Source organism: Shewanella metallivivens (assembly GCF_028750675.1).
GTDB lineage: Bacteria > Pseudomonadota > Gammaproteobacteria > Enterobacterales > Shewanellaceae > Shewanella > Shewanella metallivivens.
Map to the genome: position 1 here is coordinate 576,716 of NZ_JAQQPZ010000001.1, position 57,671 is coordinate 634,386.

Annotated in this window: 45 protein-coding genes, 7 tRNA genes and 1 riboswitch (2 of these 53 running past the window's edge); of the genes, 24 read left to right on the forward strand and 28 right to left on the reverse strand. The window is 42.2% G+C overall.

Translation table 11 applies throughout. The features are described 5' to 3' along the window. Together PQR79_RS02460 and gloB are read right to left on the reverse strand one after the other, a co-directional pair. Window positions 1–1,009: the 5' portion of a lytic transglycosylase gene (locus PQR79_RS02460; RefSeq protein WP_238104173.1), read on the reverse strand. It extends 545 nt beyond the left edge of the window; the window shows 1,009 of its 1,554 coding nt (coding positions 1–1,009); its start codon is at window positions 1,007–1,009; its stop codon lies beyond the left edge, outside the window. 149 nt (window positions 1,010–1,158) lie between these two features. Continuing rightward, on the reverse strand, window positions 1,159–1,938 hold the full coding sequence (gloB, locus tag PQR79_RS02465; RefSeq protein WP_238103577.1) for a hydroxyacylglutathione hydrolase: 780 nt from the start codon (window positions 1,936–1,938) through the stop codon (window positions 1,159–1,161). A 99-nt stretch (window positions 1,939–2,037) separates the two neighbouring features. On the opposite strand from gloB, the gene PQR79_RS02470 reads away from it, so the two are divergent. Further along, window positions 2,038–2,769: a methyltransferase domain-containing protein gene (locus PQR79_RS02470; protein WP_238103579.1), complete on the forward strand. Its 732-nt coding sequence runs from the start codon at window positions 2,038–2,040 to the stop codon at window positions 2,767–2,769. A gap of 55 nt (window positions 2,770–2,824) precedes the next feature. On the opposite strand, the gene rnhA is transcribed toward PQR79_RS02470, so the two are convergent. Next, entirely contained in the window at window positions 2,825–3,298 is a 474-nt protein-coding gene (gene rnhA / locus PQR79_RS02475) for a ribonuclease HI (RefSeq protein WP_238103581.1), read from the reverse strand. Between the two features lie 76 nt (window positions 3,299–3,374). Between rnhA and dnaQ the strand changes: the two genes are divergently transcribed. From dnaQ to PQR79_RS02495, 4 genes are all read left to right on the forward strand, one after another. Then, window positions 3,375–4,103, forward strand: a complete 729-nt coding sequence (gene dnaQ, locus PQR79_RS02480) for a DNA polymerase III subunit epsilon (protein WP_238103583.1) — start codon at window positions 3,375–3,377, stop codon at window positions 4,101–4,103. Between the two features lie 25 nt (window positions 4,104–4,128). After that, the gene (locus PQR79_RS02485) at window positions 4,129–5,445 is read left to right on the forward strand and encodes a TIGR03503 family protein (protein WP_438270803.1); all 1,317 of its coding nucleotides are present in this window, start codon (window positions 4,129–4,131) and stop codon (window positions 5,443–5,445) included. Between the two features lie 152 nt (window positions 5,446–5,597). Next, window positions 5,598–5,674: transfer RNA gene (locus PQR79_RS02490), tRNA-Asp, on the forward strand. A gap of 80 nt (window positions 5,675–5,754) precedes the next feature. Further along, a tRNA-Asp gene (locus PQR79_RS02495) sits at window positions 5,755–5,831 on the forward strand. Between the two features lie 233 nt (window positions 5,832–6,064). On the opposite strand, the gene PQR79_RS02500 is transcribed toward PQR79_RS02495, so the two are convergent. Beyond that, complete coding sequence (locus tag PQR79_RS02500) at window positions 6,065–8,206, reverse strand: TonB-dependent receptor plug domain-containing protein (protein ID WP_238103585.1); 2,142 nt, start codon at window positions 8,204–8,206, stop codon at window positions 6,065–6,067. Window positions 8,207–8,426: 220 nt separating this feature from the next. After that, window positions 8,427–8,526, forward strand: a riboswitch (TPP riboswitch). A 206-nt stretch (window positions 8,527–8,732) separates the two neighbouring features. Here PQR79_RS02500 and thiC point away from each other — a divergent pair. The 8 genes from thiC (at window position 8,733) to PQR79_RS02540 (ending at window position 17,200) form a co-directional block, all read left to right on the forward strand. Then, on the forward strand, window positions 8,733–10,697 hold the full coding sequence (gene thiC / locus PQR79_RS02505; RefSeq protein ID WP_238103586.1) for a phosphomethylpyrimidine synthase ThiC: 1,965 nt from the start codon (window positions 8,733–8,735) through the stop codon (window positions 10,695–10,697). After that, complete coding sequence (thiE, locus tag PQR79_RS02510; RefSeq protein ID WP_238103587.1) at window positions 10,694–12,355, forward strand: thiamine phosphate synthase; 1,662 nt, start codon at window positions 10,694–10,696, stop codon at window positions 12,353–12,355. Before thiC ends, thiE begins: the two co-directional genes overlap by 4 nt. Then, a complete protein-coding gene (locus PQR79_RS02515; RefSeq protein ID WP_238103588.1) occupies window positions 12,352–13,179 on the forward strand; it encodes a HesA/MoeB/ThiF family protein in 828 nt (275 codons plus the stop codon). Before thiE ends, PQR79_RS02515 begins: the two co-directional genes overlap by 4 nt. Continuing rightward, the gene (gene thiS, locus PQR79_RS02520) at window positions 13,166–13,414 is read left to right on the forward strand and encodes a sulfur carrier protein ThiS (RefSeq protein ID WP_238103589.1); all 249 of its coding nucleotides are present in this window, start codon (window positions 13,166–13,168) and stop codon (window positions 13,412–13,414) included. The genes PQR79_RS02515 and thiS overlap by 14 nt, the downstream gene beginning before the upstream one ends. 3 nt (window positions 13,415–13,417) lie before the next feature. Continuing rightward, window positions 13,418–14,188 (forward strand): thiazole synthase, encoded by a 771-nt coding sequence (locus tag PQR79_RS02525; protein WP_238103590.1) that lies wholly within the window; start codon window positions 13,418–13,420, stop codon window positions 14,186–14,188. Continuing rightward, on the forward strand, window positions 14,185–15,303 hold the full coding sequence (gene thiH, locus PQR79_RS02530) for a 2-iminoacetate synthase ThiH (RefSeq protein ID WP_238103592.1): 1,119 nt from the start codon (window positions 14,185–14,187) through the stop codon (window positions 15,301–15,303). Before PQR79_RS02525 ends, thiH begins: the two co-directional genes overlap by 4 nt. A 209-nt stretch (window positions 15,304–15,512) precedes the next feature. Next, entirely contained in the window at window positions 15,513–15,797 is a 285-nt protein-coding gene (locus tag PQR79_RS02535) for a chemotaxis protein (RefSeq protein ID WP_238103594.1), read from the forward strand. Window positions 15,798–15,799: 2 nt separating this feature from the next. Then, window positions 15,800–17,200: a putative metalloprotease CJM1_0395 family protein gene (locus tag PQR79_RS02540; protein WP_238103595.1), complete on the forward strand. Its 1,401-nt coding sequence runs from the start codon at window positions 15,800–15,802 to the stop codon at window positions 17,198–17,200. A 75-nt stretch (window positions 17,201–17,275) separates the two neighbouring features. Here PQR79_RS02540 and PQR79_RS02545 read toward each other — a convergent pair whose 3' ends face one another. The 8 genes from PQR79_RS02545 to cmoA form a co-directional block, all read right to left on the reverse strand. Next, window positions 17,276–18,166, reverse strand: coding sequence for a LysR family transcriptional regulator (locus PQR79_RS02545; RefSeq protein ID WP_238103596.1), 891 nt, complete (start codon window positions 18,164–18,166; stop codon window positions 17,276–17,278). Window positions 18,167–18,267: 101 nt separating this feature from the next. Continuing rightward, window positions 18,268–19,398, reverse strand: coding sequence for a DUF3541 domain-containing protein (locus PQR79_RS02550; protein WP_238103597.1), 1,131 nt, complete (start codon window positions 19,396–19,398; stop codon window positions 18,268–18,270). Beyond that, window positions 19,376–21,145 (reverse strand): hypothetical protein, encoded by a 1,770-nt coding sequence (locus tag PQR79_RS02555; protein WP_274408367.1) that lies wholly within the window; start codon window positions 21,143–21,145, stop codon window positions 19,376–19,378. Before PQR79_RS02555 ends, PQR79_RS02550 begins: the two co-directional genes overlap by 23 nt. Continuing rightward, window positions 21,108–22,064 carry an alpha-L-glutamate ligase-like protein gene (locus PQR79_RS02560; protein WP_238103599.1) on the reverse strand — a complete coding sequence of 319 codons (957 nt, stop codon included), beginning with the start codon at window positions 22,062–22,064 and terminating at the stop codon, window positions 21,108–21,110. The genes PQR79_RS02555 and PQR79_RS02560 overlap by 38 nt, the downstream gene beginning before the upstream one ends. After that, on the reverse strand, window positions 22,064–23,572 hold the full coding sequence (locus tag PQR79_RS02565) for a UUP1 family membrane protein (protein WP_238103600.1): 1,509 nt from the start codon (window positions 23,570–23,572) through the stop codon (window positions 22,064–22,066). Before PQR79_RS02565 ends, PQR79_RS02560 begins: the two co-directional genes overlap by 1 nt. 8 nt (window positions 23,573–23,580) lie before the next feature. After that, window positions 23,581–24,354, reverse strand: a complete 774-nt coding sequence (locus tag PQR79_RS02570) for an ATP-dependent zinc protease family protein (RefSeq protein ID WP_238103601.1) — start codon at window positions 24,352–24,354, stop codon at window positions 23,581–23,583. Window positions 24,355–24,379: 25 nt separating this feature from the next. Next, window positions 24,380–25,372 carry a tRNA 5-methoxyuridine(34)/uridine 5-oxyacetic acid(34) synthase CmoB gene (gene cmoB, locus PQR79_RS02575; RefSeq protein ID WP_238103604.1) on the reverse strand — a complete coding sequence of 331 codons (993 nt, stop codon included), beginning with the start codon at window positions 25,370–25,372 and terminating at the stop codon, window positions 24,380–24,382. Beyond that, on the reverse strand, window positions 25,369–26,100 hold the full coding sequence (gene cmoA / locus PQR79_RS02580) for a carboxy-S-adenosyl-L-methionine synthase CmoA (protein WP_238103605.1): 732 nt from the start codon (window positions 26,098–26,100) through the stop codon (window positions 25,369–25,371). The genes cmoB and cmoA overlap by 4 nt, the downstream gene beginning before the upstream one ends. Window positions 26,101–26,624: 524 nt before the next feature. Here cmoA and PQR79_RS02585 point away from each other — a divergent pair. The 6 genes from PQR79_RS02585 (at window position 26,625) to ruvB (ending at window position 34,453) form a co-directional block, all read left to right on the forward strand. Next, window positions 26,625–29,408 carry a transporter substrate-binding domain-containing protein gene (locus PQR79_RS02585; RefSeq protein ID WP_238104174.1) on the forward strand — a complete coding sequence of 928 codons (2,784 nt, stop codon included), beginning with the start codon at window positions 26,625–26,627 and terminating at the stop codon, window positions 29,406–29,408. 169 nt (window positions 29,409–29,577) lie between these two features. Beyond that, a complete protein-coding gene (aspS, locus tag PQR79_RS02590) occupies window positions 29,578–31,353 on the forward strand; it encodes an aspartate--tRNA ligase (protein ID WP_238103607.1) in 1,776 nt (591 codons plus the stop codon). A gap of 181 nt (window positions 31,354–31,534) precedes the next feature. After that, window positions 31,535–32,287, forward strand: coding sequence for a YebC/PmpR family DNA-binding transcriptional regulator (locus PQR79_RS02595; protein WP_238103608.1), 753 nt, complete (start codon window positions 31,535–31,537; stop codon window positions 32,285–32,287). Next, on the forward strand, window positions 32,284–32,802 hold the full coding sequence (ruvC, locus tag PQR79_RS02600; protein WP_238103609.1) for a crossover junction endodeoxyribonuclease RuvC: 519 nt from the start codon (window positions 32,284–32,286) through the stop codon (window positions 32,800–32,802). Before PQR79_RS02595 ends, ruvC begins: the two co-directional genes overlap by 4 nt. Continuing rightward, window positions 32,799–33,416 carry a Holliday junction branch migration protein RuvA gene (gene ruvA, locus PQR79_RS02605; protein ID WP_238103610.1) on the forward strand — a complete coding sequence of 206 codons (618 nt, stop codon included), beginning with the start codon at window positions 32,799–32,801 and terminating at the stop codon, window positions 33,414–33,416. The genes ruvC and ruvA overlap by 4 nt, the downstream gene beginning before the upstream one ends. A 32-nt stretch (window positions 33,417–33,448) precedes the next feature. Continuing rightward, entirely contained in the window at window positions 33,449–34,453 is a 1,005-nt protein-coding gene (gene ruvB, locus PQR79_RS02610) for a Holliday junction branch migration DNA helicase RuvB (protein WP_238103611.1), read from the forward strand. 78 nt (window positions 34,454–34,531) lie between these two features. Here ruvB and gloA read toward each other — a convergent pair whose 3' ends face one another. From gloA to PQR79_RS02680, 14 genes are all read right to left on the reverse strand, one after another. Beyond that, a complete protein-coding gene (gene gloA, locus PQR79_RS02615) occupies window positions 34,532–34,942 on the reverse strand; it encodes a lactoylglutathione lyase (RefSeq protein WP_238103612.1) in 411 nt (136 codons plus the stop codon). Window positions 34,943–35,399: 457 nt separating this feature from the next. Next, window positions 35,400–36,041, reverse strand: a complete 642-nt coding sequence (gene nth / locus PQR79_RS02620) for an endonuclease III (RefSeq protein ID WP_238103613.1) — start codon at window positions 36,039–36,041, stop codon at window positions 35,400–35,402. 10 nt (window positions 36,042–36,051) lie between these two features. Next, entirely contained in the window at window positions 36,052–36,747 is a 696-nt protein-coding gene (locus tag PQR79_RS02625) for an electron transport complex subunit E (protein ID WP_238103614.1), read from the reverse strand. Beyond that, entirely contained in the window at window positions 36,740–37,384 is a 645-nt protein-coding gene (gene rsxG / locus PQR79_RS02630; RefSeq protein ID WP_497007965.1) for an electron transport complex subunit RsxG, read from the reverse strand. The genes PQR79_RS02625 and rsxG overlap by 8 nt, the downstream gene beginning before the upstream one ends. Before the next feature lie 2 nt (window positions 37,385–37,386). Continuing rightward, window positions 37,387–38,439, reverse strand: a complete 1,053-nt coding sequence (rsxD, locus tag PQR79_RS02635) for an electron transport complex subunit RsxD (RefSeq protein ID WP_238103615.1) — start codon at window positions 38,437–38,439, stop codon at window positions 37,387–37,389. A 2-nt stretch (window positions 38,440–38,441) separates the two neighbouring features. Beyond that, window positions 38,442–40,802 (reverse strand): electron transport complex subunit RsxC, encoded by a 2,361-nt coding sequence (gene rsxC, locus PQR79_RS02640; RefSeq protein ID WP_274408368.1) that lies wholly within the window; start codon window positions 40,800–40,802, stop codon window positions 38,442–38,444. Beyond that, on the reverse strand, window positions 40,796–41,374 hold the full coding sequence (gene rsxB / locus PQR79_RS02645; protein ID WP_238103617.1) for an electron transport complex subunit RsxB: 579 nt from the start codon (window positions 41,372–41,374) through the stop codon (window positions 40,796–40,798). Before rsxB ends, rsxC begins: the two co-directional genes overlap by 7 nt. 1 nt (window position 41,375) lies before the next feature. After that, window positions 41,376–41,954 carry an electron transport complex subunit RsxA gene (gene rsxA / locus PQR79_RS02650; protein WP_188916400.1) on the reverse strand — a complete coding sequence of 193 codons (579 nt, stop codon included), beginning with the start codon at window positions 41,952–41,954 and terminating at the stop codon, window positions 41,376–41,378. Between the two features lie 139 nt (window positions 41,955–42,093). Continuing rightward, on the reverse strand, window positions 42,094–43,992 hold the full coding sequence (locus tag PQR79_RS02655; protein WP_238103618.1) for an EAL domain-containing protein: 1,899 nt from the start codon (window positions 43,990–43,992) through the stop codon (window positions 42,094–42,096). Window positions 43,993–44,399: 407 nt separating this feature from the next. Continuing rightward, a tRNA-Asn gene (locus tag PQR79_RS02660) sits at window positions 44,400–44,475 on the reverse strand. A gap of 28 nt (window positions 44,476–44,503) precedes the next feature. Continuing rightward, window positions 44,504–44,579 (reverse strand) — tRNA-Asn (locus PQR79_RS02665). A gap of 27 nt (window positions 44,580–44,606) precedes the next feature. Then, window positions 44,607–44,682, reverse strand: a tRNA-Asn gene (locus PQR79_RS02670). A gap of 24 nt (window positions 44,683–44,706) precedes the next feature. Further along, window positions 44,707–44,782, reverse strand: a tRNA-Asn gene (locus PQR79_RS02675). 34 nt (window positions 44,783–44,816) lie between these two features. Then, a tRNA-Asn gene (locus PQR79_RS02680) sits at window positions 44,817–44,892 on the reverse strand. Window positions 44,893–46,300: 1,408 nt separating this feature from the next. On the opposite strand from PQR79_RS02680, the gene uvrB reads away from it, so the two are divergent. Beyond that, window positions 46,301–48,322, forward strand: a complete 2,022-nt coding sequence (gene uvrB / locus PQR79_RS02685) for an excinuclease ABC subunit UvrB (protein WP_274408369.1) — start codon at window positions 46,301–46,303, stop codon at window positions 48,320–48,322. A 139-nt stretch (window positions 48,323–48,461) separates the two neighbouring features. On the opposite strand, the gene asnS is transcribed toward uvrB, so the two are convergent. Then, window positions 48,462–49,862 carry an asparagine--tRNA ligase gene (gene asnS, locus PQR79_RS02690; protein WP_238103620.1) on the reverse strand — a complete coding sequence of 467 codons (1,401 nt, stop codon included), beginning with the start codon at window positions 49,860–49,862 and terminating at the stop codon, window positions 48,462–48,464. A gap of 299 nt (window positions 49,863–50,161) precedes the next feature. On the opposite strand from asnS, the gene PQR79_RS02695 reads away from it, so the two are divergent. Next, window positions 50,162–50,497 (forward strand): hypothetical protein, encoded by a 336-nt coding sequence (locus tag PQR79_RS02695; protein WP_238103621.1) that lies wholly within the window; start codon window positions 50,162–50,164, stop codon window positions 50,495–50,497. Window positions 50,498–50,511: 14 nt separating this feature from the next. On the opposite strand, the gene PQR79_RS02700 is transcribed toward PQR79_RS02695, so the two are convergent. Continuing rightward, entirely contained in the window at window positions 50,512–51,087 is a 576-nt protein-coding gene (locus PQR79_RS02700; protein ID WP_238103622.1) for a CoA pyrophosphatase, read from the reverse strand. A gap of 421 nt (window positions 51,088–51,508) precedes the next feature. On the opposite strand from PQR79_RS02700, the gene malQ reads away from it, so the two are divergent. The 3 genes in view from malQ to glgX are tightly spaced (at most 49 nt apart) and all read left to right on the forward strand, a layout consistent with a single transcriptional unit that may run on beyond the window. Further along, window positions 51,509–53,698, forward strand: a complete 2,190-nt coding sequence (malQ, locus tag PQR79_RS02705; RefSeq protein WP_238103624.1) for a 4-alpha-glucanotransferase — start codon at window positions 51,509–51,511, stop codon at window positions 53,696–53,698. A gap of 13 nt (window positions 53,699–53,711) precedes the next feature. Beyond that, entirely contained in the window at window positions 53,712–55,937 is a 2,226-nt protein-coding gene (glgB, locus tag PQR79_RS02710) for a 1,4-alpha-glucan branching protein GlgB (RefSeq protein ID WP_238103625.1), read from the forward strand. A gap of 49 nt (window positions 55,938–55,986) precedes the next feature. Next, window positions 55,987–57,671, forward strand: the 5' portion of a protein-coding gene (gene glgX, locus PQR79_RS02715; RefSeq protein ID WP_238103626.1) for a glycogen debranching protein GlgX. It continues 415 nt past the right edge of the window; only the first 1,685 of its 2,100 coding nucleotides appear in the window; it begins with the start codon at window positions 55,987–55,989; the stop codon falls past the right edge of the window.

Below are 57,671 nucleotides of genomic sequence, written 5' to 3' on the forward strand. Positions count from 1 at the left end.
TATAGCGCACCCAGTTTATACGAGAGTTAGGTTCAATAGCGGCTAATGCACGTTTAAAACTTGCTGCTTTATCGCTAGGCACCACTAATTGATGTGGCCCTTGCGGAGCCGTTGCCCAACGTTTTAAACCTGGATTAATCGCTTTTAATTCATCAATATTAACTTGTGCTAAGTCTGCCGCCAATGTGATATCTAATTGGCTTTCAATATTCACGACTTCAATTTTTGCCGTGTTATCGATTGGCGTTAATGTAATGCCATATTGATCTGCATGTTTTATCACATCAGCTAAGGCTAGTAATTGTGGTACATAATGAGCGGTTTCTCTTGGCAATTTTAATGACCAAAAGTCAGTGGGTTTACCTTTAGCCTGGTTATTTTTAATGGCATTTAACAGGCGACCTTCACCTGAATTGTATGCAGCAATGGTATAATTCCAGTTTTGGTCCATTTTAGGGTACAAATACTCGAGTAAATCTAAGGCTGCTTTTGTTGATGAGGCAACGTCTTGACGACCATCAAACCACCAGTTGGTTTTTACTCCAAACGATAATGCTGTTGGCGGCGTTAATTGCCATAAACCGGAAGCATGGCTTCTCGAGTAAGCGAGGGGATCAAAACCACTTTCTACAATAGGTAATAATGCCAATTCTACTGGCATGTTGCGTTGCTCAAGCTGCTCAACAATATAATATAAAAATGGTGTTGCACGCTGAGCCACGATTTCTAAATGTTTTGGGTTATCAATATACCATTGACGATATTGAGCAACTAAGGCGTTGTCGGGGATAGGGAAGGACATTTTATTGCTGATCCGCAACCACAGGTTATTGATTTCAGCGACTTGTTCTTCTATTTCTTCAATGGTAACAGTGGAAGATTTTTTCGATTTAGTATTGACCGCAACAGTTTGTTGTTCGCTATCTGTTTGCGGCGCAGTGGTTTGGAGCGTTTGGCATCCCGTCACTGCCAGAATACTGCCGGCAATAATGAATAAATTTGCTTTCATTTGAAGATACACTTCCTCAAGTTCTCTAGGGCTAAAAAAGGGTCGAACATACCAAATGCCTATGAGACTCTTTTGGTCATGCTTTAGTTCAGTTTGGCATTGTAGATTAAAATTTTTAGCTTGTCTTATTAAACTGTTTTCATGTTGATTTAAAAACTGTTTTTCCATTGCCTAAGGAGTGTAAATGTCTGAATCTCATCAATATTCTCTATATTGAATTGTGTCGAAATTGCGACTTGAATCGCATTTAAATGACAACGTAAGAAAGGGTTGATGGCTTTTTCTATCGAGATTGTGCTAGGTATAGAGGGGAGTTTTTTTGTGCGTAAGCGGTCCACTTTTGCTGAATATTCAATCAATTTTGGATTGTTTGCATCTACATGTAATGCAAAGTTCAAATTGGCTCGAGTGTATTCATGTGCACAATAGACTTGGGTATTGTCAGGTAAGCGGGCTAGCATCGATAATGAGTTCAGCATCTGTTCTGGGGTACCTTCAAATAAGCGTCCACACCCTCCACTAAATAATGTGTCGCCACAAAACAATTTATTATCAATATAATAAGCAATATGGCCTAATGTATGACCGGGTACAGCCATGACTTGCACCTGGCCTAATGAGGGGATAGTCATCGTGTCTTGAGAGGAAATCGATAACGGATGTGTAATTCCGTTAATGTGTTCATTACTTGGGCCATATACCGCTAAGGTGTGATTGAAGTGCTGTTGTAATTGGTCAATGCCGCCAGTGTGATCAGAATGATGATGGGTGATCAGAATGCCGATTAAATTTACATTTGTTGTGGCCAAATAATCAATCACAGTTTGAGCACAACCAGGATCGACAATATACGCATCTTGGCTTGTTGATTGATGGACTAACCACAGATAATTATCATTAAATGCTGGAATGGTATGAACGTTAAGCATAATCTGGCTCGAGTGATGATTGATAATCTGTTAGGGTAACGATAAGACCAAATGACATCAAGCAAAGTGGTTTATTTTAAACAGGTTAAGGAGTAAAACGTGGCAAGCTCGAGGTTAACACCACAGCACTGGGATGACTTACCATTTGGTGAAGTGTTACAAGCCGAAATTGAAACCACATTAGCCCCGTGGTGGCCACGCATATTTGGTTATCACTTACTGAAAGTGGGTTGTTTAAGCAGCCAAATAAATAGCTTGCAGTGTAGTATTAATCGTCATTTTTCATTATTTGATGGCGAGGGATCTAATATACAAGCTGATCCTCATTATTTGCCTTTACAACAAAATAGTATTGATGCTGTTGTCAGTTGCTTTTTGTTAGACTTTGAACAAGATCCATACCAAATATTACGCGAATTTGACCGTGTTCTCATCAACAGCGGTTATGTCTTTATTGTCGGTTTTAATCCGATAAGTCCTGCTTTTGTGGGCAAGATTTTACCTAAATACCAAGGTAAGTTACCCTGGAGTGGCCAATTTTTTATGCCTTCTAGAGTGAAAGATTGGTTGGGTCTATTAGGCTATCAGGTGCTGGCCGATGAACGCTTAATGCATCACTCTTTGTTGGGCCCAGTTAGCCGAAACAACCAAACACCGTGGTGGCAAAAAATCTTAGCCAATTGGTTGCCAAGTACCGGCAGTGTCTATGTCATTGTGGCGCGTAAAATGACGGTCCCATTAACCCCAGTAAAAGATAAAACCAAAGTGAGCGCACCCAATTGGTCTACAGCGCCAAGCGCTGGGCGTACAGGTTTGTCAAAATCCAAATAGTGCATTTGGGCTTAAAGGCTTGTATTAATGCTCATATGTTAATAAACCGATAGGGTTATTCTGACAGATAACCCACATCAGTTTGTTTAGGTTTTGCTTCTGCAGCTTGTCTCGCTAGGGTGTCACAACGTTCGTTTTCAATGTGGCCGGCATGGCCTTTTACCCAACGCCAATCAATGTTGTGCTTTTGGCTCACAGTATCTAATCGTTTCCATAAATCGACGTTTTTAACGGGCTGCTTTGTGGTGGTTAGCCAACCTTTTTTTTTCCAGCCATGGATCCAAGACGTGATCCCTTGGCGCATGTATTGACTGTCGCTGGTCAACACAATATTACATGGTTCGTAAAGTGCTTCGAGCGCTATAATGGGAGCGAGAAGCTCCATCCGATTATTTGTTGTGAGGGCAAAGCCATCGGCCAATTCATGGACTTGATTGTTGTATTTCATTACTACACCATAGCCGCCGGGCCCAGGATTTCCTAAACAAGAACCATCAGTAAAGATATACAGCTGTTTGAGTTCGGCCATCAAGTTGTTACCATAGCAAATATTCGCGCCAGTATACTCAATTTAGGCTCAGGTGAGGGCAGAAAGAGAACATTTTATGAATATAATTTCAAATGCCAGTAGACAAGTTATTCTCGATACCGAAACCACAGGTATGAATCAAGCAGGCGGCCCAGTATTTATTGGTCACCGAATTATTGAAATTGGTTGTGTTGAGGTTATTAATCGCCGTTTGACCGGTAGAACGTACCATCAATATATCAATCCAGGTCAGGCCATTGATGAAGAGGCGATTCAAGTACATGGTATTACCAATGACAGAGTGGCGAATGAACCTCGATTTCATCAGATAGCTCAAGAGTTTATCGACTTTATCGATGGTGCTGAAATTGTGGCACATAACGCGAACTTCGACGTTAGCTTTATGGACCACGAGTTTTCAAAGCTTAATCCCATCGGCCCAAAAACCAAAGATATTTGCAGTATTTTAGACAGTTTAGATATTGCGAAACGTTTGCATCCGGGACAAAAAAATAACCTTGATGCTTTATGTAAACGCTATGGTATTGATAACAGTCGCAGAACATATCACGGCGCATTACTCGATGCCGAAATTCTTGCCGATGTCTATTTAATTATGACAGGTGGACAAATTAAATTTAATTTGTCTAATGAAAAAGCCGGTCAAGAGGCTGGTGGGATAAAAAAAATAGACACTTCAGCGTTTAATCTTAAAGTCGTGGGCGCATCGGCCGATGAAATATTACTACACGAACAACGGCTTGACTTAGTTGCCAAGTCTGGAAAATGTCTCTGGAGAGGGTAATTCTACCTGTATGACTGCTAGCCGCATGCGTCGTTTGATCATTATTTTTCTAGTATTGCTAAGCCCTGTTGGGACTTGGCAACCTCCCGTTTATGCTGAATCAGTTAAAGCATCACAGGCATCAGAACTTAAAAATCGCTTTAGAATTGATCATATGGTCGACAAATTAACCTTAGTGATCCAGCGTAATTACGGCTCAGCTCCTGTCGTTGTCGTATTGCCCGATGGCAGTAAGTGGTATTCAAATCGTCATCCACAAACGGTGAAATGGGTTGATGGTCTTGCAGCCGATATGATTTATATTGAAAACCCCATGCCTGGCCCTTGGCAGCTATTAGGTGACATTACCGAAGGTTCGACGATTCAAAAAATCTCAGATCTCGATATTGAGGTTGAGCCTTTTCCACAGCCGTTATTTCAAGGAGAACGGCTCAAAGTTACCGCCAGGCTTCTGGGTGATAACCTAACCATGAGAATGCCTGGTCTTGATTTTATGGTGGAATGGACAGCGAAGTTTTCCAGTCAGCACGTTACTGGTGATGATAACTTTGCCACCGGAACCATTATTGTTGGAGCTTATAAAGACAATGGTGAGGATTTAGATGAAGTACCTGATGATGGAGTGTTTACAGGCGCGACAAATCTCGACCAACCGACAGGTCACTATTCATTAAATGTTACAGCACGTAATAACCTGTTTGAGCGTGAATATGTCATGCCGTTTGTATTATCTAAACAGCCAATCACGGCCGAAATGGTGCCTAATACCGACCCCCTAAAAGGCATTTGGCAAATTCAGTTGTCCGTAGACGACAGCCAAGTGTTGCTTGAACAAACCCACTTTTTGTTTGAGTTAGTGGGACCCGCCGGATTACAACTGCCCATCACATTGCAAGATCTCACTACTGCGGATCAAACTTTGTATTTACCTAAAGTCAGCGATTTTGGAAGTTATAGAGTGAAAGGTACTGCGGTGTCGACCACTAAAGATGGCCGAGAAATTGTCTTAAATCTACCAGAGATGTTTTTTAACTTAATTGAGCCTCCAACACCGGGGCCTACAGCTGAAGAGTTAGCGATACAAGCAGCTGAAAAAGCTAAACTAGAAGAGCAACAAGCCAAAGACGAAGCCATTTTTTGGATTATCACTGTGAATGTGACGTTATTATTGCTCGGTATTATTGGGTTTGTGGTATGGCGTAAAAGACAAACATTAGCCAAGGCGATGGCCGTAGCAGAAGAAAGATTAAAACAAAATCCACCAGATGAGCAGGTGGCAGAGACTCAAACCGAGAGCATTGATTTGGATGACATTGATTTGACTATGCCAGACGAAAAATAACCTACTTTTTAAATGTGGGTTACACGTTATATTACTGCTTGAATTTTGTACTTAAAATACATAATTGCACATTTTTTAGCTAAACGCGTTAAAACAGTTAAAAAACAGTTGACGATTAATTATCACAACTTTATTATTCATCGCACTTGAGTGGAGCGGTAGTTCAGTTGGTTAGAATACCGGCCTGTCACGCCGGGGGTCGCGGGTTCGAGTCCCGTCCGCTCCGCCAATCAAGTGACTGTTTGTACTTAATAAAATATATAACACGTTATGATGTTACTATTTTATTAAGTGTAAACAAACCGTTTTGGAGCGGTAGTTCAGTTGGTTAGAATACCGGCCTGTCACGCCGGGGGTCGCGGGTTCGAGTCCCGTCCGCTCCGCCAAATAAACAAGCCCTTACAGCAATGTAAGGGCTTTTTTATTGGTCTTTTATTTAACATCTTCATCCTCAAGCATCAAGCATCAAGCATCAAGCATTAAGCATTAAGACTTCAGCATTCGCCCACGACACCGGTCGCGAGTTCACTTATTCAATAACGCATCAGCGTAAAAAATAAAGCCCTAACGGTTAAGAAAGGGCATTACGGTGAATGTCGATTTCCACATAGTCACTAGCTTAAAAAGAATAATTAACGCTCAGTTCGAGTGAGCGCCCAGCGCCAGCGATTTGTTCAAAACCATTGTTATTGTCTGCTTTATATTCAGCAATACTGACGCCACCTAGAGGGAGTTGATAATATTCATCAAGTAGGTTCTTTACAGCGACTGTTATAGTGGCTTGCTGCCAAGTGATACTGCTGCTTATATTTAACAATGAATAACTGTCGCTAGTATTTTCGAGACGATTATTATCTACGCGATCTTTTTCTGCTACCCATTGCCAAGTCAGACTGTTTTGCCAATCGCCAAGCTTGTGATGCATGCTAAGTTCTGTCTGTAACGGTTTGATTTGATAAAGAGGTTGGTGGGTATCATTACGTTCACCGTGTGTTGCACTGACATTGGCAGTTATTGACCACTTTCCACTTGTTTGTTGAGCTAATTGATATTCTGCATCAAGTTTTGCGCCGTAGAGTGTGGCGTCTACATTCGTGAATTGCAAAATGTTGCGACTGTTACCCTCGAGTCCACTACTATTGAAACTACCCACCACATTGGCGTCAATGTAATCAATAATATCACTATACCAGGCTGTGGTTGTCAGTGAGAAGTCATCATTGATTTGCTTATATACTGCACTTAATGTGTGGGCGGTTTCTTGATTAAGATCTGGGTTGCCAATGTAGCCATTACCGTCGCCATACCAACCAATCATGGTAGTTGCCATAGTGCTTTGCCCCCAGCTATAGCGCTCGTATAAATTTGGAGCACGGCCTTTACGTGCCAATCCAAGCTCAAGGGTTTCGCTATCACTGAGTTGGTAACGCATCAGTAGTGTAACATCAATAATATGGTCATCACGTTGCCGTTCAAGGGCATTAAATGCCTCGGCGGCTGCCGCATTAACATTGGTCATTCCCATCATACTCATGGTGTTGTAAGCTTGTACTTCATCAGCATTGGTTGATACATATTCATAGCGTATGCCTGCTGATAACCACCAGCGACTGTCTAGCGTTTGTTGCCATTCAGAAAATACAGCAGCACGTTTTCGCTCACCATTATTGATATTAATATAGTCATACGGGCTCATCATGGTTGAGCCTGCTACCGCTGGCCAACTGTCGTCAAGTTGATATAAATAATACTCCTGACCAAGTAAAAGCGTGGCGTCTTTATCGATGGGTAATTGCCAATGAAGTTGATAGCTTAAATCTTTGCCTGTGGTTTCCATCGGCATTTTGCCGGTTTTTTCTTCACTAAAGAAACCCATTTCATGTTCAACCCTATGCCAGTTCACTTGGGCGCTAAATAAACCGTCATTATCGAGATCTAACTGATAGCGTACCACTGCACCAACACTATCATTATTGGTCATATCCATGTATTGGTTAGCAAAACCTTGAAAGGGAATATGTTGGTGAGTGAGCTTTATTGCGAGTTCTTGTGTGTCGTCTTGCCAGGCAGCCATTAAGGCATGGTTTTGTGATTGATATAAGGTATCGAGCACTGTATTGCCATGGCCATCAACATAACTATTCGCATCTTCATATGAACCTTGATAACTAACACTGAATGTTTTGCTTGCCACGGTAGCATTGACGGCCGCAAGTGTGGTGTCGCTAACGCTTGTGTATCCGCCAGACACATTGCCGCTTTGCCAAATCACATCGTCACTGTTATTAAATATGGGCTGTAAACTGTTGATCTTAATCACACCCGCAATATTATCACCGCCTGCACTGACAGGTGATACACCAGCAACCACTTGCGTAGATACAATTTGATTTGCTGATATGTATGAAAGTGGTGGATTCATTTGATTGGCACATGAGGCGGTAATATCACTACCACCAATCAATATTTTAATCCTATCGCCCATCATGCCATTTAAAATGGGTAATGCTGACACACCACCTGCTTGTGAAAAATCGACCCCTTGTTGTGTCAATAATGCTTCGGCAGAGCCTAATAAATCGTTATTGTTAGATTGCTGACCATGAACTTCAAGTCGCTCAATGGTTTCAGTGTTAACAGCATTGAGTGGTGCTGCAACGGCCTGCGGTGATATTGCGAGTAAGATAGCTAATGATATTGATGAGAGTGTGCAAGATAAATTTAAATTAAAAATAAGAGGTTGAGTTATTCGTGTTGTCAATGTTATCACCTGATATTGTTTTATAGTGAATTAATTTCACTGCATTTTGTTATCAGATAAATTATATCCTGCTAATGAACAGTCGGTATGCGACATAATGTCGCAGCAGTAATTTTTCGTTGCATGGCAATGGGGCTAGCCATGTTTTGACTTTGATATTTAAGTTAACATTCGTTTTTTAAGGGCTTGTTATTTACCACTAAGCTTGCTTATACTGCGAGACATCTTGTCGGAGTGCCATTATGGCTGAGACCGTTTATTCGGGATCCGTTGAACCTGATCAGGCTAGAACCTGCGAAGGAAACAAGCGTAATAATGTCTATTTTAAAGTGTTAATTTGGTTGTGTTATTTATATAGTTAGACTTGTTGTTTAATCATAACAGTCCTTTCTGTGTGTTGATTCAAACAACTTTCCGCCATTGTAAAAGAGCCATTATTGATGTCGTAGATAGCCTATATTTACGCCGCAGCGTTACTCAACACCTCTCCTGACAAGCAACTAAACTCTTACTAATGAGGTTGCTAATGTCAAAACTACACCGTCGTCAAACTCGCGCGAATGCGCAACAATTTATTGATACCTTAACCCCCTTACAACACCCCAATTCTGAAAAAGTTTATTTAGCTGGCAGTCGCCCCGACATCCGTGTTGCGATGCGTCAAATTCGCCAAAGCGATACCCATATTGGCGGCAGCAATACTGACCCCATTACCCAAGTTAATCCTCCTGTGATGGTATATGACTGCGCCGGAGCATACTCTGATCCTAACGCTGACATTGATGTGCGCCGCGGCCTAAATAAATTACGCCAAGCCTGGATTGAAGAGCGTCAAGACAGTGAACAGCTCACCCAGGTAAGTTCTGGCTTTACCCAACAACGTTTAGCCGATGATGGATTAGATCATTTGCGCTTTGATGCGGTGAATGCCCCAAGGCGGGCAAAATCGGGCCGAAGAGTCACGCAAATGCACTATGCCCGCCAAGGTATCATTACACCAGAAATGGAATATATTGCCCTACGTGAAAATATGGCTCGTGAGCAGGTAATGGATGAGGTGCTTACTCAGCAAGCCGCTGGCCAAGCATTTGGCGCTCAAATCGGTCAGTTAATCACCCCCGAATTTGTGCGTGATGAAGTTGCTCGTGGCCGCGCGATTATCCCGTTGAATATAAACCACCCTGAAGCTGAGCCAATGATTATTGGCCGTAATTTTTTGGTTAAAGTCAATGCCAATATCGGCAATTCTGCAGTGACATCATCGATTGAAGAAGAGGTTGAAAAATTGGTGTGGTCAACCCGTTGGGGCGCCGACACTGTAATGGATTTATCAACTGGACGTTATATCCATGAAACCCGTGAGTGGATTATTCGTAATTCACCGGTTCCTATAGGGACCGTGCCTATATATCAAGCGCTTGAAAAAGTTAATGGCGTAGCTGAAGACCTAAGCTGGGAAGTGTTTAAAGACACGTTAATTGAGCAAGCTGAGCAAGGGGTTGATTATTTTACTATCCATGCGGGAGTGTTACTGCGATATGTACCTATGACGGCCAAGCGTCTAACTGGCATCGTTTCTCGCGGCGGTTCTATCATGGCAAAGTGGTGTTTAAGTCATCACAAAGAGAGCTTTTTGTACCAACACTTTGAAGAGATATGCCAGATTTGTGCTCAGTATGATGTGTCGTTGTCGTTAGGTGACGGCATGCGTCCTGGCTCGATTGCCGATGCTAACGACGAAGCGCAGTTTGCTGAGTTGGCCACCTTAGGCGAATTAGTCAAAGTGGCATGGAAGTATGATGTACAAACCATCATAGAAGGCCCTGGGCATGTACCAATGCAGTTGATTAAAGTCAACATGGAAAAACAACTCGCTCATTGTGATGAAGCACCATTTTATACGTTAGGTCCACAAACCACGGATATTGCGCCTGGTTATGATCATTTTACCTCAGGCATTGGCGCCGCAATGATGGCCTGGTATGGCGTTGCAATGTTGTGCTATGTCACCCCTAAAGAGCACCTTGGTTTACCCAACAAAGAAGATGTTAAACAAGGACTAATTGCTTATAAGATTGCCGCTCATGCTGCCGATTTAGCAAAGGGACACCCAGCAGCACAGGTTCGAGACAATGCGTTGTCTAAAGCGCGTTTTGAATTTCGTTGGGAAGATCAATATAACTTAGGGTTAGATCCCGAGACTGCTCGTGAATATCATGATGAGTCCTTACCGCAAGAATCGGCAAAAGTAGCGCATTTTTGTTCTATGTGTGGTCCTAAGTTTTGCTCTATGAAAATAAGCCAAGAAGTGCGTGATTACGCTCAAACAATAAGTCACTCAGACGCACACTCCTCCGGGAAAGTTATTGAACTCACTGAGGCGAATACTTATCAAACCCTAGCCATGGCGCAAAAGTCTGCCGAATTTAAGGCCTCAGGTTCAGCGCTTTATCATGAGGTTAATGCGGTCAATGAAGAGGTTGAATCATGATGAATCAATCTCAAGATGCCACCAGCATTAAAGCTAGCTCACGACCAATTGTGTGGACCATTGCCGGTTCTGATAGTGGCGGCGGCGCTGGTATACAAGCCGATTTATTGACCTTTAATGACCTAGAATGTCACGGTTGTTGTGTGATGAGTGCGACAACAGCGCAAAACTCACTGTGCGTCAATCTGGTCGAACCCGTGTCTGCCAGTATGTTATTGGCGCAACTTGATACCTTATGGTCAGATTTACCCGCCAAAGTGATTAAAATTGGCCTTATCGCTAGCCAGCAGCAGTTAGGGTTAATTGCTCAGTGGTTAAGGCAATTGCAACAGCAATCGCAGCTGCCTTTTGTGGTATTAGACCCAGTGTTAGTTGCCAGTAGTGGTGATTATTTAAGTGACAGTCGTATCAATTTTAGCCCGCTTGCGGGCTTAATTAGCGTAATAACACCTAATTATCACGAGCTATACCACCTAAGTGCGAATTTACTGCCAACGTTTGTGCCGGCAAAAGAGATGTATAATCAGCAAAACAACATGATACTTGCGGCGCAAAGTTTGGCTGAACATTTTAATTGTCATGTAGTTGCCAAAGGCGGAGATGCCAGTTGGCAGCAACAGCGAGCGATTGATGTGTATGTCAGTAGGCAAGTGCAGGGGGCCAGTACGCTTTATGATAATCAAGTGTTTTTATTAAGCAGCGCCCGAGTCGATACCAGTAATCATCATGGTAGTGGCTGTACTTTGTCGTCGGCAATTGCAAGTTTTGTTGCTCATGACTATGTCGTGCACGATGCCGTTGTGTTGGCTAAGGCTTATGTCACTAATGGATTAATCCATAGCCGTGCTGTGGGCAACGGCCCCGGTGTATTAGCGCGCACTGGCTGGCCAGATAATTTGCTATTAATGCCGCAAATCAATGGTGTTAATATCAAGCTAAGCCACAACAATGTCGAGCCGACAAAAGTACCATGTGTTGCACCGTTAGGTGTTTATCCCGTACTAGATTGCTTGAGTCACTTAACACATGTATTGGAAGCAGGCTGCAAAACCGTGCAATTTAGGGCCAAGCTCATTAATGAAGATGATCCTATACAGCAACAACAGTTAGAGTCAGATATTTGTGAAGCGATAAGACTTGGAAAAGAATTTAATGCCCAGTTATTTATTAATGATCACTGGCAACTGGCAATCAAGCACCATGCTTTTGGCGTGCATTTAGGGCAAGAAGATTTAACCTGTTTTGATATCGCTGCCATACAACAAGCTGGACTCGCTCTAGGGATTTCGAGTCACAGTTATTTTGAAGTCTTAATCGCTCATCAATATTCACCAGCTTACATTGCTCTTGGGCATATTTACCCAACCACCACCAAGCAAATGCCCTCAGCGCCACAAGGATTAACCAAACTTAGTCGTTATGTCAGTTTAGTGGCTAAGCATTACCCAACTGTCGCCATCGGTGGAATAAACCTAGAGTGTCTTGCAGATGTTGCTAGCACGGGTGTTGACGATGTTGCTGTTGTTAGGGCGATATCACTCGCAAGCGATGTGGCAGAGGCCTATCGGCAATTACATCAAGCATGGCTTCATCTCTCAGGGTCTCGTAAATATCTTACGGTTCATCAACTCAACAACGACAATCAGGTGGCAATATGAGCAGCTTAACTGACAAAGAGTACCTGCAATATTCACGGACAATGTTACTCAATGACATTGGTGAAGCTGGCCAAATAGCAATAATGAATAGTCGGGTTGCCATTATCGGAATGGGCGGGTTAGGTCAGCTGGTGGCCCAATATCTTGCTGCTGCGGGGGTTAAGCATCTGCTACTTATTGATAATGATGTTGTGGATATTTCTAATCTGCCAAGGCAGTTGCTTTATTCACCTGCCGATATTGGTCTGTCCAAGGTCGCTGTGGCAAAGCGCGCATTAAGTCGCAGTCACCATGGTATAGACATTGACGCTGTGAACATTCAACTCACTGCTGAAAATAGTCGTACTAATCAAAACCAAGTAACTGACAAACTCGTTGAAACAGATGTCGTGTTTGATTGCACCGACAATTTAACCAGCCGCCATGTGATTAATCAAATATGTGTACAACACCAGTTGCTGTTAGTCAGTGGCGCCATTAGTGGTTACCAGGGGCACGTGTTTTGTCTCAATTTTGCAGACCATACCACAGTGGCATTATCTGGTTGTTATCACTGTTTATACCCCAGTGAGACTCATGTTGAACAAAACTGCGCACAACAGGGCGTTTTAGGGCCTGCTGTGGGTGTCATAGCCAGTATGCAAGCCTTACTAGGCTTACAGCATATCTGTTCAACACTCAGTCAATATGGGGTATGGCATTGTTTTAATGCCAAAGAATTTTCATGGCAACAAGCTCAAATGCGCCGAGACCACCAATGCCATGTTTGCCAGCCATTGCACATCAGCGCGCAAAGCGAGGGAGCAGTATATGTCACTAAATAACACAAGCCCATCTATAACCGGTACAACAGATTTTATTCGCCTAGTGCTGAATGGAACAACTGTGTTGCTTGAATCAAAGTTAAGTTTGTCGCGGCTATTGGCCATTAACAATATTGATGCCGAGAGTGTGGCTATTGTGGTCAATGATACTGTTATCCCTCGAAGCGGTTGGCATCACATTACGTGCCAAGCAAATGATCGGATAAACGTATTTTCAGCCGTGGCAGGAGGTTAATCGATGTTGACGATAGCAGACCATCAATTTAAATCCCGATTGTTTACCGGCACGGGTAAGTTTAGCGATCAGCAAACCATGTTGTCGGCGTTAGCCGCGTCGCAATCACAACTTGTGACTTTAGCAATGAAGCGCATTAACTTACACAGTAAACATGATGATTTATTAGCGCCACTGCAATCAATGGACGTGAAGTTATTGCCCAATACCGCTGGGGCACGTAACGCCAAGGAAGCAATATTTGCTGCGCACCTTGCCAGAGAAATGTTAGCCACCACATGGATAAAATTAGAGATCCATCCAGATCCTAAATACCTGATGCCAGATCCTGTAGAAACGTTATTGGCAGCCAAGCAACTGTGCGATGAAGGATTTATTGTGCTGCCTTATGTACACGCAGACCCAGTGTTATGTCGTCGTTTAGCTGAGGTAGGTTGTGCCGCTGTGATGCCATTAGGCAGTCCCATTGGCAGTAATCAAGGCCTTGCAAGTGAACCTTTTTTAAAGATCATTATTGAACAAGCAACGGTGCCTGTGATTATCGATGCCGGTATTGGCGCACCTTCTCAAGCCTGTAGGGCAATGGAAATGGGCGCAGATGCGGTATTGGTCAATACCGCCATTGCCAGTAGTGCTAATCCTATCAAAATGGCGCAATGTTTTGCTCAAGCAGTCAACGCTGGCAGGCAAGCTTATGAAGCGGGGCTTGGACACGTTAATCAACACGCCCATGCATCGAGTCCATTAACCGGATTTTTAGGAGGTAGGTTATGACCACGTTTGCTGAAGAATTTAAGCAGATATCGATAAGTGGTTTATCATTAACAATCAATAGCTGTACTGCCAGTGATGTCGAGCGGGCCTTAAATAACCCTACTGCAAACTTAAACAGCTTAATGGCACTATTGTCGCCAGCCGCTATGGCGTATTTAGAGCCCATGGCCCAACAGGCCTCAGCAATAACACGGCAACGTTTTGGCGCTAATATCGGCTTATATTTACCCCTTTATTTGTCTAACTTATGCGCCAATGAGTGTGATTATTGTGGTTTTAGCATGAGCAATAAACTTAAGCGTAAAACCTTGTCATCATTTGAACTTGCGCAAGAAGTCGCGATTATCAAACAACGTGGCTTTGATTCTGTGTTGCTGGTTTCTGGTGAACATGAAACTAAAGTCGGCATGAAGTACTTTGAATCAATGTTGCCACAAGTCAAAGCGGCATTTAGTCAGGTTGCGATGGAAGTGCAACCACTTAAGCTGATCGAATACCAGCGTTTAAGGCAATTAGGACTTGATGCTGTGATGATATATCAAGAGACCTACCATCCGCAGACTTATGCACAACACCATACGCGAGGTAATAAACAAGACTTTATTTATCGGCTCAACACACCAGATAGAGTGGCACAAGCCGGTGTCGATAAAATAGGATTAGGGGTATTATTGGGCTTAGATGACTGGCGTGTCGATGCGTTATTAATGGGTCACCATTTGGCCTATTTAGAAAACACCTATTGGCGAACTCGTTACAGTATTTCATTACCCCGTTTACGGCCTTGCACTGGCGGGATAAGTCCAAAAGTGACGTTGTCGGATGCAGGTCTTGTGCAATTGATTTGTGCGTTTAGATTGTTTAACCCTCAGTTAGAGATCAGTTTGTCTACTCGTGAGTCATCGAGTTTGCGTGATAACTTATTGCCATTGGGTATCACTCATTTAAGCGCAGGGAGCTCAACACAGCCTGGCGGCTATCAAAACCCAAGCAGAGAGTTAGATCAGTTTGAGATAAGTGATGATCGTACGGTTGAACAAGTTGTGTCACAACTAAAACATCGTGGCTTCAATCCCTTATGGAAAGATTGGGAGATGGGCTGGATAACTCACTAATACTCGGGCGCTACACCGCCCAAAAACTGTACATTTATTGCTATTTAGGCCATACTAAATTCACATTTTGTCTAATTTTAAACTCATAACTAATTTTAAATTCTTAACTAATTTTAACTCATAATTAAAGCAGTGAGTTTAAAGCGTGAATCTAAAGTGTGAGCCTAAATGCGAATATTAGGTTCATAAATGCTATCAGGAGCAAAAATATGCAAGTTCAATCAGCGTATGCATCAGGAATGCAGGGATTGCAAAGTGCACAACAAGGTTTAGCACAAGCTACAACTTCAGTTGCCACACCTGACCAGCAAAAACCAGCTGTATCTGCTTCAACTCAAGATACGGTTACACTCAGCTCGCAAGCGGTGAGTCAAAGCGATCAAACTTCAGCTCTCATTGATGCTACGCAATCGGTTAATCAAGCTCAAGCTTCTACTAAAGTGATTGAAGTGGCTTCAGAAACCGTCGGTAGCTTGATTGATATCGAAGTGTAAATATGTCTTCAGCCATGAGTGCTGTTTCGTTGGGGGGAGTGAGTATCGCTCCCCATAAGCTTGATGCAAGCAAGCATTCTTCCGCTGCCCTCAGACAATCTCTAGTTTCTTTATCTACTGCCTCTTTATCTACTGCTTCGGTATCAACAAGCACTCAAACTTCATCAGCTCAATCTAGTCACTCATCAGTTTCTTCGGTTTTATCTGCATCAAGCCGCCATCATGTTGCCCCGGTAAAAAGCAATACCAATACCCATGTAGCTTCTCCAGCGATACCGCCGTCAATAAGCCACGAACTAGCACAACCATTGCGCGCGAGTTACAGTCTTAAAACTGGCCCTAAAACGGTTGTGGCTATATTACACCAACCCATTTCAAGTGAGGCGGCCGAGCCTGCGCCAACAAGGCATTTTAAAGTAAATGAGGCTAGCACTCAGGTTGGACCATACCCAGCCAGTCATATACAGGAAGCACCTGTTAATATCTTTGCCGTTGAAAACGATACTCCAACAACGACAGATGACGTTAATACCTTTGAGCAAGCTCACACAGATACTGTTGTGACGACACCAAATCAACAAGCATCATCTGTTGATACCAGTACGCAAGTAGAAGATGAAGCATCTGAACAAAATGCACAACAACAAGAAATAAATAAACAGATTGAACAAAAGCAGCAACAAATAGAGCTTGCAGAAGCCGCTGAGATTGCAGAGCTTACTAAGCGAGACGTAGAGGTTAAAACTCACGAACAAGCCCATGCCGCAGTGGGGGGGAGCTTGGCGCAAAGTCCAACTTACGAATATGAAAAAGGGCCAGATGGTCGTCGATACGCTGTAGACGGTGAAGTCAGTATTGATGTGTCAACGGTTGCGGGTGATCCACAAGCAACCTTGACTAAAATGCAAAAAGTGTATGCTGCAGCGATGGCGCCTGTTCAGCCATCATTGGCCGATATTAGGGTCGCAGCGCAGGCGTTACAAAACATTAGCGAAGCCAAACAAGCATTAGCCTTAGAGCGACAACAGTCGGTCATGAGTACGGCAGAAAGCCAAAAAATAATCGAACTAGGTGATGTTTTTGCCGACCCCGATGCAGTGGACCCTTTAGCCAAGTACATGAATGAAGCGACTGAAACCTCTAGTTTAATGGATAATGTCGTTAACAATATTACGAATGAGATGGCGACAGAGTTAACTCAAGTGACTTCGTCACAGTCAACCCTAACGGCCAATGCTCAATCAGATGTTGTGAGTTCTTCACAACACCATGTATCAGACATTCGTCACTCCGGATCCGCTGAGCGACATAATAACCATCGCCAACATAGCGGTTATCAAGACGCGCTAGCTGCCAATGTTCAGCAAGATCCCAGTTACAGTCGTATTGCTTTTTACGTCTAAAATCTTCCTTCACCATAATCAAATTTTTTCAGATCATGTTAATGACACGATAAGCGGCTGATTATAAGTATTGAATTAACGTTCATTATGTTGCTGTAAAATTAAACTCTCCAATAACTTACTCGCGGGGCCTTGATTATCCCTATCAGGAACCAGCAAATTCATGATGATTTTACGCTGTGAGCTGCCACGTAAATGTAAGCGAACTAATTGTTTATTTGCTAATTCTTGTTGTACAACAAAGTTAGGGATCCAACAAAAGCCAATATTACTGGCTAGAATCGTTTTTGCTTCGTGAAAGTTAGATACTGTCCAGCGTTGTTCTGCTTTAAGCCAGCCAATATCGTTTGGTGTATTGGTTGCAGTATCTTTAATAACGATTTGTAAGTGTTGAGCTAATTGCTTGTCATCTTCTATGTCACCGACTTGTGCAAGCGGATGGTCGGGGTGACAAACTAATTCAAATTTGGCTTCACAAAGGGGCTCGCAAATATGACCTTTTGGCGGTGTAGTGCAAATAGCAATATCGACGTGTTTATTATTGATTAGCTCATGGGTTCCGGTGATCACCGAATCAATAATCGTCACTCGCGTGCCACGACTTTGTGGCAAAAATGCATTGAGTGCTTGTACTAACGTTTCCATCGGGTAGATAAGTTCACGGGCAATAATGAGATTGGGCTCCCAACCTTGACCTAAATTGCTGGCCAATTGTTCCAGCTCTTCCACTGACTGGGTTAAGTGGCGGGAACGCCGCAGTAACACTTCACCTTGCTCGGTTAAATATGCTTTACGACCTTTTACTTCGAGTAAATTGATGCCCAGTTGGTGTTGTAATTTAGCCACTGCGTGATTAAGTGAAGATTGACTCTTATTGAGCTTTTCAGCTGCTTGAGCGTAACCACCAAAATCGACAACCGCTTGCACTATTCGCCATTGTTCTAACGTTGATTTTGCTCGGCTCATGCTTTATTCCAAATCTAATGTTTAACGTTATTTTGGCATATAAAAAAGGCAAATGCAGTGCATTTGCCTCCTTAATTACCGCTTATGAGAACACGATTGCTTTAATGGGCTTTTGCCTTATTGAGTATTGCCTTTGGCGTGACTAATTTGGGTAAATATTTTTTAGTGCTTGAAATATTATGAAGATAAGGCCCTTGATGTAAGGTTTCTGGCCAATCTAATAACATCATAGCCAAAATGTTTCTGTGCTCACCCGAAGATAAAATTGCGTCACCATGAGGTGATGGGATCATTTGTACTTTCGGATCGTACGCAGCAATGACATGTTGTTTTACCTTGTTAACAACCGGATTATCTGGGTTGCCTGTAATTAAAAAGCCAATGCCAACTTCTGTAATAATATCTTCTGTGGTGTCAGTTATAATACGATCGATGTTGTTTTCAAAATAATCTAAAATCCATTGATATTCTTTGGGGTCAACAGGATGCTGATAGTATTCACTGGCTGCAAAAATAAAATGTGTCATACCATATATTTTATTTTTGTATTGGGCTTTGCTCAGTTGTGCGTCTTGGTCATTTGGATAAGTTGCAATGAAGGCTTCTTTATAGGCGTCATAATAATCACCTACACCAATTTGTTTAGCCCAGAATACATAGTTAATTAATTGTGCTGCCCACGCTTTGATCATTTGCTTGTCAGTTAATGCAGGGGTTAAATCGGCATTCTTTAGCGTAGTAATCAATAAATCATGGCATGGCCCGGTAAATCCAAACTCATCAATACGGCTGGCATAACGTAATAACACGTCGCTGTACAACATAAATTCAGGGTAGGGAGCAATCGCTAATTTACGTGCATCACCACGTATTCCTGGTTTGAGTTTATTCACTTCAATTTGCGATTCTTTTTTGATAAAACCAGGCTTGTCTAGATTACATGCATAATAAGCTTGCCGCTCTGCTATGGTGAGTAAATCAATTAATGAGCCATTAGCATACTTATTTTCACCTGTCATACGATATTGACGGATGGCATAGTGCCCTTGAACCCGGGGGGGTAATGAATACAGGTTGGTTTCTAATGTTGTTTTGATCCCCTGGTAAACTTGCTCAGCGGTTAACTGATGAGGCATGTCTTCTGTCGGCTGTTTCGCCAGCGCCACACTACTTAATAAGCTAGCTGATAAAATTAAGTACGAGAGCGTTTTACTCTTGCATCGTTCCAGCATGTTTAAATCTCCAAATAAGTGAATGTGGGTCAACTGGCAAGCCAATAAGCTGCTCAAGTTGATCGTTTATGGGTAAATAGGCCTCATTAATCACTAACAAATCAAAAATAGCTGGGTTTGACAGTCGGTCATTACCTTGTTGGGTAATCAGTTGTATTAATGCTTGTTGCCACAATGGAAGATAATAGCTAATTCCTTGATTAGCAATAGCTTGATAACTATATATTACATCTGTTGCCTGCGGCCAAGGTTGACCAAAGCTGTTGGCAAATTCGTCAGATAAACTGGGGTTACGACTTAACCATTCTGTATCATCAATTTCACCAGTAAATTGATAAAAGCTTAAAGCCACTTTTGCTCTAAATACTCGCATTTGCGTTTGATATTGTAATGCTAATTGCTCACGGGTAGATATAGGTGAGAAGGCTTGGGTGGAGCGTAAATAATGACTCAACCATAAGCTGGCAATAGCATGTTGTTGACTGTTTTGGGTTTTATTGGACAATAAGTAATATTGACTGCCTTGTGATAGAGATACAATGGCTTGGCTAAGTGCATCAATTAGTTTTATTTGTTGTTTTTGTGTATTTAACGTATTCGGGTATGTGATTGAGTATTGCCCAAATTGATGGCCGATAACCGTTTGTTTTATCAGCTGCGCATCTATCCCCTGAGATAATGTGTCTTGTGCCAGCGGATACGTATACAGTTCTCCGAGCAGCCTTTGTTTGTGCCAAAGTCGAATGATATTAATGACAGGCTGCGCGTCATCGTTTGATTGTGTATCAACTGGTGTTTCTGTTTGTGTGTTGTCTGTGAGCAGTTCAACACTTAGCCCAAGCGGGGCAAGTTTTGTGAGTAATTGCAATAAATATGCTTGGGCAGAAACCGCCGCTATTGGTTCTGGTTTAACGGTTTGTGATAGGGCTCGTGCGATATTCCAAGGCGCGGTATCAAGTTGTTCAGTTTGGTCGGTTAAAAACTGCGAAAGTAAGTTAGGGTTGATCCCATGCGAAGCTAAAACAGCCTCAGCGGTATTTTGATAACCTTGAGTCAATGCACGTTGTTGCTGTAATTGATGTATATAGGAAAGGGCTGATTTTATTTTATGTTTCGCTCGAGTTTGATAAGCAAACCAAGCTTGTTTTCGACAGTTTTCATCGGCTTGTTTAATCAGATATTGAGCAATATGAATATCGATATTATCAGTATCAATTTGTGTGGTGCTTTGAGGCAGTACACATTGCTTGTGATTAAATTGCATGTGTAACTCACGCTGTGACAATGCTTGATTTACCGATGCTTGCGCACTATGCAATTTGGATTTTTGCTCAACATCCCATTGGTTTTGTTTGATGGTTAATAACCGTCCACTTAACTGTTTGTACGGAGAGGGTTGATGTTGTAATACGTCTATAAGCTTTTGAGTTTCTTCAGCTTGAGTGAGTGCATTGAGCTCGTCTGCGAGGTGTAACTGACACCACAATAAGCCTTGTTTGCTTAGGCTCTCAGTGGCAAAAGGGCGGTAGTATTGAATCCGATCGTTAATGTTGTTTAATGCAAGCGTGTTTTTTTCAAATTCAACAGCCTGTTGTGCAGCTGTTAAGCTCGAGTTTTGCGATAAATAAGTGAGTTTAGGTTGATATTGAAGGCACTGTTCAACAAACAGTGCCAACGGATTGGCCACAGCACTCGCTGTGGCGCACAAACTAAAACTTAGGATTACTAGAGAAATGCTTTTTAGCATAAGCCACGCGTTCTTCAACTGACATCGCAGGGCCTTTCATGGCTTCAACGTGTTTGAGTCGAGGTAATATTCCTCTACCATTGGCGATTTGAATGGTTAACCCAGGACGGGCATTTAATTCAAGTAACAATGGTCCTTTGTTTTTATCTAGTACCATGTCGGTCCCTAGATAACCTAGCTCACACATTTCATAGGCGCTCGATGCTGTATGCAATAACGTTTCCCAGTGGGGCACTGTCATGTTTGACAATGGAAAGTGAGTATCTGGGTGTTTATCGACAGGCAAGTCAAACTGCACTGCATGTAAACTTTTACCCGTCGCAATGTCTAAACCTACCCCCACCGCGCCTTGATGTAAGTTAGCTTTACCGTCTGATGCTGCAGTTGATAAGCGCAACATACCCATGACTGGAAACCCTTTAAACACAATTAAGCGAATGTCGGGAACACCTTCATAACTAAAACCATCAAATACTGGGTCAAATTCGATTAAGCCTTCAACAATGGCGACATCGGGTTTACCACCTAATGAAAACAAGCCACTTAAGATGTTTGACACATGGCGGTAGATTTCGTTATGGGTAACTTCATGTCCATTAGGCTTGTAATAACAGCCATTATTGACTTTAGTAATAACTAAAATCCCTTTACCACCCGAGCCTTTAGCTGGTTTGATAACAAAGCCAGTACGGTCACTGACCATGGCAGGGATTTCTTGAATTTTATGTTGTTCGTGGACAACACCAATCAGGTCTGGAACCGCAATGTTATTAGCAAGCGCAAGTTGCTTAGTGATCAATTTATCATCCACACGCTTGTAAAATTTGCGCTGATTATAACGACCAATATAGCTAATATTGCGCCTGTTCATATTCAGTACACCGCTACGGCTCAATTCCCAAGGCCAGGCGTACTTCATTATTTCTCTCCAACCAATGGTTTAAAACGCTTTAACTCTGTTAAACGATAACCTGTGTATTGGCCCATCACTAAAACAAGTGCCAAAATGACAAGGTGTATGCCTAAGAAGTTAAATACCCAGTGTTGTACTAAATCGTTGTCCATTGCTAAGTAGGCTAGAGTGGCTACAAATAAACTGCCGCCGCCAGACACGAATACTTTTTTAGGGCCTTCTTCCTCCCATAAAATTGACATACGTTCGATGGTCCATGCGAGAATAATCATCGGGAAGAACGTGACCGTTAAGCCTTCACTTAAGCCTAATTTAAACGAAATCAGTGTGAATAAACCAATAATGAATATCACCACAATAATGACCGCGGATATTCGGGATATGAGCAGTAAGTTGAGGGTGGATAAATACGATCGGATCATTAAACCAAAGGCAACAATCAATAAGAAACCGATTAAACCGGTCAATAATGTGGTTTGAATAAAGGCTAAGGCAATTAACACTGGCATAAAAGTACCAGAGGTTTTAATGCCGACAATGACACGTAAAAAGACTACCACTAAAACCCCGATAGGGATCAGCAAAATACCTTTAAACAAACTTTGCTCTTCAAGCGGTAATTGATAAAGCGAGAAGTCTAACGCATCGTCATTCATCATCATGTCAATTGAGGTTGCTAATGCTGAACGGGTATCTTGCAGCATTGAGAAATTAACTTGTGAGTTTATTCCGCCCATGACATCTAAAACAGAATGGCCTGAGTATTCCCATAACACTAAGGTGTTATCGCGACCTTTTTTGTTGTTGGGTATATCAAATAATACCCATTCGCCATTGTTATAAACCTGAACATACGAGGTTAATTGTTGGCGGCGACGCTGATCTTCTAACTGTAAACCATTGACGATTCGCGCAGGAACACCTTTAGAGTGCAACATCTGCACAAATAGATTGGTTGACGTATTAGCCGACAGTAATAGTGCCATATTCTGGCTTTGCTCTGTGTCGTTAATAAGGTTCATCAATTGTTGCGCAAACGATAAATTAGTAGCGCTACGTCCCCAAACATCTTCAATCACTTGATCAGCCGATGATTTCTCTGTTGCTGGCCATAAATATGGCTCAGGTACTGGAGGGGGTTCAGTGGCCTGAATGTCTAGTTTACCTGTGGGCACTAAAGTGACGCGGTAGTATAAGGCTTGTGGGCCAGTTGCTTCACGAATTGACCAAACCGCACGGCGATTAGACACATCGTTAGAAATACTTAAACCATAACCTGGTGATGTCGCATTTTCGACCAATACGTCAAATGCAGGGTCATTAGGTAATGAAAAGTTCACTTCAGCTGGTTGGTTACTGCCTACAAAACTCACTTTTGCGTCTACGGCCCAGCTTTGGACTTGTTCGCCTGGTAAAAAGGGCACATTGTGTTCAATACCACGATAAATACTCGTGCTAATGCCGATGATAAAGAGCAGTGCTACAAAAATGTAAAACGGTTTACGAGAATGCATTACTGATCCTATTTATTTAAGGTTGTGATTTGTTTTTTGGCTTTACCGTGGATATAAATTTGCCCTACATCCACAATAGCTATGTCTTTCATAAATTTACGGCCAAGTAGCAATGGGTAGTCTAGGTGACTACGGTCTACGAGGTTTAAATCGGTTTCGGCTGAGTACTTACCTATTTTTAAATGGGCATGGATTACCGGGCGACGATCATCATCTGAATCAACATCTTGTTTAATGCGTACAAATTTAACCACTTTAGACTCAAAAGTATTCGCTGGTTGATCAATACCGTTAGTCATCACGTCATAACGTACCCATTGAACACCATCTCTTTCAAATAACACGATATTACGTGCGTCAAGTGATGAAGATTCTGCACCGGTATCAATTCGGGTCGCAAACATGGCTTTGACTTCGTCAACAAAGACACTTTCAACTTCACCTAAGAGGAACTTTTCACCTATCATCGCTTCAGGACATTGCTCTGGTACGGCTAATGGTTTTGGCATTGGCGGTGGCGGCATCACAATGGTTTTCGGCCTTTCAGCTATGGCGGTACTGACTTGAGTTTTTAACTTTCTCATTTCGGCAGTTAATGTGCTAATTTCAGCACTTTGTTCACTGCATTGATTGTTAATTGCGTCAATTACTGCTGTTTGTGTATTGAGCAAACTGCTATTCAAGTCAGCATTCGTTAGCGGAGGTGTTGTGGGTTTTGGGGTGGTTGTACAGCCTACGAGTAAGGCTGTCGCAACGGATAGAGCAAGTACCTGCTTTAACATGTCAATTCCTGTTGAATAGTGTTAATTAAACTAAATCTTGATTCGGTTGATTCTTGGTAGCAATAATGATGGCCCGTTTGGGTGCGGGATAACCTTCTACTGTTAAGGTTGCATCATTTGGATCGAGATAATCGACTAGTGATTCATTTTTCATCCAGTTTGTACTACGTTGCTCTGCAAGTGAAGTCGTATCGATATCAACACACCGAATATCCGTAAACTCACATTTTTTTAACCATAACATCAGTGCGGCCACAGACGGAATAAACCACACGTTGTTCATTTTCCCGTAGCGGTCTTTGGGCACGAGTACTGCGTTTTCGTCGCCATCTATCACTAAGGTTTCAAGCACTAACTCGCCGCCCATACGTAATTGATCGCGCAATTGTAATAAATGATCTATTGGCGAACGACGGTGGTACAGCACTCCCATCGAAAACACCGTATCAAATGCATCTAGAGGAGGTAACTCTTGAATACCTAAAGGCAACAAATGTATAGGGTGTTGATTGCCTGCTAATCGTTTTATTGCTTCAAACTGGCATAAAAATAGTGGAGAAGGGTCAACTCCTACAACGCGAGAAGCGCCTTCGCCTAACATTCGCCACATGTGATAACCACTACCGCAACCCACGTCTAACACGGTGCGGTTTTGTAATGAAGAAATATGGCCTTTTACTCTATCCCATTTCCAATCACTGCGCCATTCGGTATCGATTTCAATACCATGCACCGAAAATGGACCTTTACGCCAAGGTTGAAATACGCCAAGTAAATTGGTGAGTTTCTCTACTTGACCAGGTGATAATTGGTCTCCACTGCCAATGGTGACGCTTGAGGTCAGTTCTATGCTGTCGGGTTGTGGGTAAGTAAACTTATTGAGGACTTTTTCCCACTTCGGTAAGTTACCGTGTTTATGGTCTCGTTGCCATTGACCTAAAATAGAGGGCAATGTTTCTAACCAGTGTTGCAAGTTAGAGTCGGCAATGTCTTTGTAAAAAGAACTAAAACTTATCATTTAATCGCTACCATAGATGCAAAATTAAAGCATTGGAACCACACCGAAAAGTGTGAAAAACCATTATCATTCAAACGTTGTTGGTGAATCGCTAGGCTGTCTGGACGCATTACGTTTTCAAGTGCACTGCGCTTTTGGCTGATTTCGAGCTCACTGTAACCATTGGCTCGTTTAAAATCTAAATGCTGTTCATCTAATAAAGTTTGAATTTGGTTGTCTTCAAAATACAGTTTTTCAGAAATAACCAACACGCCGCCAGGCAACAAACCATCATAAATACGTTTAATTAGTGCATCACGATCGTTTACTGGCAAAAATTGTAAAGTAAAGTTGAGTACAACCATAGAGGCGTTCTCAATGCTGATATCTCTTATATCGGCACATAATAAGTTTACTTGGGTGTCGCTTACATAAGCCGATAAATTCTCTTTGCAGCGGTCAATCATTGATTGGCTATTATCAATAGCAAAAATTTGGCAATCGCGCCCTTCAATTTGACGTCGAATACTTAATGTCGCAGAGCCTAATGAACTGCCAAGGTCATATACATTGCTGTTGGCGGTAACAAAGCGGTTAGCAAAATCACCAAGGGTATTGATAATTTGCGGGTAACCCGGAACAGAACGACGGATCATGTCATTAAATACGCCCGCAACACGTTGATCAAATTGGAAATCTGTTATTTGATCTGTGGCGTGTGCGTAAATCTTATCTTGTTGAGAGTTCATGAGCTGTAATGTGGGAAAAATTCAGCATGTATTTTAGCTAATCATGGTTAATTGCAGCAAGTATCCTACTGGCAATTTGTGTGTTTTTTTTAAAATAGTTCGCCATAGTGTTAATACAATTGGTTCTGTATGGGTTTTATTGCTGTTATATTAACAAGAATTAATCCTAGCGGGATGTTTAAGCGCCATTTGAGACTGATGAGTTGAATGATGAATGGCGATGTTTGTATACAAAAGCACCACTATATGATTAAAAATGAATAAAATGTACATTCACTCAGTCTAAATAATGATATTATTTATCGCATCGCTGTACACGTATAAATCGCTATAAACGGATAAATAACTAACATTTTTGTGTTGTGAAATAATGCGTTGTTGGCCGTAAGTTACTGTTAAGTAGGTTTTTATATTATTTTAATGGTGTAAAGTGCAATAACAATAAAGTGATGTAATCATCAAAATAAAAGTATTAGGGAAAAAACTTGAAATTGATATCTTGGGTACAGTCATTGCTTTTATTGATGCTCGTGTTGCCCGCATACGGCTTTCATAACGACGATATTGCCTCTGAGCAGCCATCACCATTAATTATTGTTATGGGTGAAGATACATATCCTTTTGAATATTTAGATGAAAAAGGTAACCCTGCTGGTATCTTAGTGGATTTGTGGCGTGAGTGGTCAACCGTCAGCGGTATTAAAATTCGTTTTGTAACGCGTCATTGGCAACAATCATTAGATCAACTTGAACAACAAAATGCTGATATTCATATTGGTATGACGGTAACCGACGCTCGAGCTAAAAAGTTTGATTTCGCTACGCCATTTACGTCACTTAATACTTATCTTTATTTACACAAATCACTCAATAGCAAAAAAAAGATCCCTGATCTCATTCCGTACCAGATAGGCATTGTCGATGGTTCTTCACATGAAGCAATGTTGCGAGCCATAGAGCCACGATTAAGTTTTAAACGGTTCAAAAACAGAGAACAATTATTGCAAGCCGCAGCGAAGGACGAGTTACTGGTATTTGCAGGCATTGAAGGCTATCAACGTAACCTTGCTTTAGAGCAAGATATTGCCGCTAACTTTTACAGTTCTTCACGCATTCTTATCAAAAAAGTCCAGCTAGTTCCCGCGGTAGTAAAAGGCAATCAAGGCTTGGTTGATCAAATTAACCATGGGTTTGGATTAATTTCGCCAACAACGATTAAACATATCGAACGTCGCTGGCTGGGTTATCATAAACAAACATCTGGAGTCATTATTGCCATGCAAACTGGGGTTGAGCCATTTGCTGATCTCGGTGTTGATGGTTTACCAACGGGTATGCTGGTTGATTTATGGAAATTGTGGTCGAAAAAAACAGGCATTAATATCGACTTTGCCACCGGTGATATGAATAGCACGATTGATGATGTCAAGCGGGGGGTAGCAGATGTACATATTGGCTATCCTGAAAGCCAAGATATGCGAAGCGGGTTAAAACAGGCTTGGCATATCATATCAGTTAAAAGCCGCTTCTTTAGTACAAAACACAATATTAAAGACATTGAAAACAGTGCAATAAGGATTGGATTGTTTCCTACCGCACCTTATATTACTCAAGTTAAATCTGCGTTTCCCCGAGCACAATTGCGTTTTTACCACACATTAGACGAGATGGTAAAAGCGGCTCATAATGATGAAATTAGTGGTTTTATCTCTTCAGCCGCGATGACATCGCATTATCTATTGGCCAATAAACTCTGGTCAGAATTTCGCCAATATTCCGATATTGAGTTTACGACTGACATGTATGCGTTAACGCGCATCGACGACAGTGGCCTCGCTGATCGTATTCAAGCTGGATTTAACTTGATTTCGGTGGAAGAGCAAATTCAAATTGAACGTAAGTGGTTGATTAACCCTGATGATCGCTTCTTCACAGGAAGCGGCAGTAAAATAAAATTAACTAACCAACAAAAGCAATATATCAGTAGCTTAGGTGCCATTAAGATGGGCTACTTAAAACATTGGGCTCCGATGGAGTTTCAAGGTAAAAATGGCCAGTTTTTAGGCGTGAATGCTGATATTAAAAATCTGCTCGTTAAGCAGCTTAATTTGACGATTATTCCTGTGGCTTATGATGATTTTGGTAAGATGGTCAATGATCTCATTAAAGGAGAAATTCACTTGGTTGCCAGTATGGCGCAAACCAACGAACGTGAACATTCCTTGGCTTTTTCGGCGGCTTATTGGCCGTCTCCTTGGGCAATTGTTACCTCGTTAACCCAACCTCCGATCTTTAATATCTCGCAAGTCGTCGGTAAGCGACTCGCGGTGGTAGATGGTTACCACATTATTGATCAATTAAGGCAGCAATACCCCGGAATTGAACTCGTGATCGTTGCTGATACAGAACAAGGTATCAACGCTGTGATTAATGGCCGGGCAGATATGTTTGTTGACCAAGTTGCTACATTAGCCACAACACTTAAGGGTGGGCAATACCCGAGCTTAAAAATGTCCCTCGTGGCTGAGTTAACCGAGCAACATAGCCGTATAGGCCTGTTTCCTGGGGTGAAACCATTAGTGTCTTTAATTGATAGGGTGTTAGCCACAATTGATGAAACAGAGCAACAAAATATGTACCAAAAGTGGGTATCATTAGACGTTAACACTGATACTTCACGCTATCAACGTTGGCTGCAAATATTGATTGTGGGCTTACTTGCGCTGTCACTGATCGCATTGATGATATTTATGTCTAATCGTCGCTTGAATGTCGAAATGCAAAAACGAATAAAAGCCGAAGAAAACCTCAAGTTTATGGCAAGTCATGACAATGTGACGGGCTTACCTAATCGCAGTTTACTTGACGACAGATTAAGCCAAGCCGTAGTGACCCATCAACGAGAAAAGTCTCGTTTTGCCGTTTTGTTTATTGATCTTGATGGCTTTAAAGCTGTTAATGATATGTACGGTCATCATATTGGTGATAAATTATTGCACAAAATAGGGTTGATGCTGTCTAAATGTGTCCGGGAATCAGACACCGTTGCTCGATTTGGCGGAGATGAGTTTGTATTATTACTTCAGCATATCGACAGCAAAGAAAATACACGTCAAGTCGCAGATAATATTCTACTGGCATTGAAGAGAATTACGATGATTGATGGTCACCAAGTGAATATTTCTGCCAGTATCGGTATTGCCACATTTATTGATGATGCTGATACGCCGGCAACATTACTGAAAATGGCCGACCAATTAATGTATCAAGCTAAGAAGATTGGCGGTCATCAATATAAAATGAATTAATGCTTGTAGATTTTTCCGTCAATCAACCATGTTTATCAGCCACAACTATGGTTAATTGATGCAAACTGACTGATACTGCAATGCATAAGTGCGAGTCACGGTATATAATGCCGTTTTTATCGTTTTCAATTTCCAAAAATACCGCTTTGTGGATAAAGGATAGAGTTCAATGCGCAGTCATTATTGTGGAGACATTAATAAGTCTCATCTTGGTCAAGAAGTTACTTTAGTCGGTTGGGTTAACCGTAGTCGTGATTTAGGCGGAGTTGTATTTTTAGACTTACGCGACAGAGAAGGGCTAGTACAGGTTGTTTATGATCCAGACTTAAAAGAAGTCTTTGACGTTGCGAGCACATTGCGCAGTGAATTTTGTGTTCAAGTCACCGGTGTTGTCCGAGCACGCCCTGACAGCCAAGTTAATGCACAAATGAAAACCGGTGAAATTGAAATCCTTGGTAAGCAACTGAACATTATCAATGCGGCGGCACCACTTCCTCTGAGCATGGATAATTATCAAAACAATAGCGAAGAGCAACGTCTTAAATATCGTTATTTAGATTTGCGTCGTCCAGAAATGGCTGAGCGCTTAATTTTCCGTGCTAAAGTGACCAGTGCGGTGCGTCGTTTCCTAGACAGCAATGGTTTCCTAGACATTGAAACGCCAATTTTAACCAAAGCGACACCAGAAGGTGCTCGTGACTATTTGGTGCCAAGCCGTACTTATAAAGGTCAATTCTTTGCGCTACCCCAGTCACCACAGTTATTTAAACAGTTACTGATGATGTCTGGTTTTGATCGTTATTATCAAATTGTGAAATGCTTCCGTGATGAAGATTTACGTGCAGACCGTCAGCCTGAATTTACCCAAATCGATATCGAAACTTCCTTCATGACTGCTGAGCAAGTCATGGAGAAAACCGAGCAAATGATGCGTGGTTTATTCCAAGATTTACTCAATGTTGATTTAGGTGAATTTCCACGTATGTCATACGCTGAAGCCATGAAGCGTTACGGTTCTGATAAACCAGACTTACGTAATCCACTTGAATTAGTTGATATTGCCGATTTAGTTAAAGACGTCGAATTTGCTGTATTTAATGGCCCTGCAAATGATGTCGAAGGCCGTGTTACTGCACTTCGTATTCCTACGGGCGCATCATTGTCTCGTAAGCAAATTGACGACTACACCAAATATGCCGGCATTTATGGTGCTAAAGGTTTAGCGTGGATGAAGATTAACGATTTAGATGCGGGTATCGAAGGTATTCAATCTCCTGTACTTAAGTTTTTATCTGAAGACATTGCTAACAACATTATTAGCCGCACAGGTGCACAAACTGGTGACATCATTTTATTTGGTGCAGATAAAGCAAACGTGGTTGCAGAAGCCATGGGTGCATTGCGCTTAAAAGCCGGCGAGGATTTTGATTTATTAGAAGGTGAATGGCGCCCAATGTGGGTTGTTGACTTCCCAATGTTTGAGAAAATCAATGGCGGTTTCCATGCTGTTCACCATCCATTTACTGCGCCACGTGGTATTAGTCCTGCAGAATTAGCCGCCGATCCAGGCGCCGCAATCTCTGATGCGTATGACATGGTACTGAACGGTTGCGAATTGGGTGGTGGTTCTGTTCGTATTCATAATGCCGAAATGCAAAGCACGGTATTTAATATTTTAGGTATTGAAGCAGAAGAAGCGAAAGAGAAGTTTGGTTTCTTACTTGAAGCATTACGTTATGGTACACCACCGCATGCTGGCTTAGCGTTTGGTTTAGACCGTATTATCATGTTAATGACGGGTGCAACGTCAATTCGTGATGTGATGGCATTTCCTAAAACAACGACTGCAGCGTGTCCATTAACGAATGCGCCAGGCTTTGCTAACCCAGTTCAATTAACTGAGCTCGGTATTGCGGTTATTGAAAAGCCAAAAACTGAAGAATAATTGCAACCGTTCAGCATAACTCGCTCTCAATGAGCAACACATACCGAGGCTGCTGCCTCGGTCTGTTTTTTACAAGTAAATACCATTGCCGCATTCATAAGTGGCCACTCAGAATGTTTAGCCGTTTTTGATTAATGCACAATGGTATAATATTTTCTACTTGGATTAAAAGGAGCTTAATGTGGCAGGACACAGCAAATGGGCCAATATTAAACACCGTAAAGCAGCGCAAGATGCCAAGCGCGGTAAATTGTTTACCAAATTCATTCGTGAACTTACCGTCGCCGCAAGAGAAGGCGGATCCGATCCTGATTCCAATCCTCGTCTTCGCGCAGCAATAGATAAAGCCCTATCAAACAACATGACACGTGACACCGTTGAACGTGCGATTAAGCGTGGTGCAGGTGAGCTTGATGGTCAGCAACTTGAAACCATTATATATGAAGGTTACGGGCCAGGTGGCACCGCAGTTATGGTCGAAACCATGACCGATAACCGTAATCGCACAGTGTCTGGTGTACGTAATGCGTTTAATAAATCGGGTGGTAATTTAGGCACCGACGGATCTGTGGCGTATCTCTTTACCAAATCTGGGGTGATTTCATACGACAGTGACACCGACGAAGACACCTTAATGGAGTTAGCCCTAGAGGCCGGTGCCGATGACGTGGTTACCCATGAAGACGGTTCAATGGATGTGTTTACCAGCCCAGATGCTTTTGGCCAAGTCAAAGATGCACTCGACAGCGGTGCACTAGAGTCAGTTAACGCAGAGGTAACGATGGTGGCTTCAACCAAAGCTGAATTAGATGCAGATACTGCAGAAAAATTCCTACGGTTAATTGACAATTTAGAAGATCACGATGATGTACAAGAGGTATATCATAACGCTGACATCTCCGATGACGTCATGGAAGCATTAGATAATCTATGATCATATTAGGGGTCGATCCCGGCTCACGTATTACCGGTTATGGTGTGATCCAATGCCAGGGTAGACAGCAAATTTACTTAGGCAGTGGCTGTATTCGTACCTCTTCCGATGATTTACCCCAGCGTTTGCAGCAAATTTATGCAGGATTAACTGAAATTATTACACAGTATCAACCCAATGAATTTGCCATCGAGCGGGTGTTTATGGCAAAAAATGCTGACTCTGCGCTTAAACTAGGCCAAGCCCGTGGTGCTGCTATTGTGGCGGCAACCTGTGCGAATTTGCCGGTAGCTGAATACAGTGCAACCCAGATTAAAAGTGCAGTGGTTGGCACTGGCAGAGCACAAAAAACGCAAGTACAGCATATGATCAAACAACTGCTAAAATTGCCTGCGGCTCCGCAAGCTGATGCGGCAGATGCACTCGGCGTGGCAGTTTGTCATTTTCATACTTATCAGAGCCTTATTGCTATGGGTGGCAAAGCCAACAGCAGAACATACGGAAGATACAAATGATTGGTCGTCTTAGTGGTATATTAGTGGAAAAACAAGCGCCTGAAATTGTGCTTGATGTAAACGGTGTTGGCTATGAGTTACAAGTGCCTATGACCAGTTTTTATGAGTTACCTGAACTCAATCAACACGCTAGTTTGTTCACCCATTTTGTGGTTCGTGAAGACGCGCAACTGTTATACGGCTTTATCACCAAGCAAGAACGCGCTTTATTTAGATTATTAATTAAAACCAATGGCGTTGGCCCTAAACTGGCGTTAACGATTTTATCTGGCATGACGGCCAGTGAATTTGTGTCTTGTGTTGAACGTGATGATATTGTCACGTTGGTGAAATTACCTGGCGTGGGCAAGAAAACGGCTGAGCGTTTAGTGATTGAAATGCGAGATAAACTTAAAAGCCTACTTGAAGCATCCGTTGGTTCAGAGCGTGAATTCGTCCTGCAAAGTAATTATAAACCTGCTGCTGTTGTTGATAGTGCAGAAGAAGATGCTATTTCAGCATTGCTGTCATTAGGTTATAAACCGACACAGGCGAGTAAGGCGGTATCAGCAGCATTTGCTGAAGGAATGAGTTCAGAAACCCTGATTAAAGCTGCGTTAAAGTCAATGCTATAACACGATGAACATCATGATTAAGGTATGTAATAATGATTGAAGCTGATCGCTTGATCCAACCGCAAATTCAAGGTCAAGACGAATTAATCGACCGTGCAATGCGGCCGAAAATGTTGGATGAATATACCGGGCAAGATGATACTCGTGCACAATTGAAGGTCTTTATTCAAGCCGCGATTAACCGTGGTGAAGCATTAGATCACATGCTTATTTTTGGCCCACCAGGTTTAGGTAAAACCACACTTGCAATGATCGTGGCCAATGAGATGGGCGTTAATATCAAATCTACCTCAGGTCCTGTACTTGAAAAAGCGGGAGACTTAGCGGCATTACTGACAAACCTTGAACAGGGTGATGTATTATTTATTGATGAAATTCACCGTTTAAGCCCAGTCGTTGAAGAAATCCTTTATCCGGCAATGGAGGATTATCAGCTCGATATTATGATTGGTGAAGGTCCAGCTGCACGTTCAATTAAACTTGATTTACCCCCATTTACCTTAGTGGGTGCCACCACTCGAGCAGGCGCGTTAACATCACCATTGCGGGCACGTTTTGGTATTCCTCTGCGGCTAGAGTTCTATAACGTCAAAGATCTTACTACGATTGTGACACGCTCAGCTAAAGTGATGGCATTAGAGATTGATGAGCAAGGGGCGATTGAGATCGCCACTCGTTCACGCGGAACACCGCGGATTGCCAATCGTTTATTACGCCGTGTTCGAGATTACGCAGAAGTTAAACACGACGGAAAAGTCACTCAAAAAGTGGCGGAGTATGCCCTCGACTTGCTTGATGTCGATATGCAAGGTTTTGATTATTTAGATCGTAAGCTATTATTAGCGATTATTGATAAGTTTATGGGTGGGCCTGTAGGCTTAGACAATTTAGCTGCTGCCATCGGTGAAGACAGAGAAACCATTGAAGATGTGCTTGAGCCATTTTTAATTCAACAAGGTTTTATTCAACGCACCCCAAGAGGCCGGATTGCAACTCAACGTGCTTATGATCATTTTAGTTTGGTCAAGCCAGAGTAAATGGTTGAGTCAGTTCAGCGCTAAGAAATAAAAACAAAGCCAGCATTTTGCTGGCTTTGTTTTCTGTTGACGTCGTAATTAACCCAATGCCGCAGTCGCTGACTTTTTCTGGATCAATTCAATTTTATAGCCATCAGGATCTTCAACAAAGGCAATTTCTGTTGTGCCACCAGCAACAGGCCCTGGCGCACGTGTTACTTTACCTCCCGCGGCGGTAATGGCTTCACAACGGGCATAAATGTCCTCTTCGCCAATGGCTAAGTGACCAAAGCCATTGCCTAAGTCGTAGTTGTCGACGCCCCAATTATAGGTTAATTCGATAACTGCTTGGCCAGTCGTTTCTTCACCAAACCCCACAAAGGCGAGGGTATATTTATATTCAGCGTTTTCTGACTTTCGTAGTAATTTCATACCCATTATGTCTGTATAAAAAGCAATGCTGCGATCTAAATCGCCAACGCGGATCATTGTGTGTAGTAATTGCGACATGTTTTACTCTCTTTTATTAAAATGAATCTGAACTTAACAAGCTCAGATGGCTATGAAAAGATTCGTGCGACAATACGGTTGAATATATACTATTGAAATCATTCCTTGCTGGCTCGCTCAGCAATAGTTGCATATTTTTTTGCATTAGCTCACATTTGTGATGATATTTTTTGGGTTTATAAGCAAAAGGCGTTATTCTCATTTTATACCCACATGGAGGCAGTACAATGACTACAGAATTAAAAATGGCCTTAGGCACTACCGTTGTAATCGCAATTTGTTTTAGCGCATTTTTTGTTGCAATGTATTAAGCAACAATAAGCTCCATTACTATGGTTACATGTTATTTTATGTAGCAAAACATTAGTTTATTGCATGTTAGTTGATGAGTTAACCTACAATAAATTACTGAATAAAGACCAAAACATTTAGCGTGTTTTGGTCTTTATTGTTTTAGTTAATCCTCTGGATACACTTTGTCTTTAAACTCACATAAATCTTCTATCATGCAGCTGCCGCAACGTGGTTTACGCGCCAAGCAAGTGTAACGACCATGCAAGATAAACCAATGATGTACATCTACTTTAAATTCCGCAGGCACGACTTTTAGCATTTTTTGTTCTACTTGGTCTACATTTTTACCTGGAGCAAATTTCGTTCGGTTTGCCATACGAAAAATATGGGTATCAACCGCAATAGTGGGCCAGCCAAAGGCGGTGTTGAGCACAACATTAGCGGTTTTACGTCCCACACCCGGTAGTGCTTCTAACGCTTCACGGTTTTCAGGGACTTCACCACCGTGTAAATCAATTAACATTTTACAGGCGTTTATGACGTTGATCGCTTTATTGTTATACAAACCAATGGTTTTGATATATTGCTTTAAGCCGTCAACACCCAAGTCATAAATGGCTTGAGCTGTGTTAGCCACTGGGAATAATTTGTCGGTGGCTTTGTTTACGCTGACATCCGTGGCTTGTGCGGATAGGGTCACGGCCACTAACAATTCAAATGGACTGGAAAAATTCAACTCAGTTTCAGGCTTTGGATTGTTATCTCGTAATCGCGTTAAGATCTGAATGCGTTTTTCTTTATTCATAATATTTGTATTAACTTACCTTAGTGATCCGTGCGCGTGTTACTGCGACAGATTCTGCTTTGGGTTGTCTGGCTTTTAAATTACTGTCGATGACATTCTTTAAGGCGATTAATAACCCCATGCCAATAAATGCGCCTGGTGGTAACATGGCTAACAAAAATGGGGTATCGACCTGCCAAACATGAATCGTCAGTCCGCTTGCCCATTCACCTAATAATAAATCGGCGCCATCAAATAATGTGCCTTGGCCTAATAGTTCACGTGTCGCACCTAATACGACTAATACTGCTGTAAATCCTAGGCCCATCATTAACCCATCAAAGGCTGAGTGTGCTAATGAATTACGTGATGCAAAGGCTTCAGCACGGCCGATAATCACACAGTTAGTGACAATCAGCGGTAAGAAGATCCCTAAAGAAAGATATAAATTATAGGCATAGGCGTTAATTAATAATTGTACGCAGGTTACGAGTGCGGCAATGATCATCACAAATACAGGAATGCGGATTTCTTTTGGAACATAATCACGCACAAGTGAGACTAAAATGTTTGAACCGACTAAAACCAATAAGGTTGCAACCCCAAGACCCAGAGCATTGGTAATGGTGGCTGTTACTGCTAATAGAGGACATAAGCCAAGTAACTGTACTAAGCCGGGATTGTTTTTCCATAAGCCTTGGCTGGCAATATCGCGATAATTACTCATGATTATCCTCGCATTTCACATGACTCTGATACAGGGCTTGGCGGTTTTCTTCAACAAAAGTAAGCGCCTTACTGACGGCGTTAACATAAGCCCGTGGCGTAATGGTTGCCCCGGTAAATTGATCAAACTGTCCGCCGTCTTTCTTCACTTTCCATAAGTGGGTATTGTCTTTAAAAATTAGACCACTAAATTGTGTTACCCAATCAGATTTACGTAGATCGATCTTGTCACCGAGACCAGGGGTTTCTTGGTGAGACAGGGTTCGCACCCCTAAAACCTGGCTGTTATTATCAACACCAATAATGAGCTTGATTTCGCCGTTATAGCCATCAGGCGCAATGGCTTCAATCGCTATGGCAACGGGTTGCTGGTTTTTATATGCTAGGTAGGCTGGTAATGCATTTTTGCTGCCTAATAACTCAGGCGAGTGTACTAAAATACACTGTTCAAATAGGGCATTATCATGCAATTCATTAGGGATCACTTGGGTAAGCGTGTCAGTTAACTGTTTTTGTTGTTGCATGGCAATGGTGTCATAGGTGAGGGCATTAACTAATGCCACTAAACCGGTACAGCATAAAGCAAACAAGCCGAGTAATAAGCCATTTTTAAGCATCGGGTTATCAGTAATAGACATAGTTAATTTCCTGTACGATGACCGTAACTGCGTGGACGCACATAATAATCAATAAAGGGTGCGCACATGTTGGCAAGTAATACCGCAAAGGCCACCGCATCAGGATAACCACCAAAGGTGCGAATTAAATAAATCAGCACGCCGATGATGGCGCCAAATATTAATCTGCCTTTAGGGCTAGTTGCAGCAGTAACCGGATCGGTGGCAATAAAAAATGCCGCTAACATGGTGCCACCGCTAAACAAATGCATTAACGGGCTGACAAAAGTATCAGGGCTGACTAAAAAACTAAAACTGGCGCACAAGAATAAACTCGCAATGATTGCAACACTGATATGCCAGCGGATCACCTTAAGCTTAAGCATGACTAATCCACCGATAAGATAGGCTAAGTTGACCCAAAACCAGCCTTCAGCGGCCATGCCGGAGAAAATGGGTTTTGCTAGGCTTTCAGTGGTGGTTAAACCCATTGATAAATCTGTTTTCAGTGTATCAAGCGGGGTTGCCATAGCAATACCGTCAATGCCTAAACGAAAATACTCAGCAGCAAAGGATTGATTGATTTCAAAAATAGTTTGCACACTGGTAAGCAAAGAGGCGTGATTCATCGCAATGGTTTGCGGGGCAACCCATGAGGTCATTTGAACCGGAAATGAAATAAGCAGTAATACATATGCAGCCATTGCCGGGTTAAATACATTATTACCTAGACCACCATAAAGTTGCTTAACGATGACGATAGCAAATAACGTACCTATGACAATTAACCACCAAGGGGCTAACGGCGGAATGGCAACGGCCAATAAACAAGCGGTAACTAACGCACTGTTATCACTTAAGGTCGCTTTGATGTTCTTATTGCGCAGTTTCATTACCGCCGCTTCAGCTAAATATGCAACACTGACGGCTAATAAAATTTGCACCAGTGTGCCAAAGCCAAAGTAATAACTTTGAACAGCAATACCCGGAATAAGACACAAAGCGACCCGTTTCATCACAGTATTGGTGTGTAAACTGGTGCTCACATGGGGTGATGAGGCAATTTTAAATGCCATGATTATTGTTCCTCTTGCTCAGCACGTTTAGCGAGCTGTTTCGCTTTTGCTTTAGCTACCGCCGCAGCGACTTTAGCTTTTTTCATTTGCTCTGGGGATAAATCTGCTGATTCAGTCGCATTTGCTAATGCAGCATTTGGCGCTATGTCGCCGGTAGACTGGTCGTCAACGACTTCGGCTGACGGCTCTGTTTTAGCTGTCGTGTCATCAGTTTGATTGGCTTGAGCCCGTTTTTTAGCTTTTGCTTTAGCTACTGCGGCAGCAACACGGGCTTGTTTGTCGTCAATGGCTTCGGTTGACGGCTCTGTTTTAGCTGTCGTGTCATCAGTTTGATTGGCTTGAGCCCGTTTTTTAGCTTTTGCTTTAGCTACTGCGGCTGCAACACGGGCTTGCTTGTCGTCAATGGCTTCGGTTGACGGCTCTGTTTTAGCTGTCGTGTCATTAGTTTGATTGGCTTGAGCCCGTTTTTTTGCTTTAGCTTTGGCTACTGCGGCTGCAACACGGGCTTGTTTGTCGTCAATAGCGTCTGTTGTCAGTACAGTTTCTGCGGCTGTAGTCTCAGTCGGGTTGGCTTTTTGAGTCGTTGACTCAGCATTCGCTTGTGCGGCTTTCTTGGCTTTTGCTCGCGCAACCGCGGCGGCAATTTTAGCTTGCTTGTCGTCAACATTCACCTCAGCAGTACCCGTGTCGAGCTCATTCTCGCTCCTGACGGTATTTGCTTGAGCCGCTTTTTTGGCCTTAGCGCGTTCGATGGCAGCGTTAACCGCGGCCTTTTTCGGATCGGCTGCAACTTGTGGTACTTCAGGTGAAACAGTACTTGATGCCGCTTGGGCTTTTTTAGCTGCAATACGCGCCATGGCCGCTGCTACGGCATCTTTATCAGTTGACTTCATGCTGGCTTGACGTTTAGCTGCGGCTTCTTTGGCCTTAGCCTCACGGGCATTTTTTTCATCTTCTAAACGCTGCAAACGTGCTTCGAAACGAATTTTAGCTTGTTCAGCTTGGCGTTTTTCTTCGGCTTCTATTTTTAATGCCGACTTTGCCACACGATAGTATTCAACCAGAGGAATATCGCTGGGGCAAACATAGCTGCAACAACCACATTCAATGCAATCTTTTAAATTAAAGCCGGCTGCTTTGTCATATTCTTCAGCTTTTGCATGCCAAAATAACTGTTGTGGCAGTAATAATGCAGGGCAGGCGACGGCACATTCACCACAACGGATACAGGCTTTTTCATCAACATCAGGGGCCATTTCATGATGACTTGGTGCTAATAAACAGTTAGTCCCTTTTAATATTGGCACATCTAAACCCGCTAGAGCGTAACCCATCATAGGGCCGCCTACGATAACCTTTTGCGCAGCAGATGGACTAAAGCTTACTGCTTGTAGGGCGTCATTGATGGTTGTACCGATAGGCAACCAGTAGTTGCCCGGTTGGCCAATTTGTTCTCCAGTTAACGTCACCACTCTCTCAATCAAGGGTTTACCTTGATAAATGGCATCTTGAATCGCGTAGGCCGTGCCAACATTGTGCACCACTATGCCCAGTTGTGCAGGAATATGACCACTGGGTACTTCTTTGCCGGTAATGATTTGAATAAGCTGTTTTTCACCACCTGATGGGTATTTGGTAGGGATGACTGTAACTCGAACTACACCGGTTGGTAATGTACAGCGCTGCACAGCATCTTGCATGGCCTTTGCGGCTTCAGGCTTATTGTCTTCGATGGCGATGATGATCCGCTGTGGATTCAGTAAGTGGTGTATGACTCCAATACCCTTTAAGATTTCATCACTGTAATCGCGCATTAAACGATCGTCAGAACTGATGTAGGGCTCGCATTCAACACCATTAATAATCACTAAATCGATTTCACTTGCGGGGTTTAGTTTTACGTGGCTTGGAAAAGCCGCTCCTCCCATCCCAGCAATGCCTGCGTTTCTTATTTTGTCTAATATTTGGTTTTTGGATAATTGTTCGAGTGAGTGCGGTATCAACTCGCACCAGGTGTCTTGCCCATCAGCCTCAATAACACAACTCAATGTTGGTAATGAAGAAGGATGATTCGTCGCGTGTTGTTCAATCGCCACGACTTTGCCTGAGGTGGGCGCATGCACTGGTAAATAAGTAAATCCAGTGCCTTCTGTCAGCATTTGACCTTTGAGCACTTGCTCGCCTACTGTAACGGTTAACACCGCTTGCTCACCAACTAAAGGCACAGGCACCACAAAGCGACGTGCAAGTGGTAAACGTGCAATGGTTGTTTGATTCGATAATGTCTTTAATTGAGGAGGGTGGATCCCGCCTGGAGATTGCCACAAAACGCCTTTATCGAGTTGTTCTAATAACGTTAGCACGCTGTCTCCTCTTGCTCTGAATGGATCACTTTGACTGGAATGCTGTTGAGTTTCCAATCCCAGTTTTGCAGCGTCGTTTCTACAGGGATCATATCAATACAGTCAACAGGACAAGGTTCCACACACAAGTCACAGCCTGTGCAATCTTTGGCTATTACAGTATGCATTAGCTTACCAGCACCTAAAATAGCGTCGACAGGGCAGGCTTGAATACACTTAGTGCAACCAATACATTCATCTTCGCGAATGTAAGCCACTTTTTTTACAGTAGATTGAGCTTCAGCGTTTAATGGTTCTTGTTCAACGCCCATTAGTTCAGCTATTTTTTCCATGGTGGCTGTGCCGCCAGGTGGGCACTTATTAATATGATCACCATTGGCAATGGCTTCGGCGTAAGGTCTACATCCTGGGTAACCACACTGGCCACATTGGGTTTGTGGTAATAAGGCTTCAACTTGGTCGATGACAGGGTTACCTTCGACTTTAAACTTTTTAGACGCAAAGCCTAATATCACCCCAAACACTAATGCCAGTAGACTTAATACCGCAACAGCAATAAAAATACTCGTCATACTAATTAACCAGCCCCGCAAATCCCATAAATGCTAACGACATTAAACCGGCGGTGATCATGGCGATCGCGCCGCCTTTAAATGGTACAGGCACATCCGCAGCGGCTAAACGCTCACGCATTGCCGAAAATAAAATTAATACTAATGAAAAGCCGACCGCCGCACCAAAACCGTAAATGGCCGACTGAATAAAATTATGGTCTTCGTTAACGTTTAATAACGCTACGCCTAATACTGCACAATTAGTGGTGATTAACGGTAAATAAATGCCTAAGGCGCGATGCAGTGATGCACTGGTTTTTTGTACGACCATTTCGGTGAACTGAACCACTACGGCGATAACGAGAATAAAGCTCATGGTACGCAAATAGCTCAAGTCAAAAGGTTGTAACAAAAACTCATTGGTGAGATAGCTAAGAATAGATGCAAGGGTTAATACAAAGGTCGTTGCCATAGACATGCCAATAGCTGACGCCAATTTGCTCGACACCCCCATAAAAGGGCATAGACCTAAGAATTTCACTAGGACGAAGTTATTAACCAGTACAGTTCCGATTAATAAGAGAAGATACTCTGTCATTGCTACATTTTTTTGACCAATAGATCTGGGTATTATCTTAGGTTTAGCGTTGAGAAACAACGGATAAAAAATAAGGTTAAACATAAAATGCTTAACCTTAGAATAAAAGCGTGTTTTTTACGGTTTGTTAACTCAGATGTTACTGTTTTTTTACTAGTATTTCAGGTTTGGCAATATAATATCCTTGCAGACCATCTACTAATAATTTTTCTAAGGTTAGTTTTTCGTCTTGTTTTTCAACACCGGTGGCAATAACCCGAATGCTTATCCGTTTTGCGATGTCGACGATCATCCGTACAAAGAACTTATTATTATTGTCTTGTTCGATGTTATCACTGTAGCTACTGTCTAATTTAATAAAGTCTGGACGGACTTCGCGGAAAAACTTAAACGAGGTAAAACCTAATCCAAAGCGTTCAATCGCGACTTTAGCGCCGACCTTATGCATTTCACTGACAAATTGACGACTAGAGAGTAGGTTAGCCTGCATGCCAGCTTCGTTAAGTTCAAACACTAGACGTGATGCAATTTGGCGGTGTTTAGACAATAAATCTTTAAGCCAACTGGTAAAATTATCCTGCAATGCTGATGAAGCGCTGATATTTACCCCCATATTTCCTGTTAAGTTAGGGTGTTGACTGAGCACTTTGACCGTTTGAATCACGATCATTTGATCTAATTCGACATTAAGGCCATAACGTTCAGCCATAGCAATCACCGTTGTTGTGGGTAAATATTTGCCATCAGCATTGGTGAAACGTGCTAATAATTCGCGGTATACATCAGTTTGATTATTACATGGCTGTATGGGTTGTTGATAAAAGTGAATACTGCGGCGTTTAATTAAATCATTAATGGTCAGTTTCCAATGGTCATCTCCTTGTTGCTCATTACCAGAAAGTTTTTCTAATTGATAATAACGGTTAGGGCCTAAGGTTTGTGCCACGCTGACCGCAGTATCTGCTAATGCCATTAGCGCTAATGGTTCACTGCCTTCTTTATAAGGCACCATACCTGCGTGAGCTATCGAGTCACTGCGTGAGCTTTGAGCATATTCGTCGAGTTGAACTTTGAGCTGTTCTAGGATTTTTTCGCCTTCTTTTAAGGTAATGCTGTCGATGAATACGGCAAAATCACCACTAGAAACCCTAAAGCATTCAGTAACTCCAAGGCTGATAACCGATTTACGAATACAATTGGCTAATTTTGCAAGATAATCATCTCCAGCTGCACGGCCGTGTAATTGGTTAATACTGGCAAGTTCAGCAGCCTTTATCATCAATAGCACGCCATATTGTTGCTTATCTGATTTATTTAAGGCTTCTAAATGTTGAGTAAAACGTTGTCGAGTCGAAAAACCGCTCACAGGATCTTGATAAGCAGCTTTTGTTAGCTGTTCGTTTTCTTTTCGTACTCTATCTAAACTGAGTTTTAACTGGTTACGACACGTTTCTAATGCATTTCCTAATGGACGTAATACGCCAGGGAAACGAGAACGTTCAAGTGCTAAAAATGATAACTCAGGGATGTGGTTAATGTATTCAGCCGCGTATTTGATCCGTGAACGGTGTAATTGCATTAACAAGGCAAATAACACCATTAATAATAAATATGCACCTATTAAAAGTATGGCGGTTTGTTCTAAGTCGGCCAAACTTGACGATAATACACTGGCGGTGTCTAAACGAACTTGTAAGCGTGCATCGCCAAGAACTTGAATATGACCTAATTCGATATTAAATATTTTGCTTGGGAAGTCATCGCTTGGACGCTTTAAGCTGCCGTGAGTGTAGTTATAGCTACTGTCAGTGTTGTGTATAAATTGAAAAAACTGAAAAGTGAAATCTTGAGTCATTTTTTGATATAACGCTTCACCGCTTCCTTCCCAGTTGCGGTAAGTGTCTACATATTGTTGATAATGCTCTTGAGCAATTTTTCCTTGCTCCTGCACTTCATTGTTTTCGACAGTATAGATCCTGAAGATCAATAACCCGAAAACAATCAACAACACTATCTGAAAGGATTTTGATAAGCCCATAAAACATCCATTCCCTACGAGTTAACAATAATAAGTCAGTTTTATTTACTGTCAGCATGATTTGTTGCTGATGATATTTAGTTTGAGGTTTTACGTTAATAATAGTTTATATTTTTTGTTATTGAAGCTTTCGCCGCTACTGCTTAACACAAAAATCTGCTTGGCACTGTGGGTTCTAATTGAACATTGGTTTAGCGAGAACCATTGGGTTTGAACGCTAATTATACGATGTGCTCTATTTTTGAACAGTGTTATCATAGCAGATTTTAGATTAATAAATGATTAACCTAAAGCACTATTTTTATGAGAAAAAAACAAAACAACTTATGAGGGATAAAATTGATATTAATAATGTGAAGACAAGTTGATTAAGGATGGCAGAGGAGGGGACTCGCTTTGCTGGATAATGGCTCCCCAGACTGGACTTGAACCAGTGACATACGGATTAACAGTCCGCCGTTCTACCGACTGAACTACTGGGGAATAAATCATTATTGATAGTACATTGAAATGGCTCCCCAGACTGGACTTGAACCAGTGACATACGGATTAACAGTCCGCCGTTCTACCGACTGAACTACTGGGGAATTGATCATTTCAAATTGTTATCTCGATGGCTCCCCAGACTGGACTTGAACCAGTGACATACGGATTAACAGTCCGCCGTTCTACCGACTGAACTACTGGGGAATCGATTTCGATAACAGTAAACGTTGGCTCCCCAGACTGGACTTGAACCAGTGACATACGGATTAACAGTCCGCCGTTCTACCGACTGAACTACTGGGGAATTACGCTTACATTCTTAACTTACTTTACTAAATTGGCTCCCCAGACTGGACTTGAACCAGTGACATACGGATTAACAGTCCGCCGTTCTACCGACTGAACTACTGGGGAATCGTTTTTAGCAATGTATTGCTGAGAACGGAGCGCATAGTAAAACGCTCTGGTAACTGAGTCAACTCGAGTTATAAAAAAAAATGCAATTATGTGACTAATTGGTTACCAATTACGCATCGTGCACGACTTTTGGGCATTTATGTCGATTTTTGAACAATGAATATAAAATGAATCACTTAGCGAAAAGCTGGAAAATTTGCTTGGTCGACTTAATTATTAATTTAAGTGATATGGTCGAAAGTGTTCAGAAATGATTTTTCATCAGTATGTCGGTACTTCATATTTTACGAAATAATGGCAGAGGTTAATAATGCCAACCTTGTTAGCTTTGCACTAATATGGATATAGAGCCAAAATCCTAAGCGCTGAAATGATCCAGTTTAGCGGCCAACTTAGTGCATTCTGCAGTTTAATACCAATTCATTCATTATCTGGTCATTTAGCGGGAGTTCTGTGTCTGCTCGACAACTGCTCCTGCGTTGTTCTACCTCCTGCATCCATGCAGTCGTCGACAACTGCTCCTGCGTTGTTCTACCTCCTGCATCCATGCAGTCGTATTCCCAAATGCTATTTAGCAGCATAGAAGGCACGCACAGAAGCTTGCCTTGCAAGAGACGCTCATACAGTTCATTCCTTTGTTGCATTGTCGTAGAAGGGAATAACCATTATTTCAACAATTCGCCTCAACTGGACATTCTGAGTGACTCTGATTGGTCACAGAATAAATGGAAATGGTATAACTACTCTTAATGCTTATCTAACTCACTATTGTGTTCATAACCTTGTCTTATGAGTTTATCGCTTAATAAAGGTAAATCTATAATATGTAAAACTAATTAAGTCACTCCTGTGATCTCATTGTCTTAGCGCAGCGTATTTACCGACAAATGTAATTAAATTACATCAACATAATCTTACAGTATTATGACTAGGGGATGTGCTCGACCCCGCATGCGTATTGGGCTTAAGTGACTTATCCACTAAATCTGTGGATAAACATGTGGATTTCTGCTGTAAATACGCTGCTAACCCTTGCTGAGCATGGATTGGGCTTAAAATGTGCTTTTTCATTAGTGATATATAAATTTGTTTTGTTTCAATAAGATATAAAAATCAACTGTTTTGTTTTGTCACTGTTCTGACAACGGTAAAATTGTAATCACTTTGCATGACTGATTGTGTATTAAATTGCTCACAAGCTTAGTTTTTCAGCGGATTTTGGGGTGTTTTTCCATGATTTATGAATTTGTTTGCCACTTTCACATTATGTTAGTCAATTTGTCATAATGAAGGTGCTGTTGCAGTAATGATCTTATTAATACAGCGTAAATTAAGCGATTAGATATCGCCAATACTCCATATTTAGGTATATCATGCTTGGTTCTATTAATAAGGGATGTACGTTGTGTCAGAGTCTGTTTTTACCTTAGAGTCCAAATTTGAACCTGCGGGCGATCAGCCCACTGCAATTAACCAACTCGTAGAAGGTTTACAGTCTGGTATTGCCAGCCAAACTCTACTTGGGGTAACCGGTTCAGGTAAAACTTACACCATAGCCAACGTGATTAAACAAATGGGGCGACCAACCATTATTATGGCCCCCAATAAAACCCTTGCTGCCCAACTTTATGGCGAGATGAAAGAGTTCTTTCCTCACAATGCGGTAGAATACTTTGTTTCTTATTATGATTATTATCAACCTGAAGCTTATGTGCCTGCATCTAATACCTTTATTGAAAAAGACGCATCTGTTAATGCCCATATAGAACAAATGCGATTGTCTGCGACAAAAGCACTGTTAGAGCGCAAAGACGTGGTATTGATTGCTTCAGTGTCGGCTATTTATGGTCTTGGTGATCCTGATTCTTATATGAAAATGCTGTTGCATCTACGTCAAGGCGACTTTATGGGGCAGCGTGACATACTTATTCGTTTAAGTGAGTTGCAATATACCCGTAATGATATTGAACTGCAGCGTGGAACTTACCGTGTGCGAGGCGAGGTGATTGATATATTCCCGGCGGAATCTGAGCGAGAAGCCATTCGGATTGAATTATTTGATGATGAAATTGAACGCTTAAGTGAATTTGATCCACTCACAGGCCATATCAATAAACGCATTGCACGCACTACAATTTATCCTAAAACCCACTATGTTACTCCTAGAGAAAAAATCTTAGCTGCAACAGAAGAGATTAAAGAAGAGTTGCGTGAGCGTCGGCAATTTTTACTCGACAACAATAAGTTAATCGAAGCACAACGGATCACTGAACGCGTTCAATACGATGTAGAAATGATGGTTGAGTTAGGCTATTGCTCTGGTATTGAAAACTATTCACGGTATTTGTCGGGGCGCAGCACCGGTGAGGGGCCGCCAACACTGCTCGATTACCTACCCGCTGATGGTTTATTGATTATTGATGAATCCCATGTCACTGTGCCGCAAATTGGTGCGATGTATAAAGGTGATCGCAGTCGAAAAATGAACTTAGTCGAGTATGGATTCCGCTTACCGTCAGCATTAGACAATCGGCCATTAATGTTCGAAGAATTTGAGCGCTTAATGCCGCAAACTATTTTTGTGTCGGCCACTCCAAGCCAGTATGAACTAGATAAAAGTGACGGCGAAGTCGCTGAACAGGTTGTGCGTCCAACTGGGCTGCTTGATCCTGTACTAGAAGTGCGTCCTGTGGCGATTCAAGTTGATGATTTACTTTCTGAAATCGGTAAAAGGGTTGCGGTAAATGAGCGGGTATTAGTCACCACGTTAACCAAACGTATGTCAGAAGACTTAACGGAATATCTGGATGAGCATGGCGTTAAAGTGCGCTACTTACATTCAGATATTGATACTGTTGAACGGGTTGAGATTATTCGTGACTTACGTTTAGGCCATTTTGATGTATTGGTTGGGATTAACTTACTCCGTGAAGGTCTCGATATGCCTGAAGTTTCCTTGGTCTGTATTCTTGATGCAGACAAAGAAGGATTTTTACGGTCAGAGCGTTCACTTATTCAGACCATGGGCCGCGCTGCACGAAATGTTAATGGTAAAGTGATTTTGTATGCAGACAGGATCACAAACTCAATGGCCAAAGCCATGGGTGAAACTGAACGTAGACGTGAAAAACAACATCAACATAATCTGGCCAATGGCATTATCCCTCGCGGTGTGGTTAAAAGTATTACCGATGTGATGGATGTAGGCGAAGCAAAACAAGCTAAAGGTCAGCGTAGTCAATCTGGGCAGTTTGCTAAAGTTGCAGATAACCGAGCAACTTATGCCAGTGTTGCAGATTTAAGTCATCAAATCGATGCACTTGAAAAACAAATGCATGAGCATGCGAAAAACCTTGAGTTTGAACAAGCAGCAGCGCTGCGTGATGAAGTGAAACATCTCCGTGAACAAATTATCTTAAACAGTTAGATTTATGAAAGCATGACGACTAGCGCTGCCTTAATCAAAAAAACGCTGGTCGCATTCTGAGAATACCAATGTGAACGTGAGCCAATAAAAAACGCGCCTAAGGCGCGTTTTAATGAATACACAAGGATATAAAAGTGTATTAGAAGTTTGCTGAACGGGGTGCACGTGGAAACGGAATCACATCACGGATGTTGTTCACGCCTGTGACGTAAGACACTAAACGCTCGAAACCTAAACCAAAACCTGAGTGAGGCACTGTGCCATAACGACGTAGGTCACGGTACCACCAGTAATCTTCTTGGCTTAAGTTCATTTCAGCTAAACGAGCATCTAACACGTCTAAACGTTCTTCACGCTGCGCACCACCAATGATTTCACCGATGCCGGGTGCTAAAACGTCCATTGCTGCAACCGTTTTACCGTCATCGTTTAAACGCATATAGAAAGCTTTAATGTCTTTCGGGTAGTTTTTAACAACAACCGGCGCTTTAAAGTGTTCTTCTGCTAAATAACGCTCATGTTCAGACTGTAAATCGATACCCCATTCAACGGGGAATTCAAAAGTCTTGCCACAGTTTTTGAGGATTTCAACTGCGTCAGTATAATCAACCTGGGCAAAGTCGCTACTAACAAACGATTGCAAACGTTCTACGACAGTTTTATCAACACGTTCGTTAAAGAAGTTCAAATCGTCCATGCGCTCTTCAAGCACGGCATTAAAGGCAAACTTAAGCATTTTCTCAGCTAGCTCAGCTGCATCATCTAATGTAGCGAATGCCACTTCAGGTTCAACCATCCAGAACTCAGCAAGGTGACGAGTGGTGTTTGAGTTTTCTGCGCGGAACGTTGGGCCAAAGGTATATACTTTAGACAATGCACAAGCATAGGTTTCAGCGTTTAACTGGCCAGAGACTGTTAAGAATGATTCTTTACCAAAAAAGTCTTTGTCGTAATCCACTTTACCTGCGTCAGTACGTGGCAAGTTTTCCATGTCTAATGTTGATACTCGGAACATTTCACCTGCACCTTCACAGTCAGACGCGGTGATCAATGGGGTCGACACCCAAATGAAACCTTCTTGATGATAGAAACGGTGAATCGCTTGTGACAAACAGTTACGTACGCGCGCAACAGCACCAATAATGTTGGTACGTGGACGTAAGTGGGCCAGTTCACGCAAATGCTCAATAGAGTGGCGCTTCGCTGCCATTGGGTATGTATCAGGGTCATCAACAAAACCAGTGACAACCACTTCACTGACTTGCAGCTCAAATGCTTGTCCAGCACCTGGAGAAGCCACGACTTCACCGCTCATGACAACTGAGCAGCCAGCAGTCAATTTCAATACATCGTCATTGTAATTGGCTAGGCTATTTGGCACGACACCTTGGATTGGATCGAAACAAGAACCGTCATAAACGGCCAAGAACGAAATACCAGCTTTAGAATCACGACGAGTTCTAACCCAGCCACGAACAGTGACTTGCGAACCGATGGCGTGTTCACCTTTAAATACAGAAGCGACAGATGTAATGCTCATTGTTGCTTAATTCTCCAACGTATCGAATTATGAATATAAATTTGGGGTTTATCTTACCTTGCTGGTGGCTTTTCTCAAGCTGAAAACGCTTTTCTATTGCGATTATTGTGTTACTTTTAAATAAGTCGGTTAAATATTTGGCAAATGAGTGAGTTAAGCAAAGCTAATTCGCTTAATCTGTCGATATTAATGACGCAAGTCATTCAATATTGAGTACTCACAGTACCATTAATCAATAAAGCGGTTACATACTGCTTTTTCGTCTGCACAAATTAGCAGTATTAAGCAAGGAACAGGGCATGTCTCGATTAGGCGTTTTACAGGTCATATTAACCGTGTTGTCACTGTTAGGCTGGAGTTTAGCCATTTATGCATTGATTATTTACGGAGAGGCTAGGCCAGATCGCGCAGTGGGTTACTTTTTAAGTAAAGGAGTGTCTGTGCGGTTGTATTGGGATCCGGACTTAACCATTAAACTAGAATATTTGATTTGGTGCTGTGCAGCAGTGAGTTTTTTAAATTTACTGGTAAATTTTTATGCTAAAACCACCACCAAAATTGGTTTCTGGGTCAACATTCCTCTGTTGCTAGTGGTGTCATTATCCGCAGGGTTGTATATCCGCTATGTAGTGTGATGTTCGTTATGCCGTTATTCGTAAGTCACATGACGGCATAATAAATCAATAATGGCGGCAGTCACTCCCCATATAAATCGGTCTTCAAATGGCATGAAATGTACCCGGTATCGTTTACCATGGCGATAATGAAACACTTGATGCCGGTTGCCTTTTTCAATAAAAAAACTCAATGGTACGGTAAAACAATCTGCAACTTCTCCGGGATCAATCATTAAATCAAAAGGTTGTTTAATTAGACCCACCACAGGGGTGATTTCAAAGCCTGTAAAGGTCTTGTGCGCCGGGAATATACCTAACACATCCACATTGTGTGCTAATAAGCCAATTTCTTCATTGGCTTCTCTTAACGCTGTGTGGATCAAATTAACATCTGCGGGTTCTACTTTTCCGCCGGGGAAACTGATTTGCCCTGGGTGATGACGTAAATGAAGTGCTCGCTGGGTTAATATCAATTGCAACTGTTGATCGATTTCAATAATCGGGATTAACACGGCAGCCTGACGGCCTAAATACGAGGTCGGTGCAGACACAATTGCTGCATTGAGCTGATGTAAATTATAGCGTATTTTAAATTCGTGTTTGTTCAAAAGGCGACTCTTTACCCGTGAAACGACTAGATTGAATTATCATAACAGGGCCCAGTTAACTGACAAAGCCTAATCCGTTTGTGTAGGGCATTAAAAAGTCAATTAACTGTTCAGTAACCCGTTGGTATTATGCATAAAACGAGCCCAGTTTTGACTGCGCTATTTTCTCGCAATACAACTGTTTTGATGAGTAATTATTGCACTATCTTTGTTTGTTATGCGCTGTTATAGTGCAAGAGGATAGTCTAAAACGTATGTTTTAAATAGCTTTTATATTGATTTGTTACACGTTTAACTTAATGATTTATAATGACTTATTCTTGTCATTTTTCTGCCATTAATTTGTCGCTATATTGTTACGATTAACTGGCATGGTAACTGCTGGAATTAATGAAGTTAATAATCGCGAGGGAAGACAAATATGGGACTGGAGAAGTTGCTGTATTTGCAAGGCGTTGGAGCAGAGTTTATCGATTGTGTCGGTAAACTGGTTCACATACCTGCTAGGGATAGGCAGGGAATATTAACCACGATGTTATTACCCACATCGTTCAATCAACATCAATGTGATCCGTCTGAATATCCCCATTTACTGAACGAACATAAAATAGCTCAACGTATTGAGCAGTTAGATGTCGATCCTTGGTTGATGCCATTACATCGTTTTCAATGGTGTGAAATCGATAAACCACATATTGATGTGCAATTACCCGACAATTATCCTTATGCATTTAAAGCCACCATCTATGGTGAAGGTATAGACACATTAACGGTGACCACACACTGCCAAGATTGTGAGGTCGTCGGTGAGTATTATTATGGTGGGCAGCGTTATTGTCAGTATCGTGTCGTGTTAGACAAACCCAATTTACACTTAGGCTATCATCATATTAGTTTAGCGTTTATTGGCGACAGCACCCGAGTGAACACCTTATACGGTCAAATTATGCTGGCGCCATCTACGGCATATCAAGGACGTCTTGCAACCCATTCTCAATCTCAAAAGCAACCTTGGGGTTTAAATGCGCAATTATATGCAATGCGCAGCGATGAACAATGGGGAATGGGCGATTTTGGTAACCTCGCTGAACTGATTGATTATGCCGCCCACGCAGGAGCCGATTTTATTCTACTTAATCCTCTGCACGCGTTAGACATTAGCCAACCCCAAAATCCCAGTCCATATAGCCCTACCGATCGCCGGCGTTTAAATCCTTTGTATATTCAAATTGAAGCAGTTTATGAATACAAAGCGGTGCAAAAAGAGCTCACCACTCAACAGTGGCAACAAAAGAAGCAAGCGTTAAATCAAGCGCAATTAATTAATTACGAAGAAGTGCAGTTGCTTAAATATGCAGCATTTGAGAAATTGTATCAAATATTTTGTCAGCAACATATAAAGAATGAAACCACCAGATACCATGCTTATTTACATTTTGTTGAACAGGATAAAACTGCATTAATGCAGTTCGCTCACAAAGAGATTGAGTTAGGTTCAAAATATTTCACTCAAGAAGTTGGCTTTTATTTGTACTTGCAGTTTATTGCAAGTGAACAATTAGAGGCATGTCAACTTAACGCAAAACAATCTGGTTTGAGCATTGGCCTAATACGGGATTTAGCCGTTGGTGCGGTGAGTCATGGTGCCGAGGTCAGTGCCAATTTAGCGTTGTTTTGTGATAACGCCAGTATTGGCGCACCGCCTGATCCTTTTGCGGAGCAAGGACAAAACTGGGGGTTAACCCCATTTGACCCTGTAAAGTTAAAACAACATGATTTTACTCACTTTATCCAATTGGTCCGCAGTAATATGCAACATTGCGGCGCATTACGGATTGATCATGTCATGGGGTTGTTACGTTTATGGTGGTGGCCACTTAATCGCGATTTAGGCGAAGGCAGTTATGTGTATTACCCCGTCGAAACGTTATTAGCCATAGTGTGTCTTGAAAGCCAGCGTGCCCGTTGTGTGGTCATTGGTGAAGATCTTGGTATTGTGCCGCCAGAAATTGTATCTCGTTTAGCGCAAGCTGGCGTGTTCTCTAATGAGCTGTTTTACTTTTGCAAAGATTACGATCGCTTTAAATCGCCTAAAGAATATAAACATAAAAGTTTAATGATGTTGGCTAATCACGATGTGCCCACCATTAAAGCGTGGTGGACAGGTGATGATCTTAAATTACGCCGACAGCTGCAGTTAATCGATAACGACGAACGATTACGACAAGTTTTGCATACTCGTCAGCTAGAAAAACAACAGTTAATTCATTTATTAGTCGAGCAGGGGGCAATTACACCTCTCGCTGATGAAGATATTGATCAAATTGATTTTGAGGTCTTATTACTGGCGTGGATATCGGTTGCAGCTAAAGGCAATGCACAACTGTTCAGTGTGCAATTAAGTGACTTAGTCGCAGATAAGCACGGCGTCAATATTCCGGGTACATGGAAAGAGTTTCCAAATTGGCAACGTCGTTTGCCAATGAGTATTCAACAAATGTCACAAAGCGAAAAAGTACAGCAAAGGTTGAATGCGATTAATCAAGCAAGACAAGTTAGCAGCCATCAATTTACTGCCAATATGTCTTCATCAAGTAACTTAGAACAATAATGGATCATTGTATATGACTGTAGCGACTGCATATTTTCATCAAGGTAGCGATATCGCTTTACTAAAAGGTGAATACACAGATGTGTTTTCATTGCTTGGCATGCACAGTAGTAATGACGGCAAAGGATTAATTGTGCGTTGTTTTATACCCGGTGCGTTATCGGTTGATGTCATTAGTCTTAAAGATGGCCGTAAAGTGGCGAGTCTTGAACAACTTGATGACCAAGGATTGTTTGCTGGCAAAATGGGCCGTAGAGTTAAGCCATTTGCTTATCAATTACGGGTGCAATTTCCACTTTGTGAACAGCTCATCAATGATCCCTATCAATTCGACAGTGTATTAAATCCACAAGATGTTTACTTATTCGGTGAAGGCAGCCAGTTACAGGCATACCGTTTTCAAGGAGCTAACTGGCGAGAACATCATGGTGTCAAAGGTGTGCATTTTTGTGTTTGGGCGCCGAATGCAAAAAAAGTCTCATTAATTGGTGATTTTAATGCGTGGGATCAAAAACGTCATATCCTTCGTTTTCATCCAGCAAGCGGTTTGTGGGATATTTTTATCGTTGAAGTGGAAGCGGAACAACATTACAAATTTGCGATTACCGATGAGTATGGTCATGTGGTTGTGAAATCAGATCCCTATGCCGTGTCGATGCAACCCTCACCTCATAACGCCTCTAAAATTCCTTCACCAGCATTATATCAATGGCAAGACGAACAATGGCTTAACGACCGTAGTCAACGCCATAGTCATAATCAGCCAATGTCGATTTATGAGGTGCATCTAGCATCTTGGCGTAGAACTGGCGACGAAGGGCAAGATTACACTGATTATTCTCAGTTAATTAACGAATTAGTGCCCTACGTAAAAGAAATGGGGTTTACTCATTTACAATTGATGCCAATTAGCGAGTTTCCCTTTGATGGTTCATGGGGGTATCAACCCGTTGGTCTTTATGCGCCAACTTACCGGTTTGGTGAGGCTAACGGCTTAAAAGCCTTTATTGATGCTTGTCATCAACAAGATATTGCCGTGTTACTTGACTGGGTACCGGCGCATTTCCCTCGCGATCCACATGGCTTAGTAAGATTTGATGGCAGTTGTTTGTACGAGCATCAAGACCCGCGGAAAGGTGAGCACCCTGATTGGGATACCTTAATTTATAATTATGGGCGAGCCGAAGTGCGGAGCTTTTTATACAGTAATGCCCATTATTGGCTTGATGAATTCCATTTTGATGGTCTGCGCTTAGATGCCGTTTCGTCGATGTTATACCTTGATTACAGTCGTAATGCTGACCAGTGGATCCCTAATGAATTTGGCGGCCGTGAAAACCTGCAAGCCATTCAATTTTTACAAGAGTTGAATGCCCGTATGTACCAGTGTTTTCCGGGCATTAACATGATTGCTGAAGAATCCACCGCATGGCCAGGTGTAACCCAAGCAACAGACCAAAATGGGTTAGGCTTTGGGTTTAAGTGGAACATGGGCTGGATGAATGACACATTACGTTATATCAGCTGCGATCCGCTTTATCGTCGTTACCATCATGGTGAGCTGACATTTAGTTTGGTATATGCCTTTACTGAACAATTCATTTTATCGTTAAGTCACGATGAAGTGGTGCATGGCAAAGGGTCTTTACTACACAAAATTCCGGGTGATGATTGGCAAAAATTTGCCACATTACGTGCTTATTATGGCTTTATGTGGTCACACCCAGGTAAAAAATTGTTGTTTATGGGCAATGAGTTTGCTCAACGCAATGAATGGAATCATAACCAAAGCTTGGATTGGCATTTACTCGACTACGCCCCTCATCAAGGTATGCAAGATTGGGTACGAGACCTTAATCAGCTTTACCAACAAACACCCGCTTTATACGAATGTGATCATCAAAGTGATGGGTTTGCTTGGTTTGATTGCAATAATGCTGACAACAACATTCTGGTTTACTGCCGTTACGCTAAAGACAAACAACAACACGCGATAATTGTAGTCAATATGTCACCACAAGTGCATCACGGATTCCGCATTGGGCTGCCAGGATCAGGCCAATATACCGAAGCACTCAACAGCGATCACCGCTATTACGGTGGCAGTCATGTGATTAATGAAGGTCCATTTGAAACTCAAACCACGCAATGGCAGGGCATGGATAACAGTATCGTGATTACTGTTCCCCCTCTAGGTTGTACTATTTTTGTGCCAGAAGCACCCGAAACCGCTGAGTAATATTGGCGTTGGTGAGTCATTTAGGCTTATTTACATGTAGGAATTCATTATGGATATGACCAGTGGTTACCCTTATCCTTTAGGGGCAACAATTGATGACAATGGCGTTAATTTTTCGTTGTTTTCAGCCCACGCCACTAAAGTGGTGTTATGTCTATTTGACCCAAGCGGACAAGTTGAAGTGGCACAATATATAATGCGAGACTGTACCCGCCAAATTTGGCATTGCCATCTTGCCGGTGCCAAAGCTGGCTTGTTATATGGTTATCGCGTGTTTGGTCCATATCAACCAGCGTTAGGGCACCGATTTAATCACCATAAGTTACTACTCGACCCTTACGCAAAAAAACTGCTGGGTGAGGTTATCCAACATCCGGCATTGTATGGCTATGATGTTGATGACCGGACAGAAGATCTATCATTTGATACCCAAGACAGCGCGGCATATATGCCAAAATGCCAAGTCATTGATCACGATTTTGTCAATGATATTCCAATTACGCCATTACAGACTCCACTATACAAAAGTGTGCTATTTGAAACCCATGTAAAAGGATTTACTAAGCAGCACCCATTAGTCGAAACCGCAAAACAAGGTACTTTTGCAGGGCTTGCGAGTCATGCTGTTATTGATTATTTGCAAGAACTTGGCGTTACGGGCGTTGAATTGCTCCCTGTGCACGGCTTTTTTGATGAACCTTTTTTAACAGACAAAGGCCTTAATAATTACTGGGGTTATAACAGCATCGCCTTTATGGCGCCACACAGCGGTTACTTAGCCAATAAAAACGGTGATATTGCCGAATTTAGACAAATGGTCTCTCGTCTTCATCAAGCCGGGATCGAAGTGATACTCGATGTGGTATTTAACCATACCGCAGAAGGAAACCACCTTGGTCCCACCTACAGTTTTCGTGGTATAGACAACGCCAGTTACTATCGTTTATTGCCCAATGATAAGCGTTTTAATATTAACGACACAGGCTGTGGCAACACCTTTAATTTAAATCATCCCCAAGTGCTCATGTTAGTCATGGACTCATTACGTTACTGGGTTGAAGTGATGGGGGTTGATGGTTTTCGTTTCGACTTAGCCAGTTGTCTTGGCCGGGAAGTCTATGGTTTTGATCCTGGCAGTGGTTTTTTTGATGCCATTACCCAAGACCCCGTGTTATGCAAAGTGAAACTGATAGCCGAGCCGTGGGATATTGGCCCTGGCGGTTATCAATTAGGTAACTATCCAGTAGCGTTTAGTGAGTGGAATGACCGATACCGTGATGCTATGCGCCGATTTTGGCGCGGTGACAGTGGTATGCTCCCTGAGTTTGCCAAACGTTTTCATGGCTCAAGTGATTTTTTTGAGCACAATGGCCGTGGTCCTTCAGCCAGTATCAATTTTATTACCAGTCATGATGGCTTTACCTTACATGATTTAGTGAGTTATCAGCAACGACATAACTTAGCTAACGGCGAAGAAAATCGCGACGGACACCAAGAAAATTGCAGTGATAATTATGGTGTAGAAGGCGAAACAAATGACGCAGAAATCAACGCCATTCGTGATCGTCAGAAACGTAATTTACTCACTTGTTTATTGTTATCCCAGGGAGTACCAATGCTGCTTGCAGGTGATGAGTCGGGCCAAAGTCAACAAGGAAACAATAATGCTTATTGTCAGGACAACCCAATAGGCTGGTTTGATTGGGATGTGATTGATTGGTCATTGGTGAGTTA

What these genes read in the sequence shown, in the direction of transcription:
- PQR79_RS02550 (WP_238103597.1), bottom strand. Translation starts at nt 19,398, where the DNA reads ATGCTGGAACGATGCAAGAGTAAAACGCTCTCGTACTTAATTTTATCA.
- PQR79_RS02625 (WP_238103614.1), bottom strand. Translation starts at nt 36,747, where the DNA reads ATGAGTAATTATCGCGATATTGCCAGCCAAGGCTTATGGAAAAACAAT.
- PQR79_RS02535 (WP_238103594.1), top strand. Translation starts at nt 15,513, where the DNA reads ATGCAAGTTCAATCAGCGTATGCATCAGGAATGCAGGGATTGCAAAGT.
- PQR79_RS02540 (WP_238103595.1), top strand. Translation starts at nt 15,800, where the DNA reads ATGTCTTCAGCCATGAGTGCTGTTTCGTTGGGGGGAGTGAGTATCGCT.
- PQR79_RS02560 (WP_238103599.1), bottom strand. Translation starts at nt 22,064, where the DNA reads ATGAAGTACGCCTGGCCTTGGGAATTGAGCCGTAGCGGTGTACTGAAT.
- cmoA (WP_238103605.1), bottom strand. Translation starts at nt 26,100, where the DNA reads ATGAACTCTCAACAAGATAAGATTTACGCACACGCCACAGATCAAATA.
- PQR79_RS02565 (WP_238103600.1), bottom strand. Translation starts at nt 23,572, where the DNA reads ATGCATTCTCGTAAACCGTTTTACATTTTTGTAGCACTGCTCTTTATC.
- rsxA (WP_188916400.1), bottom strand. Translation starts at nt 41,954, where the DNA reads ATGACAGAGTATCTTCTCTTATTAATCGGAACTGTACTGGTTAATAAC.
- PQR79_RS02515 (WP_238103588.1), top strand. Translation starts at nt 12,352, where the DNA reads ATGAGCAGCTTAACTGACAAAGAGTACCTGCAATATTCACGGACAATG.
- PQR79_RS02525 (WP_238103590.1), top strand. Translation starts at nt 13,418, where the DNA reads ATGTTGACGATAGCAGACCATCAATTTAAATCCCGATTGTTTACCGGC.
- PQR79_RS02585 (WP_238104174.1), top strand. Translation starts at nt 26,625, where the DNA reads ATGCTCGTGTTGCCCGCATACGGCTTTCATAACGACGATATTGCCTCT.
- PQR79_RS02655 (WP_238103618.1), bottom strand. Translation starts at nt 43,992, where the DNA reads ATGGGCTTATCAAAATCCTTTCAGATAGTGTTGTTGATTGTTTTCGGG.
- rsxG (WP_497007965.1), bottom strand. Translation starts at nt 37,384, where the DNA reads ATGTCTATTACTGATAACCCGATGCTTAAAAATGGCTTATTACTCGGC.
- rsxB (WP_238103617.1), bottom strand. Translation starts at nt 41,374, where the DNA reads ATGACGAGTATTTTTATTGCTGTTGCGGTATTAAGTCTACTGGCATTA.
- PQR79_RS02485 (WP_438270803.1), top strand. Translation starts at nt 4,129, where the DNA reads ATGCGTCGTTTGATCATTATTTTTCTAGTATTGCTAAGCCCTGTTGGG.
- PQR79_RS02555 (WP_274408367.1), bottom strand. Translation starts at nt 21,145, where the DNA reads ATGCTAAAAAGCATTTCTCTAGTAATCCTAAGTTTTAGTTTGTGCGCC.
- glgB (WP_238103625.1), top strand. Translation starts at nt 53,712, where the DNA reads ATGACTGTAGCGACTGCATATTTTCATCAAGGTAGCGATATCGCTTTA.
- thiH (WP_238103592.1), top strand. Translation starts at nt 14,185, where the DNA reads ATGACCACGTTTGCTGAAGAATTTAAGCAGATATCGATAAGTGGTTTA.
- gloB (WP_238103577.1), bottom strand. Translation starts at nt 1,938, where the DNA reads ATGCTTAACGTTCATACCATTCCAGCATTTAATGATAATTATCTGTGG.
- rnhA (WP_238103581.1), bottom strand. Translation starts at nt 3,298, where the DNA reads ATGGCCGAACTCAAACAGCTGTATATCTTTACTGATGGTTCTTGTTTA.
- cmoB (WP_238103604.1), bottom strand. Translation starts at nt 25,372, where the DNA reads ATGATAAGTTTTAGTTCTTTTTACAAAGACATTGCCGACTCTAACTTG.
- thiC (WP_238103586.1), top strand. Translation starts at nt 8,733, where the DNA reads ATGTCAAAACTACACCGTCGTCAAACTCGCGCGAATGCGCAACAATTT.
- gloA (WP_238103612.1), bottom strand. Translation starts at nt 34,942, where the DNA reads ATGTCGCAATTACTACACACAATGATCCGCGTTGGCGATTTAGATCGC.
- ruvB (WP_238103611.1), top strand. Translation starts at nt 33,449, where the DNA reads ATGATTGAAGCTGATCGCTTGATCCAACCGCAAATTCAAGGTCAAGAC.
- aspS (WP_238103607.1), top strand. Translation starts at nt 29,578, where the DNA reads ATGCGCAGTCATTATTGTGGAGACATTAATAAGTCTCATCTTGGTCAA.
- thiS (WP_238103589.1), top strand. Translation starts at nt 13,166, where the DNA reads ATGTCACTAAATAACACAAGCCCATCTATAACCGGTACAACAGATTTT.
- PQR79_RS02695 (WP_238103621.1), top strand. Translation starts at nt 50,162, where the DNA reads ATGTCTCGATTAGGCGTTTTACAGGTCATATTAACCGTGTTGTCACTG.
- PQR79_RS02545 (WP_238103596.1), bottom strand. Translation starts at nt 18,166, where the DNA reads ATGAGCCGAGCAAAATCAACGTTAGAACAATGGCGAATAGTGCAAGCG.
- PQR79_RS02570 (WP_238103601.1), bottom strand. Translation starts at nt 24,354, where the DNA reads ATGTTAAAGCAGGTACTTGCTCTATCCGTTGCGACAGCCTTACTCGTA.
- nth (WP_238103613.1), bottom strand. Translation starts at nt 36,041, where the DNA reads ATGAATAAAGAAAAACGCATTCAGATCTTAACGCGATTACGAGATAAC.
- malQ (WP_238103624.1), top strand. Translation starts at nt 51,509, where the DNA reads ATGGGACTGGAGAAGTTGCTGTATTTGCAAGGCGTTGGAGCAGAGTTT.
- asnS (WP_238103620.1), bottom strand. Translation starts at nt 49,862, where the DNA reads ATGAGCATTACATCTGTCGCTTCTGTATTTAAAGGTGAACACGCCATC.
- thiE (WP_238103587.1), top strand. Translation starts at nt 10,694, where the DNA reads ATGATGAATCAATCTCAAGATGCCACCAGCATTAAAGCTAGCTCACGA.
- rsxD (WP_238103615.1), bottom strand. Translation starts at nt 38,439, where the DNA reads ATGGCATTTAAAATTGCCTCATCACCCCATGTGAGCACCAGTTTACAC.
- dnaQ (WP_238103583.1), top strand. Translation starts at nt 3,375, where the DNA reads ATGAATATAATTTCAAATGCCAGTAGACAAGTTATTCTCGATACCGAA.
- ruvA (WP_238103610.1), top strand. Translation starts at nt 32,799, where the DNA reads ATGATTGGTCGTCTTAGTGGTATATTAGTGGAAAAACAAGCGCCTGAA.
- ruvC (WP_238103609.1), top strand. Translation starts at nt 32,284, where the DNA reads ATGATCATATTAGGGGTCGATCCCGGCTCACGTATTACCGGTTATGGT.